The organism is Neobacillus canaveralius (assembly GCF_047237705.1).
Classification (GTDB): domain Bacteria; phylum Bacillota; class Bacilli; order Bacillales; family Cytobacillaceae; genus Neobacillus; species Neobacillus niacini_K.
On the sequence record NZ_JBDFLL010000002.1, the window covers coordinates 190,001 to 247,345 of the forward strand.

The 57,345-nt window shown below is 40.0% G+C and carries 70 protein-coding genes, 2 rRNA genes and 2 other annotated features (2 of these 74 only partly in view); of the genes, 2 read left to right on the forward strand and 70 right to left on the reverse strand.

Annotation, left to right across the window (positions count from 1 at the left end; translation table 11 throughout):
- The 3 genes from ABC255_RS29210 to ABC255_RS29220 form a co-directional block, all read right to left on the reverse strand.
- Positions 1-611 (reverse strand): 23S ribosomal RNA (locus ABC255_RS29210) (it extends 2,327 nt beyond the left edge of the window).
- A 191-nt stretch (positions 612-802) separates the two neighbouring features.
- Positions 803-2,352, reverse strand: a 16S ribosomal RNA gene (locus ABC255_RS29215).
- Together the 16S and 23S rRNA genes form the textbook arrangement of a ribosomal RNA operon.
- A 275-nt stretch (positions 2,353-2,627) precedes the next feature.
- Complete coding sequence (locus tag ABC255_RS29220; protein ID WP_335533070.1) at positions 2,628-2,858, reverse strand: hypothetical protein; 231 nt, start codon at positions 2,856-2,858, stop codon at positions 2,628-2,630.
- A gap of 138 nt (positions 2,859-2,996) precedes the next feature.
- Between ABC255_RS29220 and pdaB the strand changes: the two genes are divergently transcribed.
- Positions 2,997-3,749, forward strand: a complete 753-nt coding sequence (gene pdaB / locus ABC255_RS29225) for a polysaccharide deacetylase family sporulation protein PdaB (RefSeq protein ID WP_412998792.1) — start codon at positions 2,997-2,999, stop codon at positions 3,747-3,749.
- Between the two features lie 24 nt (positions 3,750-3,773).
- On the opposite strand, the gene ABC255_RS29230 is transcribed toward pdaB, so the two are convergent.
- The gene (locus tag ABC255_RS29230) at positions 3,774-4,454 is read right to left on the reverse strand and encodes a KinB-signaling pathway activation protein (RefSeq protein ID WP_412998793.1); all 681 of its coding nucleotides are present in this window, start codon (positions 4,452-4,454) and stop codon (positions 3,774-3,776) included.
- 152 nt (positions 4,455-4,606) lie between these two features.
- Here ABC255_RS29230 and gerD point away from each other — a divergent pair, with 152 nt between their 5' ends.
- Positions 4,607-5,173, forward strand: coding sequence for a spore germination lipoprotein GerD (gene gerD, locus ABC255_RS29235; RefSeq protein WP_412998794.1), 567 nt, complete (start codon positions 4,607-4,609; stop codon positions 5,171-5,173).
- 58 nt (positions 5,174-5,231) lie between these two features.
- On the opposite strand, the gene ABC255_RS29240 is transcribed toward gerD, so the two are convergent.
- From ABC255_RS29240 to ispF, 66 genes are all read right to left on the reverse strand, one after another.
- A complete protein-coding gene (locus ABC255_RS29240) occupies positions 5,232-6,287 on the reverse strand; it encodes an Mrp/NBP35 family ATP-binding protein (protein ID WP_412998795.1) in 1,056 nt (351 codons plus the stop codon).
- 123 nt (positions 6,288-6,410) lie between these two features.
- Positions 6,411-7,139 carry an N-acetylmuramoyl-L-alanine amidase CwlD gene (gene cwlD / locus ABC255_RS29245; RefSeq protein WP_412998796.1) on the reverse strand — a complete coding sequence of 243 codons (729 nt, stop codon included), beginning with the start codon at positions 7,137-7,139 and terminating at the stop codon, positions 6,411-6,413.
- A 124-nt stretch (positions 7,140-7,263) separates the two neighbouring features.
- Entirely contained in the window at positions 7,264-7,707 is a 444-nt protein-coding gene (locus ABC255_RS29250) for a YbaK family protein (RefSeq protein ID WP_335533057.1), read from the reverse strand.
- A gap of 81 nt (positions 7,708-7,788) precedes the next feature.
- A complete protein-coding gene (locus ABC255_RS29255; protein ID WP_412998797.1) occupies positions 7,789-9,225 on the reverse strand; it encodes a sensor histidine kinase in 1,437 nt (478 codons plus the stop codon).
- The gene (locus ABC255_RS29260; RefSeq protein WP_412998798.1) at positions 9,209-9,895 is read right to left on the reverse strand and encodes a response regulator transcription factor; all 687 of its coding nucleotides are present in this window, start codon (positions 9,893-9,895) and stop codon (positions 9,209-9,211) included. The genes ABC255_RS29255 and ABC255_RS29260 overlap by 17 nt, the downstream gene beginning before the upstream one ends.
- 78 nt (positions 9,896-9,973) lie before the next feature.
- Positions 9,974-10,288 (reverse strand): hypothetical protein, encoded by a 315-nt coding sequence (locus tag ABC255_RS29265; protein WP_412998799.1) that lies wholly within the window; start codon positions 10,286-10,288, stop codon positions 9,974-9,976.
- Positions 10,289-10,414: 126 nt separating this feature from the next.
- A complete protein-coding gene (gene nhaC, locus ABC255_RS29270) occupies positions 10,415-11,848 on the reverse strand; it encodes a Na+/H+ antiporter NhaC (protein WP_412998800.1) in 1,434 nt (477 codons plus the stop codon).
- A 423-nt stretch (positions 11,849-12,271) separates the two neighbouring features.
- Positions 12,272-12,988 carry a hypothetical protein gene (locus ABC255_RS29275; RefSeq protein WP_412998801.1) on the reverse strand — a complete coding sequence of 239 codons (717 nt, stop codon included), beginning with the start codon at positions 12,986-12,988 and terminating at the stop codon, positions 12,272-12,274.
- A gap of 1,170 nt (positions 12,989-14,158) precedes the next feature.
- A complete protein-coding gene (gene rpsI / locus ABC255_RS29280; protein ID WP_412998802.1) occupies positions 14,159-14,551 on the reverse strand; it encodes a 30S ribosomal protein S9 in 393 nt (130 codons plus the stop codon).
- A gap of 20 nt (positions 14,552-14,571) precedes the next feature.
- On the reverse strand, positions 14,572-15,009 hold the full coding sequence (rplM, locus tag ABC255_RS29285; protein WP_090767691.1) for a 50S ribosomal protein L13: 438 nt from the start codon (positions 15,007-15,009) through the stop codon (positions 14,572-14,574).
- A gap of 256 nt (positions 15,010-15,265) precedes the next feature.
- The gene (gene truA, locus ABC255_RS29290) at positions 15,266-16,003 is read right to left on the reverse strand and encodes a tRNA pseudouridine(38-40) synthase TruA (protein ID WP_412998803.1); all 738 of its coding nucleotides are present in this window, start codon (positions 16,001-16,003) and stop codon (positions 15,266-15,268) included.
- A gap of 11 nt (positions 16,004-16,014) precedes the next feature.
- A complete protein-coding gene (locus ABC255_RS29295; protein WP_412998804.1) occupies positions 16,015-16,812 on the reverse strand; it encodes an energy-coupling factor transporter transmembrane component T family protein in 798 nt (265 codons plus the stop codon).
- Positions 16,809-17,675, reverse strand: coding sequence for an energy-coupling factor ABC transporter ATP-binding protein (locus tag ABC255_RS29300; RefSeq protein ID WP_412998805.1), 867 nt, complete (start codon positions 17,673-17,675; stop codon positions 16,809-16,811). Before ABC255_RS29300 ends, ABC255_RS29295 begins: the two co-directional genes overlap by 4 nt.
- Positions 17,651-18,490: an energy-coupling factor ABC transporter ATP-binding protein gene (locus ABC255_RS29305; RefSeq protein ID WP_412998806.1), complete on the reverse strand. Its 840-nt coding sequence runs from the start codon at positions 18,488-18,490 to the stop codon at positions 17,651-17,653. The genes ABC255_RS29300 and ABC255_RS29305 overlap by 25 nt, the downstream gene beginning before the upstream one ends.
- A gap of 375 nt (positions 18,491-18,865) precedes the next feature.
- The gene (rplQ, locus tag ABC255_RS29310) at positions 18,866-19,228 is read right to left on the reverse strand and encodes a 50S ribosomal protein L17 (protein ID WP_335533040.1); all 363 of its coding nucleotides are present in this window, start codon (positions 19,226-19,228) and stop codon (positions 18,866-18,868) included.
- Positions 19,229-19,291: 63 nt separating this feature from the next.
- Positions 19,292-20,236 (reverse strand): DNA-directed RNA polymerase subunit alpha, encoded by a 945-nt coding sequence (locus tag ABC255_RS29315; RefSeq protein ID WP_335533038.1) that lies wholly within the window; start codon positions 20,234-20,236, stop codon positions 19,292-19,294.
- Positions 20,237-20,412: 176 nt separating this feature from the next.
- Positions 20,413-20,802 carry a 30S ribosomal protein S11 gene (rpsK, locus tag ABC255_RS29320; RefSeq protein WP_024027886.1) on the reverse strand — a complete coding sequence of 130 codons (390 nt, stop codon included), beginning with the start codon at positions 20,800-20,802 and terminating at the stop codon, positions 20,413-20,415.
- Positions 20,803-20,823: 21 nt separating this feature from the next.
- On the reverse strand, positions 20,824-21,189 hold the full coding sequence (rpsM, locus tag ABC255_RS29325; RefSeq protein ID WP_026565543.1) for a 30S ribosomal protein S13: 366 nt from the start codon (positions 21,187-21,189) through the stop codon (positions 20,824-20,826).
- Positions 21,190-21,212: 23 nt separating this feature from the next.
- Positions 21,213-21,326: a 50S ribosomal protein L36 gene (gene rpmJ, locus ABC255_RS29330; RefSeq protein ID WP_000868344.1), complete on the reverse strand. Its 114-nt coding sequence runs from the start codon at positions 21,324-21,326 to the stop codon at positions 21,213-21,215.
- A 36-nt stretch (positions 21,327-21,362) separates the two neighbouring features.
- On the reverse strand, positions 21,363-21,581 hold the full coding sequence (gene infA, locus ABC255_RS29335) for a translation initiation factor IF-1 (RefSeq protein ID WP_034676129.1): 219 nt from the start codon (positions 21,579-21,581) through the stop codon (positions 21,363-21,365).
- Positions 21,582-21,862: 281 nt separating this feature from the next.
- Entirely contained in the window at positions 21,863-22,513 is a 651-nt protein-coding gene (locus ABC255_RS29340) for an adenylate kinase (protein ID WP_412998807.1), read from the reverse strand.
- A gap of 56 nt (positions 22,514-22,569) precedes the next feature.
- A complete protein-coding gene (secY, locus tag ABC255_RS29345) occupies positions 22,570-23,868 on the reverse strand; it encodes a preprotein translocase subunit SecY (RefSeq protein ID WP_306077304.1) in 1,299 nt (432 codons plus the stop codon).
- The gene (gene rplO / locus ABC255_RS29350) at positions 23,868-24,308 is read right to left on the reverse strand and encodes a 50S ribosomal protein L15 (protein ID WP_045516516.1); all 441 of its coding nucleotides are present in this window, start codon (positions 24,306-24,308) and stop codon (positions 23,868-23,870) included. The genes secY and rplO overlap by 1 nt, the downstream gene beginning before the upstream one ends.
- 32 nt (positions 24,309-24,340) lie before the next feature.
- The gene (gene rpmD, locus ABC255_RS29355) at positions 24,341-24,523 is read right to left on the reverse strand and encodes a 50S ribosomal protein L30 (RefSeq protein WP_034676120.1); all 183 of its coding nucleotides are present in this window, start codon (positions 24,521-24,523) and stop codon (positions 24,341-24,343) included.
- 13 nt (positions 24,524-24,536) lie between these two features.
- Positions 24,537-25,037 (reverse strand): 30S ribosomal protein S5, encoded by a 501-nt coding sequence (rpsE, locus tag ABC255_RS29360; protein ID WP_082799596.1) that lies wholly within the window; start codon positions 25,035-25,037, stop codon positions 24,537-24,539.
- Positions 25,038-25,062: 25 nt separating this feature from the next.
- On the reverse strand, positions 25,063-25,425 hold the full coding sequence (rplR, locus tag ABC255_RS29365) for a 50S ribosomal protein L18 (RefSeq protein WP_335533034.1): 363 nt from the start codon (positions 25,423-25,425) through the stop codon (positions 25,063-25,065).
- A 32-nt stretch (positions 25,426-25,457) separates the two neighbouring features.
- Entirely contained in the window at positions 25,458-25,994 is a 537-nt protein-coding gene (gene rplF, locus ABC255_RS29370; RefSeq protein ID WP_335533032.1) for a 50S ribosomal protein L6, read from the reverse strand.
- 31 nt (positions 25,995-26,025) lie between these two features.
- On the reverse strand, positions 26,026-26,424 hold the full coding sequence (gene rpsH, locus ABC255_RS29375) for a 30S ribosomal protein S8 (protein ID WP_045516527.1): 399 nt from the start codon (positions 26,422-26,424) through the stop codon (positions 26,026-26,028).
- A gap of 29 nt (positions 26,425-26,453) precedes the next feature.
- Positions 26,454-26,639, reverse strand: coding sequence for a type Z 30S ribosomal protein S14 (locus tag ABC255_RS29380; protein ID WP_034676107.1), 186 nt, complete (start codon positions 26,637-26,639; stop codon positions 26,454-26,456).
- 24 nt (positions 26,640-26,663) lie between these two features.
- Positions 26,664-27,203: a 50S ribosomal protein L5 gene (rplE, locus tag ABC255_RS29385; RefSeq protein WP_289341747.1), complete on the reverse strand. Its 540-nt coding sequence runs from the start codon at positions 27,201-27,203 to the stop codon at positions 26,664-26,666.
- A 28-nt stretch (positions 27,204-27,231) separates the two neighbouring features.
- Entirely contained in the window at positions 27,232-27,540 is a 309-nt protein-coding gene (rplX, locus tag ABC255_RS29390; RefSeq protein WP_045516531.1) for a 50S ribosomal protein L24, read from the reverse strand.
- 35 nt (positions 27,541-27,575) lie between these two features.
- Positions 27,576-27,944, reverse strand: coding sequence for a 50S ribosomal protein L14 (rplN, locus tag ABC255_RS29395; protein WP_034676100.1), 369 nt, complete (start codon positions 27,942-27,944; stop codon positions 27,576-27,578).
- A 41-nt stretch (positions 27,945-27,985) separates the two neighbouring features.
- On the reverse strand, positions 27,986-28,249 hold the full coding sequence (gene rpsQ / locus ABC255_RS29400; RefSeq protein ID WP_335533027.1) for a 30S ribosomal protein S17: 264 nt from the start codon (positions 28,247-28,249) through the stop codon (positions 27,986-27,988).
- Positions 28,250-28,272: 23 nt separating this feature from the next.
- On the reverse strand, positions 28,273-28,473 hold the full coding sequence (gene rpmC, locus ABC255_RS29405) for a 50S ribosomal protein L29 (RefSeq protein ID WP_335533024.1): 201 nt from the start codon (positions 28,471-28,473) through the stop codon (positions 28,273-28,275).
- Complete coding sequence (rplP, locus tag ABC255_RS29410) at positions 28,463-28,897, reverse strand: 50S ribosomal protein L16 (RefSeq protein WP_412998808.1); 435 nt, start codon at positions 28,895-28,897, stop codon at positions 28,463-28,465. Before rplP ends, rpmC begins: the two co-directional genes overlap by 11 nt.
- 1 nt (position 28,898) lies before the next feature.
- Positions 28,899-29,555 carry a 30S ribosomal protein S3 gene (rpsC, locus tag ABC255_RS29415; RefSeq protein WP_335533022.1) on the reverse strand — a complete coding sequence of 219 codons (657 nt, stop codon included), beginning with the start codon at positions 29,553-29,555 and terminating at the stop codon, positions 28,899-28,901.
- Positions 29,556-29,558: 3 nt separating this feature from the next.
- Positions 29,559-29,900 (reverse strand): 50S ribosomal protein L22, encoded by a 342-nt coding sequence (gene rplV, locus ABC255_RS29420; RefSeq protein WP_412998809.1) that lies wholly within the window; start codon positions 29,898-29,900, stop codon positions 29,559-29,561.
- A 17-nt stretch (positions 29,901-29,917) separates the two neighbouring features.
- Positions 29,918-30,196, reverse strand: a complete 279-nt coding sequence (gene rpsS / locus ABC255_RS29425) for a 30S ribosomal protein S19 (RefSeq protein WP_026574091.1) — start codon at positions 30,194-30,196, stop codon at positions 29,918-29,920.
- Between the two features lie 60 nt (positions 30,197-30,256).
- A complete protein-coding gene (gene rplB / locus ABC255_RS29430; protein WP_335533019.1) occupies positions 30,257-31,087 on the reverse strand; it encodes a 50S ribosomal protein L2 in 831 nt (276 codons plus the stop codon).
- A gap of 30 nt (positions 31,088-31,117) precedes the next feature.
- Positions 31,118-31,402, reverse strand: coding sequence for a 50S ribosomal protein L23 (gene rplW / locus ABC255_RS29435; protein ID WP_034676080.1), 285 nt, complete (start codon positions 31,400-31,402; stop codon positions 31,118-31,120).
- Complete coding sequence (gene rplD, locus ABC255_RS29440; protein ID WP_095250622.1) at positions 31,402-32,025, reverse strand: 50S ribosomal protein L4; 624 nt, start codon at positions 32,023-32,025, stop codon at positions 31,402-31,404. Before rplD ends, rplW begins: the two co-directional genes overlap by 1 nt.
- Before the next feature lie 29 nt (positions 32,026-32,054).
- A complete protein-coding gene (gene rplC / locus ABC255_RS29445; RefSeq protein WP_335533017.1) occupies positions 32,055-32,681 on the reverse strand; it encodes a 50S ribosomal protein L3 in 627 nt (208 codons plus the stop codon).
- 40 nt (positions 32,682-32,721) lie between these two features.
- Entirely contained in the window at positions 32,722-33,030 is a 309-nt protein-coding gene (rpsJ, locus tag ABC255_RS29450; RefSeq protein WP_066094693.1) for a 30S ribosomal protein S10, read from the reverse strand.
- 393 nt (positions 33,031-33,423) lie between these two features.
- Positions 33,424-34,611: an elongation factor Tu gene (gene tuf, locus ABC255_RS29455; protein ID WP_412998810.1), complete on the reverse strand. Its 1,188-nt coding sequence runs from the start codon at positions 34,609-34,611 to the stop codon at positions 33,424-33,426.
- Between the two features lie 125 nt (positions 34,612-34,736).
- On the reverse strand, positions 34,737-36,818 hold the full coding sequence (gene fusA / locus ABC255_RS29460; RefSeq protein WP_335533013.1) for an elongation factor G: 2,082 nt from the start codon (positions 36,816-36,818) through the stop codon (positions 34,737-34,739).
- A gap of 47 nt (positions 36,819-36,865) precedes the next feature.
- Positions 36,866-37,336, reverse strand: a complete 471-nt coding sequence (gene rpsG / locus ABC255_RS29465; protein WP_179161264.1) for a 30S ribosomal protein S7 — start codon at positions 37,334-37,336, stop codon at positions 36,866-36,868.
- Positions 37,337-37,377: 41 nt separating this feature from the next.
- Positions 37,378-37,800: a 30S ribosomal protein S12 gene (gene rpsL, locus ABC255_RS29470; RefSeq protein WP_034676061.1), complete on the reverse strand. Its 423-nt coding sequence runs from the start codon at positions 37,798-37,800 to the stop codon at positions 37,378-37,380.
- Positions 37,801-37,903: 103 nt separating this feature from the next.
- Entirely contained in the window at positions 37,904-38,152 is a 249-nt protein-coding gene (locus ABC255_RS29475; RefSeq protein ID WP_412998811.1) for a 50S ribosomal protein L7ae-like protein, read from the reverse strand.
- Positions 38,153-38,306: 154 nt separating this feature from the next.
- The gene (gene rpoC / locus ABC255_RS29480; protein WP_412998812.1) at positions 38,307-41,906 is read right to left on the reverse strand and encodes a DNA-directed RNA polymerase subunit beta'; all 3,600 of its coding nucleotides are present in this window, start codon (positions 41,904-41,906) and stop codon (positions 38,307-38,309) included.
- 68 nt (positions 41,907-41,974) lie between these two features.
- Positions 41,975-45,535: a DNA-directed RNA polymerase subunit beta gene (rpoB, locus tag ABC255_RS29485; protein ID WP_412998813.1), complete on the reverse strand. Its 3,561-nt coding sequence runs from the start codon at positions 45,533-45,535 to the stop codon at positions 41,975-41,977.
- A gap of 263 nt (positions 45,536-45,798) precedes the next feature.
- Complete coding sequence (locus ABC255_RS29490) at positions 45,799-46,398, reverse strand: class I SAM-dependent methyltransferase (RefSeq protein WP_412998814.1); 600 nt, start codon at positions 46,396-46,398, stop codon at positions 45,799-45,801.
- 141 nt (positions 46,399-46,539) lie between these two features.
- Positions 46,540-46,899, reverse strand: coding sequence for a 50S ribosomal protein L7/L12 (rplL, locus tag ABC255_RS29495; RefSeq protein WP_335532999.1), 360 nt, complete (start codon positions 46,897-46,899; stop codon positions 46,540-46,542).
- A gap of 75 nt (positions 46,900-46,974) precedes the next feature.
- On the reverse strand, positions 46,975-47,475 hold the full coding sequence (rplJ, locus tag ABC255_RS29500) for a 50S ribosomal protein L10 (RefSeq protein ID WP_306077300.1): 501 nt from the start codon (positions 47,473-47,475) through the stop codon (positions 46,975-46,977).
- 33 nt (positions 47,476-47,508) lie between these two features.
- Positions 47,509-47,653 (reverse strand) — a sequence feature (ribosomal protein L10 leader region).
- 52 nt (positions 47,654-47,705) lie between these two features.
- On the reverse strand, positions 47,706-48,404 hold the full coding sequence (gene rplA / locus ABC255_RS29505) for a 50S ribosomal protein L1 (protein ID WP_335532995.1): 699 nt from the start codon (positions 48,402-48,404) through the stop codon (positions 47,706-47,708).
- 230 nt (positions 48,405-48,634) lie between these two features.
- Entirely contained in the window at positions 48,635-49,060 is a 426-nt protein-coding gene (gene rplK, locus ABC255_RS29510) for a 50S ribosomal protein L11 (RefSeq protein ID WP_026565509.1), read from the reverse strand.
- Positions 49,061-49,253: 193 nt separating this feature from the next.
- The gene (nusG, locus tag ABC255_RS29515; RefSeq protein ID WP_179603628.1) at positions 49,254-49,787 is read right to left on the reverse strand and encodes a transcription termination/antitermination protein NusG; all 534 of its coding nucleotides are present in this window, start codon (positions 49,785-49,787) and stop codon (positions 49,254-49,256) included.
- A 295-nt stretch (positions 49,788-50,082) separates the two neighbouring features.
- Positions 50,083-50,265, reverse strand: a complete 183-nt coding sequence (gene secE, locus ABC255_RS29520) for a preprotein translocase subunit SecE (protein WP_179603627.1) — start codon at positions 50,263-50,265, stop codon at positions 50,083-50,085.
- 49 nt (positions 50,266-50,314) lie between these two features.
- Positions 50,315-50,461: a 50S ribosomal protein L33 gene (gene rpmG, locus ABC255_RS29525; protein ID WP_179603667.1), complete on the reverse strand. Its 147-nt coding sequence runs from the start codon at positions 50,459-50,461 to the stop codon at positions 50,315-50,317.
- Between the two features lie 110 nt (positions 50,462-50,571).
- Entirely contained in the window at positions 50,572-51,177 is a 606-nt protein-coding gene (sigH, locus tag ABC255_RS29530; protein ID WP_052106397.1) for an RNA polymerase sporulation sigma factor SigH, read from the reverse strand.
- A gap of 116 nt (positions 51,178-51,293) precedes the next feature.
- On the reverse strand, positions 51,294-51,803 hold the full coding sequence (locus tag ABC255_RS29535; RefSeq protein ID WP_412998815.1) for an NYN domain-containing protein: 510 nt from the start codon (positions 51,801-51,803) through the stop codon (positions 51,294-51,296).
- Positions 51,804-51,805: 2 nt separating this feature from the next.
- Positions 51,806-52,555, reverse strand: a complete 750-nt coding sequence (gene rlmB, locus ABC255_RS29540; RefSeq protein WP_412998816.1) for a 23S rRNA (guanosine(2251)-2'-O)-methyltransferase RlmB — start codon at positions 52,553-52,555, stop codon at positions 51,806-51,808.
- Positions 52,552-52,977: a Mini-ribonuclease 3 gene (locus ABC255_RS29545; protein WP_335532986.1), complete on the reverse strand. Its 426-nt coding sequence runs from the start codon at positions 52,975-52,977 to the stop codon at positions 52,552-52,554. The genes rlmB and ABC255_RS29545 overlap by 4 nt, the downstream gene beginning before the upstream one ends.
- A gap of 3 nt (positions 52,978-52,980) precedes the next feature.
- On the reverse strand, positions 52,981-54,378 hold the full coding sequence (gene cysS, locus ABC255_RS29550; protein ID WP_412998817.1) for a cysteine--tRNA ligase: 1,398 nt from the start codon (positions 54,376-54,378) through the stop codon (positions 52,981-52,983).
- Entirely contained in the window at positions 54,359-55,027 is a 669-nt protein-coding gene (gene cysE, locus ABC255_RS29555) for a serine O-acetyltransferase (protein WP_412998818.1), read from the reverse strand. Before cysE ends, cysS begins: the two co-directional genes overlap by 20 nt.
- Before the next feature lie 89 nt (positions 55,028-55,116).
- Positions 55,117-55,354, reverse strand: a binding site (T-box leader).
- Positions 55,355-55,401: 47 nt separating this feature from the next.
- Positions 55,402-56,859 (reverse strand): glutamate--tRNA ligase, encoded by a 1,458-nt coding sequence (gltX, locus tag ABC255_RS29560; RefSeq protein WP_412998819.1) that lies wholly within the window; start codon positions 56,857-56,859, stop codon positions 55,402-55,404.
- A gap of 72 nt (positions 56,860-56,931) precedes the next feature.
- Positions 56,932-57,345 carry the 3' portion of a 2-C-methyl-D-erythritol 2,4-cyclodiphosphate synthase gene (ispF, locus tag ABC255_RS29565; RefSeq protein WP_412998820.1) on the reverse strand. It continues 69 nt past the right edge of the window, so only the last 414 of its 483 coding nucleotides appear in the window; the start codon falls outside the window, past its right edge; the stop codon is at positions 56,932-56,934.

A 57,345-nucleotide genomic window follows, 5' to 3' on the forward strand; every position in this document is an offset into this window, starting at 1 on the left:
AAGGCACGCTATCACCCATTAACGGGCTCTAACTACTTGTAGGCACACGGTTTCAGGATCTATTTCACTCCCCTTCCGGGGTGCTTTTCACCTTTCCCTCACGGTACTGGTTCACTATCGGTCACTAGGGAGTATTTAGCCTTGGGAGATGGTCCTCCCAGCTTCCGACCGGATTTCTCGTGTCCGGCCGTACTCAGGATCCACTCAGGAGGGAACGAAGTTTCAACTACAGGGTTTTTACCTTCTATGACGGACCTTTCCAGGTCGCTTCATCTACCCCGTTCCTTTGTAACTCCATGTTGAGTGTCCTACAACCCCAAGAGGCAAGCCTCTTGGTTTGGGCTATGTCCCGTTTCGCTCGCCGCTACTCAGGGAATCGCGTTTGCTTTCTCTTCCTCCGGGTACTTAGATGTTTCAGTTCCCCGGGTCTGCCTTCAATACCCTATGTATTCAGGTAAAGATACTGCTCCATTACGAGCAGTGGGTTCCCCCATTCGGAAATCTCCGGATCAAAGCTTACTTACAGCTCCCCGAAGCATATCGGTGTTAGTCCCGTCCTTCATCGGCTCCTAGTGCCAAGGCATCCACCGTGCGCCCTTTCTAACTTAACCTAAAAGGTTATTTTCTTCTTATTAATAAGAGAGAAAAACTAATGTGGCGATTCTCGGTTTTACTTTGACTTCTTCTTACGATTATCTAGTTTTCAAAGAACGAATTAAAATGAGAGATTGCACTCTCAAAACTAAACAAACAAGTAACGCATCAACAGTTTATCAGTCCACAAGGACTGCATTATCCTTAGAAAGGAGGTGATCCAGCCGCACCTTCCGATACGGCTACCTTGTTACGACTTCACCCCAATCATCTGTCCCACCTTAGGCGGCTGGCTCCTTACGGTTACCCCACCGACTTCGGGTGTTACAAACTCTCGTGGTGTGACGGGCGGTGTGTACAAGGCCCGGGAACGTATTCACCGCGGCATGCTGATCCGCGATTACTAGCGATTCCGGCTTCATGTAGGCGAGTTGCAGCCTACAATCCGAACTGAGAATGGTTTTATGGGATTGGCTTAACCTCGCGGTTTTGCAGCCCTTTGTACCATCCATTGTAGCACGTGTGTAGCCCAGGTCATAAGGGGCATGATGATTTGACGTCATCCCCACCTTCCTCCGGTTTGTCACCGGCAGTCACCTTAGAGTGCCCAACTGAATGCTGGCAACTAAGATCAAGGGTTGCGCTCGTTGCGGGACTTAACCCAACATCTCACGACACGAGCTGACGACAACCATGCACCACCTGTCACTCTGTCCCCCGAAGGGGAAAGTCCTATCTCTAGGAGTGTCAGAGGATGTCAAGACCTGGTAAGGTTCTTCGCGTTGCTTCGAATTAAACCACATGCTCCACCGCTTGTGCGGGCCCCCGTCAATTCCTTTGAGTTTCAGCCTTGCGGCCGTACTCCCCAGGCGGAGTGCTTAATGCGTTAGCTGCAGCACTAAAGGGCGGAAACCCTCTAACACTTAGCACTCATCGTTTACGGCGTGGACTACCAGGGTATCTAATCCTGTTTGCTCCCCACGCTTTCGCGCCTCAGCGTCAGTTACAGACCAGAAAGCCGCCTTCGCCACTGGTGTTCCTCCACATCTCTACGCATTTCACCGCTACACGTGGAATTCCGCTTTCCTCTTCTGTACTCAAGTCCCCCAGTTTCCAATGACCCTCCACGGTTGAGCCGTGGGCTTTCACATCAGACTTAAAGGACCGCCTGCGCGCGCTTTACGCCCAATAATTCCGGACAACGCTTGCCACCTACGTATTACCGCGGCTGCTGGCACGTAGTTAGCCGTGGCTTTCTGGTTAGGTACCGTCAAGGTACCGGCAGTTACTCCGATACTTGTTCTTCCCTAACAACAGAGCTTTACGACCCGAAGGCCTTCATCGCTCACGCGGCGTTGCTCCGTCAGACTTTCGTCCATTGCGGAAGATTCCCTACTGCTGCCTCCCGTAGGAGTCTGGGCCGTGTCTCAGTCCCAGTGTGGCCGATCACCCTCTCAGGTCGGCTACGCATCGTCGCCTTGGTGAGCCGTTACCTCACCAACTAGCTAATGCGCCGCGGGCCCATCTGTAAGTGTCAGCGTAAACCGACTTTCAGCTTTTCCACATGAGAGGAAAAGGATTATCCGGTATTAGCTCCGGTTTCCCGAAGTTATCCCAGTCTTACAGGCAGGTTGCCCACGTGTTACTCACCCGTCCGCCGCTAACCAAGAGGTGCAAGCACCTCAAGATTCGCTCGACTTGCATGTATTAGGCACGCCGCCAGCGTTCGTCCTGAGCCAGGATCAAACTCTCCAAGAAAGTTGATATAGCTCATTTTGTTACGTTGGCTTAGCTTTTATAAAAAGCTAAAAAATTGTTTGTTGACGTTCTTGTTTGTTTAGTTTTCAAAGAGCAAATTCATTGTGCCGCCCAAAAGCGACTTTATTAATTTATCACAGCTGTTTTTTTAAGTCAATAACTTTTTTTAAGTTATTTGATTTACGTCAGCAGCGACGTTTATTAATATACCAAGAGTTTATTTAAAAGTCAACAGAATATATTAAATTAGTTTCTTACTTTTTTAAAAGTGTTATTTATCCTTTCTTCCTGCTCTTATTATCCCTTCTCATGTACTTTAAACATTCATTTGGTGAGGCTACTCTTTTGAATAACGTAAATAAAATCTTATACCGCTCTTCCATAGCGCGCTTTACTATATGGTCAATACGATCATCTTTTAAATCAAATAATATTTCATCCATCTCACGCTTTATCAAGTATTCCATCTCTTTTACTTCTTTTTCATTAATGAGAAGCCCAAACATTAAATCACCCTTTATGAATTATGTAGTTATAGTAGTCTTTTCCAAATTAGTAAAATTTATAATTAATTTTCTTAATCATATTAATTTAAAAATTCGCATAGGTATGAGACAAGGATAGCAATGGACGAGGTGGTATATATGAATTTATTTTTTGTGTTAAATGGTAGATCTGTAAAACAAATTCTTTTAGTAGTAATTGCTGCTTTTTTTACTGCATTGTTTTTATTTATGGGAAATCTCTCTTTAACCCCTGTTTTTTCAACAAAGGATGGTCCTAAAGCTGTTTATCGAGGTGAGAAGGATATAGCTCTTACCTTTAATATTGGCTGGGGTGATGAAAAGGCAGAACCAATCTTGGACGTATTAAAGAGAGAAAATGTAAAAGCAGCAACCTTCTTTTTAGCTGGTTCATGGGCTGAGCGTCACCCCGATATTGTCAGCAGGATTGTCAAGGAAGGATATGAAATTGGAATTCTTGGATATGCCTATGAAGATTATCCAGAACTAGAAGATGTTAAAATCGGAAAAGATATCTCAAAAGCAAAAGAAGCCTTCAGAAAATTAAATATTAAAGATATCAAGCTTCTTCGTGCTCCTACTGGTCATTTTGATCAACGCTCCCTAAAAATAGCAGAAAGGTATGGGTACACCATGGTTCATTGGAGTGTAGATTCTAAGGATTGGACCAACCCTGGAGTAAAGCAGATTCAAGAAAATGTTAAGAAGGCTGATAAAGGTGACATCATTCTTCTCCATGCGTCAGATTCAGCTAAGCAGACTGCAAATGCTTTACCAGGCATTATTCAAGATTTGCAGGGTAAAGGCTTTAAACTGGTTACGGTCTCACAACTAATTGCTAATGGAGTCGTCGATTCAAAGGAAATAAAATAGGTACAAAAAACCGTCCATCTAACTTTAATGGACGGTTTTTTTGCTTAATTTTTTAGGAGACTTTGTTATCTTATTTTCAGAAGATTGCCTACTTTGTCTATGTTGCTGCGATTGCATATTTAGTTTATGAAGAATTAATATTTGATAAGCATTACAAGCTAGTAAGGAAAACAACATGAGATAAATCCAGCTTGACTCATTGACTCGTAACACAGGGAACCATTCTATAACCGTTACCACAATCATAAAAAAGAGTGCTGGAATAAATGCTTCACGATTTGTTTGTTTTGCTTTATACCATGCAATCACCAATGCAGGGATTAGCAACAATACTGCCAGCCCGACATATGGTAAGAGGCTGTCCCCTGATTTCGCAAAGGTCTCATAGCGTAAATACACGAGGTCAAATAACACAAATAGAGTTAAAACCGCTTGAACTCCATTCCAAAGTGATACGGATTTAAAGATACCTAATCCAAAACGGTGGACAGTAAGATAGGCAAAAAAGCCCATCTGACTAACAACACTATAAAGAAAACCCCATAAAATAAACCAAAAAAGGGCGGATAATATATTAATGATTCGAAATTCGGTAAAATAATGCACATAATCATTCCAATTGATAATAAATCCAACAATTGCTGATGTAATTCCGCCAATTAATAGCGTAGTCATAAACAGCCTAACCCAAATACGACTCGTCACACAATTATCCTCCAATAACAAAAAATAAATACCATTATGATTGTACCAATCCAATTATAAAAAATCCATCTTTTCAATATCTGTACGCATAATCTAAGGCGCTTTTCTTCATCCTAAAAATTAAGGACTATTATGTGAAAGGAGCTTTCTAAATGAAGGTTAAAAAGCTGATGCTCCCCTTGCTGATCACTATGCTTCTGTCTAGTTGTGCATCTCCTGAAGCTAGCGGTGGAGAACAAATAGATTATGAAGCAACAAAGAAAATGGTTGTTGATATACTTAAAACAGATGATGGCAAGAAAGCACTTCAAGAGGTTATGTCTGATGAAAAAATGAAAGAAACACTAGTAATGGACCAAAAAGTGGTGTCTGATACCATTCAACAAACCCTAACCTCCGAGGCTGCGACAGAAATTTGGAAAAAAACCTTTAGTGATGCCAAATTCGCCGAGGGCGTAGCAAAAAACATGAGAACCGAGAATGAACAACTATTGAAGGACTTAATGAAGGACCCTGAGTATAGAGCCATGATGATTGAAGTTTTTAAAGAACCTGAAATTCAAAAGGAAATGGCCGATGCGCTTAAAAGTAAGGAATATCGAGAACATCTTCAAACCGTCATTTCCGAAACACTTGAAAGCCCTCTTTATAAAGTAAAAATTCAGGAATTACTGTTAAAAGCAGCAGAAGAAACACAGAAAGCGGAAGAGAAAAAGTAGTGTTAGTGCTAAATGAAATAAATGCCTCCTCCGACTTATTGGAAGAGGCATTTATTTTTTACTTTTTCAAACGACTTGTCATTTTTTCAGCAATTTCTAAATAAATTTTTCCTAATTTATGGTCTTCTTGATAGATTGACGGTGCAAAATCATCGTCATTCCAATCAGGCTGATTGAGCGGCAGGCGACCAAGGACTTCAGTGTTCAGGTCCTCAGCTAGTTTATCACCGCCGCCTTTACCGAATACATATTCTTTTTCACCTGTTAGCTTACTTTCAAAGTACGCCATATTTTCAATAACACCTAGAATTTCATGATCGGTTCGTAATGCCATAGCACCTGCACGTGCTGCTACAAACGCTGCAGTGGGATGTGGTGTTGTTACGATTACTTCTTTACAAGCAGGAAGCATCGTATGAACATCTAATGCGACATCCCCTGTTCCAGGAGGTAAGTCTAATAATAGATACTCTATTTCTCCCCATTCGACTTCATTAAAGAAACTATTAAGCATTTTTCCTAACATCGGCCCGCGCCAAATGATTGGAGAATTATCCTCTACAAAGAAGCCCATTGAAATTACTTTCACGCCAAAGCGCTCAACAGGCAGTATTTTTTCGCCTCTAACGACCGGTCTTTTCGTAATTCCCATCATGTCCGGAACACTAAATCCATAAATATCGGCATCAATCAAACCGACTTTTTTACCTAGTCGTGCGAGTGCCACTGCAAGGTTTACAGATACAGTAGATTTTCCTACTCCGCCTTTACCACTTGCAATTGCGATAAATGTGGTTTTATTAGAAGAAAGTAATCCCTGGTCTTCAGATTCGCTTGCAGCAGAGCGGTGTTCCGCTAATACTGCCTCTGGCAGCTCACTAAAACGGATTCCCACCGTTTGGGCACCAGCTTCTTTTAGCAAATTAACCACTTGTGTTTGAAGCTGTAATTGTTCAGCTGTACCAGTTTTTGCAATCTGCAACTTTACACTGACATGGCTTTTCTCTTCTTTGATTTTTATTTCTTCAATAGCATTTAATTCAGCTAAAGTTTTATGTAAAAATGGTTCTTTTAAGCTGCCTAGTACTTCACGGACTTTTACTTCTGTTAACATGTAAACAAACACCTCACCCTATGAATTCGTTTCCAGTTTTCAGTATACCATATTCTTTTCTATAAACAGTTAAATGAATCACTTCCATAATAATTCCAAAAAAAAGAAGGTGATTAAACACCTTTATTCATCTTCTATTTTTAATTCCTTTTCATTGGTAAAATACCGAAGAACACCTTGATATATGGAAGCTGCTATCTTCTCCTGATAGGCATCCTTTTTTAATTGCTCTCTTTCATTTGGATTTGAGAGGAAGCCTACTTCTACTAGTACCCCAGGCTTTTTAGCATTCTTTAAAATGTAAACAGAATTAATTGGCTTTGCTTTTCTTGTCGTATTTTCTAAGTTAACGATCAGCTCATCCTGAATAAATTTTGCGACTTTGGCATTTTCCTTAAAATGAGGTGCATAAAAGGTTTGCGCTCCACTCCATCTTGATGAAGGAATCGCATTTAAATGAATGCTGACAAAAAGATCATTATCGGAGTTGTTTATCATTTTTAAACGCTTTTTTAAATCTTCCACTTTTCTTCTACTATATCCTTTTGTGCCTTCATCAGCCAAATCTTTATCTATTTCACGGGTCATGACCACTAAGGCTCCCTGTTCCTGCAAATAGTCTCTGACTTTTAATGAAATATCCAAGGCAATGTCTTTTTCTAACGCTTTGGAACTTCCAGCTCCCCCATCTGGACCGCCATGTCCTGGGTCAAGTAATATGATTTTTCCAGATAGAGGAAGATTCCAAGAATCACCCCATGTATTCTCTTTAACAAAATCATATTGTAATATCAGAAATAAAAGAAGTAAGCCAACAGAAAAACCAATGACCTTTAATTTTTTCTTTGACACCGAAATCATTCCTTCCCGCTCGTCCCTATTCACTTAACTATATGGGACAAGGGACATGTTTAGAACAGGAAGAAATATGAAGAACCAGGATTATCTAATCCTGGTTCTTCATCAAGTTATTCCATTAATGTAATCGCAGCTTGCGGCGTCTCTGAGCTTTTTCATACCCTTCTTTCCACCATGTATCGATATAACCCTCGCAGGAATAATAAAGCGTTTCGCTCATGGTTCCCTCTTCCCCATTACCCCAATAAAGGAGAAAATTGTAGAGTGTATCAATTAAATGCTTCTCTTCTCTATAACAACGTTTTCGTACATCATCTATATTTTCACCATAATACCCAAATTTGCTAAATTTAGCCCCTAATAAGTAGGCTTCTAATGCTACATCATAACAAGCCTCTTCAATTCCTGTATTCATGATAAAACTCGACGCAATTTTGGATGATCCAAAATATTGCTGCACCCGCTCCTTTAACGTTTTAACAGACAAGTCCTTTAGAACGGACCGCTCGTATTTTATTTGTTTATCGCGACGCTTTTCTTTAAAGGTAGTAATTACAGTCACTCGCTTTTCACCTCTTAGGACTATTCTTCATCCCTTGGGCATAAGTAATTCAAATTCAAAAGCGATTTCGATTGCCAATTTTTATCGCATCAGGTCTCCTTTATTCCAAATTATTGAAAACGTGCTTCCCCTGCTGCTGCTTTCGGTTAAAATTAAATCCCCGTCAAGGGCTTTCGCGAGCATTTTACTGAAAGGTAAACCCAATCCAAGGCCTCTTACCTTTAATTTCTTCTTTTCTCCACGGAAAAACCTTTCAAAAACATAAGGCTGTTCTGCTTCAGGAATCCCCAATCCCGTATCTTTTACGTCAATACCGCTCTCTGAGAGCCTTACGATTATTGAACCCTTGCCATCAAGCGACTGATATGAGTTGTTTAACAGATTAATCATAATTTGCTGTAACCGCAATGGATCGATGTTCCGATACAGGGTTACATCAGGTACATTCACTTGATAATTAATAGGTTGAGGCTGTATGACACCCCATTCACGAACGATGTTCTGAACAAGCTCATTCATATTGCAAGTTTCGATTCTGATTGAAAAAGCCCCAGCAGCTAATGAATTAAAATCTAATAAATCTTCAATCATGTTTTGGAGCCTTGTGACTTCCTTTAGCGTTATATCAAGAAACTCTTGCCGTTCCTCACCGGTAACCACCCCATCACGCACGGCCTGAACAAGCCCACTAATGGAGGTTACAGGTGTTTTGAGGTCATGCGTAACACCAGCTAGCAATTCAGCCCGAAGTTTTTCAAGTTGCATTAGGCGATTCGTCATCTCTGCAAAGGAACTGACGAGTTCATATATTTCCTGTTCACTTGATTCCGTATTCAGATTGAGATCATAATTTCCCTCTTTAATTTGAGCAGCTGCTTGAGCAACATCTTGAATCGGCTTAAGTATTCTCCTCGAGAGCAGGTAAATCACTAGCCACCCTAATACCCCTAAGCCGCCTAATAAAATAAATAAAAGCCGGTATTCTTGATTCACATCTGACAATTCATCTGCACTTTGCATTAATACAACCCAGCCAATTTGGTTGTCATTTTCCATAATAGGGGATCTGACAGCGTACATCACACCAATTTCTTCTACATCCACCTTTTGTATGGTTTCTTTATTCAGAAAAACTTCGCTAGGAATATCAATGCTATTTTGACTCTGCGGTCCCATTCGTCCAGGGCTCATATGGCGCGGTCTTGAAAAAATGGCTTCCCCACTTAAGTCTGTAATAAAAAGCTCTGGCTCCTTTTCTAATTGGAGAACTCTAGCTCTTTCTTCCAGCATACGATTAAAAAATGGGTCTACTTCCATTATTCCATTCTCCTGAGTCACTCGATTTGCGGTTTCAACCGCTAAATATTCCATTAAATTCAGACGATTTTCCAAGGTGGTTGTTTGAATCCACCATAAAGATCCAGCACCTAACAGGATTAATCCAATTATAAGAGTAACAAGGTATCTCGTTGTCCAGTACTTAAGTAATGTCGTTCTTTTTTTATTTTTCGTAAACACAGAATTGGTACCCCAATCCGCGATGAGTCCGGATTTCACCTTGCGAGACAGGCCACTCACTTAATGCTTGTCGAATCCGCTTTATCGCTAAATCCACTGCACGATCACTTCCTTCATAATCCATTCCCCAGACACTGTCGATAAGGTCATCTCTTGTAAATGTTCTATTTGGTCTCTCCGCCAAATAGATAAGCAAACTGAGATCTTTTGGGGTTAAGATTACCTCTTCACCATTAATGGTTACGATATGAGCATCAAGATTTATTTTTAAGCTGCCAAACTGCTTACTATTATCGGTATCAAAAACATTGGCTGAACGCCTTAGTACAGCATGGACACGAGCAATAACTTCTTCACCGACAAATGGCTTCGTTATATAATCGTCTGCTCCCTGATTTAACCCTTTTAATCGGTAATCAATATCCCCTAGAGCCGTTAGCATAATCACCGGACATGCACTTACTTTTCTAATATCCCCTAGGATACTCCAGCCATCTCTCCCAGGCAGCATCACATCAAGCAATACAAGATTTGGGGAATTCTCATGAAATAAACGAAATGCTTCATCTCCATCATAAGCTTGTACGACATAATAGCCTGCATGCTGTAAGTACACAGCTAATACTCTCGAGATTGTCTTTTCATCTTCCACAACCAAAATGGTTTTCATTATCTGAACAACCTCCAATTTCTTTAACTATACTAGAAAATCCTCGGGTGGAATACCTGAGGATTTGACTAGTATATTTTAAACTCCCGTGCTGCTAGCAGCCGTGCCGCTCACTCCCTGTTGTGCTTCTCCGCCTTTATGCATACCGTCGCCATGTCCACCACCTCTATGTCCAGAGCCACCCAATCCTTTGCCAAACATTCCGAATGACTCATTACCTAGTAGTTCTTCTAACTTCGCAGCGTCCTTTTCTTTAATTTCACTCATTATTTCTTGTATTGATTTATCTGTAGTAGAGATTCCAAGGTCTTTTGCTAACTTAAATATTTTTTGTTCTCTCACTTCATCGGCAATTTGTGGAATGGTTTTACCGTCGAAAGTGTTTAAAAACACGATTAGGCTCTTGATCTTGTACTATTACTTTAACGCCCAAATAAGTCAGGATAATGTCAAAAAGAACTATTTTTCTTAAAATACAAAAAGACCCCCAACCTAAAATGGTCGGGAGTTCTTTAATAATTAACGCTTTAGGAACTGTGGGAAACGAATAGAAACTTTAGGACTGTATTTTTTTCCGTGTTTCGGAAGAGTAAAACCTGTAAAACCATAAATTAATGTTAGCAATGGTGAAAATAAGCAAAATAATGCAAACGGAAAGTACTCAGCTACAGGCACCCCGAGGACTGAAGCCAGAAACACACCACAGACACTCCATGGGACGAGAGGATTGACGACCGTTCCGGCATCCTCGAGCACCCTTGAAAGATGCTTCGGTTCTAAGCCAGCTTTTTTGAAATGTTCTTTAAAAGCATTTCCAGGTAACAGGATTGATAAATATTGCTCCCCAATAATAAAATTAACAGCTACCGCAAGTCCGGCAGTTGTACTAATTAAAAGGGAAACACGGGTTAATACAACTTGTAAAAGCGAGATAAGTGTCGGAATAATGCCCAGTCTGAAGAGAAGTCCTCCCATGCTTAGTGCCAGCAAAATTACTGATATGCTGAACATCATACTCTCCATTCCGCCCCTTGTCAGCATGGAATCGACTTCTTGGACTCCACTTGCAGATTTGTAACCGGAATAGAGTAAATCAAATAATCCTTTGCTGTCTATTCCTCCATTCATCCAAACAGAAATTAAAAGAGCGGAAAGGATGCCCGCGGAAAGCGTCGCGATCGCAGGTACTTTTTTTGCAGCCAGTATAGTTAGGATAATAAAGGGCAGAAGTGAGTACCAGTGTACAAGGTTTAGAGTGATTAATTCCCCTTTAAGGATTCCCATTTGTTTAATGTTTTGTTCCGCTTCCGTTGGAGAAATCACTACATAAACAATTAGCGAAAAAATAAAGGCTGGGATTGTGGTCCATAACATATTTTTTATATGGTCAAATAAATCTACACCTGCGATGCTCGCAGCAAGGTTTGTCGTATCAGATAAAGGCGACATTTTATCCCCAAAGAACGCTCCGGAGACAACTGCCCCCGCAGTAATTACTGGGGAAATGCCAAGTGCGGTACTGGCCCCAACAAAGGCTACTCCTAATGTTGCAGCTGTTGTTAAGGAACTTCCGATACTTACTCCGATAATAGAAGTTACTACAAAAACAATAGCATAGTAAAATTTCCCCGAGACTAGATCGACAGCTAAATAAATAAACGTCGGAATTGTACCGCTGGCCATCCAGCTGCTGATTAGCATCCCAATAAAAAAGAAAATCATGACCGAGGCTATTCCAGATTTTGCTCCATCTGCCATAGCTGCTTCAAGTTCAAGAAAGTTTACTTTCTTTACAGCACCATATATAAGCAACAGGGCGATCCCTGCGATTATTGCAATTTGTGGAACTACTTTAATGCCGATAATTAGATAACCGACAATCCCCATTAAAAGTACAGCAATAAATGCCGCTTCGACTGGTCGAATGGTTAGAACCTTTTGTTGTTGCTCCATAAAAATCTCCCCCTAAGAAGTTAAAAATAAACGCAAAAAAGCCCCTTCGACTATAGGGACGAAGGAACTTCGCGGTACCACCCTAGTTGGCAGGAATTGCTTCCCGCCCTCTTTAAAAAATTTGCCCGTTCAAGGCAGCTGTATTTCAAATTTATCATTGCCCGAATTTACACCTTCCATCCGGTCTCTTATTGCTGCTAATGACAATTCTACTAAAACTGCAGGCACTTATTTACTTTTGCACTAAAACGCTTTTAAGTACTAAAGTGTTATATTTAAATAATAATATACATTGCTCTATTCTATCTGTCTACAAAATTTTTTCATGTTACAGATATCTTCTAAGTAAAAGCTGCATATTTACATAAAAAAGAACCCCAATCAAATTGATTGGGAGTCTTTAAAATTAGAGTACCTCTAGCCTCAAGAACCTTTCTTACTGAAAATGGAGAAAATCCACTCCCACTTATCTTTAGGTTTTTGAATCGCTTTCTCTAAACGTTTATTAAAGTCATTTTGAGAAAGCCACTCTTTTTTCATTTCTTCCCGAAGATTTTGTAATTCTTTTTGTAAGTATTCGCTCTTTTGTTTTTCCTGTTCCAGCAATGCTTCGTAATGGATCTTTTCTTGTTCAGATAATTTATCTATCCTAATTTGAGTTTTTTGTGCTGAATTTGAAATGTTAGAACTTAAATCATGATGATCCTGCTTTAGCCTCGAAACGGTAGTTTTAAGATCTGTCATATCGTTTATCACTTGGACATTCATTTCACGTGTGGCAGCAAGTTCATTGGCTAAATAGGATAATATTTCTTTTAAGTGATTGGGGTCTTGAGGTAAATTCTCATATGTATCGGCTACCGCAATCTCTGTTTCACTAAATCCTTCTAATCTTTCTTTTTGTTGCCGGGCAATTTCTTTAGCCGTATCGTCTAGGGGCTTGTCTGTATCGCGTAACGCTATAAGCGCTTCAATATCGGATTGAACAAAAATACGACGATCTCCTTCTTTAAAAAACACATAGCCATTCCGCTCTAGGATTTGGCCATACTTCCGAACAGTAGGTGTTGCAACCCCAGCTTCACCTGCCACTTCCTTGGAAGAGAAAGAGCGTTCATACGGTTGAATATCATTTCGCATTTCAAATCACCTTTTTTATGCTAAATAATGAAGGTATATAGAGAAATTTGCAAGAGCCATATCACCTAGCGATACATAAAAAAGAGAAGGTAATCCTATTATTTTAATTTAGAATCACATTATCATTGTATTAGGGTCTCTATCAAATCGATACAGTACAGTCATTATCAATCTCATTTTGAGGTTTGACCGTATAGCGCGGCGATATAATGGTTTTGTTATATTTTATGAACGCATATCGCCTAGCGATACATAAAAAAAGAGACAGTAATCCTACTTAACTTAATTTAGAATCACATTATCATTGTATTAGGGTCTCTATCAAATCGATACAGTACAGTCATTATCAATCTCATTTTGAGGTTTAACCATATCGCATGGCGATATAATGGTTTTGTTATATTTTATGAACGTATATCGCCTAACCATACGATTGTATATGAAGAATAGTACCCCAATATATCCCTGAAAATACAAACTTCGACTAAGCTAAGTCAAAAATCGTGTCGGTTTAAATAGGTATTGGATTATCTATTTCGGTAAACTTACTATCTGTGTATTGAGCAGAATAGCCTTATGCTTCCAGTTTCATAATTTTTCCAGACCTCGCTACAAATGTGACAGCGCCTAGCAATAATTTTTGCAAAATTGCTTGGCTTCATAATTTGATAAATTTGCTGGAGTGAGTATTCCCGGATCTCAGGGATTAGTAACCTTGAGGTATTACTACATCAACCCCCTGAAATTTTCCATGTTAACCTACCTGGGGTAAGTTACAAGCTGTGGAATTATAATAAAATGGCTATTTTGAACAGCTTGGTTAGCAATGCTATTGCAGGTTCCCTTCGTTTATGGAGAACACCTTTTCACAGTAATGTTGAATTCTATATTCTAACGCCCAAGACGGGGCAATCTAGACGGTTAATCAATTTGGTTAAGTAAACCCCCCCTCTCACTCTTAAAAAAATGGCATATACGGCAAAAGGAAGAGGATTAGATTTAATGAATATTAATAAAAATAAATTAGTATTTACCAGAGAGTGTGGCCCTCCACTGAGACTTGCTTATCCGAATGACAAGCTAAGGTCAATAATTTCGTGACCGAAAGCATTTATTTACAATAAAAAAGACCCCCAACCAATTGGTTGGAAGCCTTTGAAGTATTGAAGATTAACGTTTTGAGAACTGAGGTGCACGACGAGCGCCTTTAAGTCCGTATTTCTTACGTTCTTTCATACGTGGGTCACGAGTTAATAGACCTGCACGCTTTAAAGTTGGACGGTATTCAGGGTCAGCTTGAAGTAATGCGCGAGCAATACCGTGGCGGATTGCGCCAGCTTGACCAGTGTATCCACCGCCGCTTACGTTTACAAGAACATCGTAGCTGCCTGTTGTTTCAGTAGCAACTAATGGTTGGTTTACAACCATACGTAAAGCTGCAAATGGGATATATTCTTCGATGTCACGTCCGTTAATTGTAATTTTACCTGTACCTGGAACTAAGCGCACGCGTGCGACAGAGCTCTTACGACGACCAGTACCAATATATTGAACTTGTGCCAAGTTAATTCCCTCCCTCTTTATTAACCGCGAAGTTCGTAAACTTCAGGTTGTTGTGCTTGGTGCGGATGTTCTGCGCCAGCATATACGTGTAATTTTTTGAATGTTTGACGGCCAAGAGAATTCTTTGGAAGCATACCTTTAACAGCAAGCTCGATCATTTTCTCAGCATAGTTTGTACGCATTTCAAGAGCAGTTCTAGTTTTTAAACCACCTGGGTGCATTGTGTGACGGTAGTAGATCTTGTCAGTTAATTTCTTACCAGTTAATTCAACTTTAGAAGCGTTAAGAATGATAACATGATCACCAGTGTCAACATGTGGTGTAAAAGTTGGTTTATTTTTACCACGTAAGATTGCTGCTACTTCAGAAGCAAGACGTCCAAGAGTTTTGCCTTCAGCATCAATCACGTACCATTTACGCTCGATATTGTTGGCGTTAGCCATAAACGTTGTACGCATGAATTTCCCTCCTAATTTAAATCCATAAAGATTATTTTTCGCACCATCATAAGCTGTTATCGTTTATTCTGTTCCGGGAATAAATGATAACGCCATTGTGCGTCAATTTTTTTAAGTTCATATATTTTCAATCACGATGAAGACTTTCCGGGGCTTAATCGTGGGATTAAAAACACAACCATATAATATAATAAGTTCTTTAGAGCTAAAAGTCAAGAAAATGTTACACTAGGATGAGTTGTTTACTTATTTTATTTTAATAAAATACTTTCCAAAGATACAAACCTTGTCCTGGCGCGGTTTTCCCAGCGTAACAGCGATCCCGTTTTTCTAAAATCTCTACTATTTCCTCTGGCTTCCGCTTACCGGAACCAACCTCGATTAAGGTTCCTACTAAAATTCGAACCATATTGTATAAAAATCCGTTTCCTATGAAACGAAAGCTAATGTGTTCCCCGTCTTGTAATATTTCAATGGTCTCAATCGTTCTAACCTTATCCTCTACTTCCGTTCTTGCAGAACAAAAACTAGAAAAATCATGTGTACCTAGTAAATGGTTGCAAGCTGCTCTCATAGCTCCTAGATTCAAAGGATATGGGTAATGAAAAGCAAAATTCCGTTGAAATGGATCTCTTCTCGGTGATTGATTCAGAAAATAACGGTATTCCTTTCCGCTGGCATCGAAACGAGCATGAAAGGATTGGTCCACAGCTTCAACTGAGAGAACCGAAATATCCTCAGGCAGCATAGAATTTAAGGCTATCTCCCACTTTTCCTGAGGGAGGGACAACAGTGAATCAAAATGAATCACCTGACCTTTTGCATGGACCCCAGCATCTGTTCTTCCAGAGGCTGAGATTTTCACAGGGCTACCCTTATGCATTTTAGTTAAAACAGCTTCTATTACACTTTGAACAGTCCGTTTCTTTGGCTGAACCTGATATCCGGAGAATCCAGAACCATCGTAGGAAATAATGCATTTATAGCGATTCATTTTAAGCTCCATTATGAACGTAGTAGGAATAATAATATCGTAAGAATAGCAAGAATCAAAAGTTGCAGCGTATCAGCAAGTTTCCAGCTCAGGAGACGGTACTTTGTCCTTCCTTCGCCTCCACGGTACCCTCTTGCTTCCATGGCAATAGCAAGCTCCTCAGCACGCTTAAAAGAGCTAACAAACAGAGGAATTAGTAAAGGAATGACAGCTTTAATTCTTTCTTTCACGGGACCACTTGAAAACTCCACTCCTCGAGCAATTTGTGCCTTCATAATCTTGTCAGTTTCTTGCATTAAGGTTGGAATAAACCGTAGTGAAATAGACATCATTAGGGCCATTTCATGTACGGGAAAGCGGACTTTTTTCAATGGGTTCAGCAGAGTTTCCAGCCCATCCGTTATTTCTATTGGCGTTGTCGTTAATGTCAGCAAACTGGTCATCAAGATTAAGAAAAAGAATCTCATCGAAATAAAAATCCCCTGTCTGACTCCTTCTTCATAAATCTTTATTGGACCAAGCTCATACAATAAACTTCCTTCTTTTGTAAAGAACACTTGTAAGAGTAAAGTAAACAACACTAACCAGAGAACTGGTTTTAAACCCGCATATAAAAAACGAAAGGGAATTCGAGACAGGCCGAGCATTAAAAAAGTATAAATACCAATTAGTGCATAGGTAAAAAAGTTATTTGCAAGAAAGATAACACATACGAATAAGAAAATAATAATAAGCTTTGAACGAGGGTCCATTCGATGAACTAGACTTTCTGCAGGAACATATCTCCCAATGATCATTTTTTCCATCATACTGGTGCACCTCTTAACAATACTGTAACTGCAGATGAAAGCTCCTCAATTGAAAGATAGGTGGCTCCTAGTTTAATCCCAAGCTTTTCTTCTAGACTTCGTTGGAAACGGACAACTTCTGGTACATCTAGACCCATTTCAACCAACTCAGAAACGGACGAAAAGATTTCAAGAGGTGTTCCTTGTTTTACGACATGTCCTTGCTGCATAATAACAATTTGATCAGCGTATCTAGCCGCATCCTCCATACTATGGGTTACCAGTATAGTAGACAGGTTTCTCTCTTTATGGAGTGAATAAAACATATCCATAATCTCTTTACGGCCTCGAGGATCTAAACCAGCAGTCGGCTCATCTAGAACGAGACAATCAGGCTCCATGGCAAGAACACCTGCAATAGCAACGCGGCGCATCTGACCACCAGACAAATCAAATGGGGACTTTTCTAATATCTCCTCGGACAACCCAACTTGTTGTAAAGCAAGCCGAGCCCTTTCTTTTGCTTCTGCCTCTGAAACACCAAAATTCATAGGACCAAAGATAATATCCTTTTCAACGGTTTCCTCAAATAGTTGATGCTCTGGAAATTGAAAAACAATCCCGACCTTTTGTCTAATCTTTCTTAAATTCTTATTTTTCTGTTTAGCTTTGACTTCATGGTTCCCAATCACCACGGTTCCTTCTGTCGGCAGCAGCAATGCATTTAGATGTTGTAAAACAGTAGACTTTCCAGAACCAGTATGACCTATTAACGCCATATATGTTCCTGTTGGGATTTCAATAGACACATCTTTAATGGCCAAACGTTCAAAAGGAGTGTTTGCCTGATAACGGTACTCTATACTTTGGAGCGAAATGTCCATAGCTCATTCACCAACTCTTCTTCCGATAAATAGTGCTTCGATAGGTCAATCCCTTTTTCACGAAATGCATTACTCATTTTGATAGAAAAAGGTATATCAAGCCCAAGATGAATCAATTCATCATCCATTGAGAATATATCCTCTGGACTGCCCTCACGGTATACTTGCCCCTGATTCATCACAATAATTCTATCAGCTTTAGCCGCTTCTTCTAAATCATGTGTAATAGAGATGACAGTTAGGGATTTCTCTTCCTTTAAAGCTCGTACAGTTTCTAAGACTTCGCCTCTGCCTTTCGGATCGAGCATCGATGTCGCCTCGTCGAGAATAATGATTGAAGGTCTCAAGGCAAGGACGCCAGCAATCGCAACCCGTTGCTTTTGCCCGCCGGATAGATGGTGCGGCTCTTGATTAAGAAAATGGTCCATTTTGACTTTCTTTAAAGAATCTTCAACCCTTAAGATCATATCATCCCTTGGGATTCCATGGTTTTCTAAACCAAAAGCCACATCATCCTGCACAGTTGTACCAACAAACTGATTATCAGGGTTCTGAAAGACCATTCCTAATTTTTTTCTTATCTCCCAAATGGACTCTTCTGTTAATTTAATTCCACAAACAATAATTTCGCCCTTCTGCGGAAATTGTAAGCCATTTAAGAGCTTTGCCATAGTTGATTTACCTGATCCATTATGACCGACAATTGCTAACCATTCACCTTCACGGATGTCATAGCTTACATCCTGAAGAGCATAGCTGGATTGGTTCTCATATTGAAAAGACACATTCTTTAAAGAAACAATTGACTCCCTCATAACACTTCTCCTCTCAACTCAACTATTCATACATTTCTATGCCAAGTTCAAAGAATACACAAAAAAAGCCTGCACCTCGCCCCTCAGGCAGAATTACGAATAAATTCTGCCGCATAAACGGGATTTCTAAAAAGAAATGGGAGGAGGTGCATGAGCTAGACGAGTCGCGAAAAAGATAAGTAAAAGGCTTACATTCATCTTTCCCAGGAGAAATTAAAAATCTCCTGCAAGTGCCCTTCTTAATAAGGGTCACGCTCATCATAACACTCTTTTTGGCTTGGTTCGTTTGTTATATAAAGTTTATCTTACAGAAAAAGGGCTCAAGAACAAGTTTGTAACTAAACTGTCCAGCGCCCTTGTTGTCTGTTAAAGGTATTAAACTAACTCGATAATTACCATTGGTGCACCATCGCCGCGGCGTGGTCCCATTTTCATAATACGAGTATATCCACCTTGGCGCTCTGAATAACGAGGAGCGATATCAGTGAAAAGTTTTTGAAGTGCATCCTGACCTTTTTCAGCATCAGCAACTTCATTACGTACGTAAGAAGCAGCTTGACGGCGAGCATGTAAGTCACCACGTTTGCCTAAAGTAATCATTTTTTCAACAGTACCACGAAGTTCCTTCGCGCGAGTTTCTGTTGTTTCAATGCGCTCATTGATAATTAAGTCTGTAGTTAAATCACGAAGCATAGCTTTACGCTGTGCGCTTGTGCGTCCTAACTTTCTGTATGCCATGAAGGGTTCCCTCCTTTGTTGAAGTCATTAAACGGATTAGTTTTAAAGTAGGAGTTGACCTAATCAGTCATCCTTACGTAAGCCTAATCCAAGCTCTTCTAGTTTCGCCTTCACTTCTTCGAGTGATTTGCGGCCTAAGTTACGTACTTTCATCATATCTTCTTCAGTCTTATTAGCTAGTTCCTGAACAGTGTTGATTCCTGCACGCTTTAAGCAGTTATATGAACGAACTGATAAATCAAGTTCTTCGATCGTCATTTCAAGGACTTTTTCTTTTTGATCCTCTTCTTTTTCGATCATAATCTCAGCATTTTGAGCTTCATCAGTTAAACCAACGAAAATATTTAAATGCTCTGTTAAAATCTTTGAACCAAGAGCAATAGCTTCTTTTGGCCCTGTGCTTCCATCTGTCCAAACATCAAGCGTTAGCTTATCATAGTTTGTCATTTGACCCACACGAGTATTTTCTATCTGATATTGAACACGTGAAACAGGAGTGAAAATAGAATCAATTGGAATTACACCAATTGGCTGATCTTCACGCTTATTTTGCTCAGCTGGTGTATAACCACGACCACGCTTAGCCGTTAAACGCATACGAAGATGTCCGCTTGAAGCCAATGTAGCGATATGAAGATCTGGGTTTAAAATTTCAACATCACTATCATGAGTAATGTTTCCAGCTTTAACAGGTCCTTCACCCTGAACATCAATCTCAAGAGTTTTTTCTTCATCAGAATAGATTTTTAAAGCTAATTTTTTAATGTTTAAAATGATGGATGTTACATCCTCTACGACGCCTTCAATTGTTGAGAACTCATGAAGTACCCCATCGACCTGAATCGATGTAACAGCGGCACCTGGGAGTGAAGATAAAAGGATACGACGTAAGGAGTTACCCAAAGTGGTACCATATCCACGCTCTAGTGGCTCTACGACGAACTTCCCGTACTTGGCATCATCGTTGATCTCAACCGTTTCGATTTTTGGTTTTTCTATTTCGATCATCAAATAACCCTCCTTCAAAACGTCGAAACCTCGACTAGTAACTTAGCTAATCGAAATTCCCCCATGTATACGTTCCCGTTTTGTGCACAACAACTGGAATAATTCTTCTGTATGAACGGAAAAAATTAGTATCATATCCCATTATAGACGCAGGATACAAAATCTATACAGAAAAATTAAACACGACGGCGTTTTGGTGGACGGCATCCGTTATGAGGAACAGGAGTAACGTCTTTAATAGCTGTTACTTCAAGACCTGCAGCTTGTAGCGCACGAATTGCAGCCTCACGACCTGCACCAGGTCCTTTAACTGTAACTTCTAAAGTCTTCATACCATGTTCAATAGATGTCTTAGCCGCAGTTTCAGCAGCCATTTGTGCCGCGAATGGAGTAGATTTACGTGAACCTCTAAATCCAAGCGCACCTGCACTAGACCAAGAAATTGCATTACCATGTACATCAGTAATTGTTACGATTGTATTGTTAAATGTTGAACGGATATGTGCAATACCTGATTCAATATTCTTTTTAACACGACGTTTACGTGTATTAGTTTTACGTGCCATTTAAATAACCTCCTTTGCCGATTACTTCTTCTTGTTCGCAACAGTCTTACGAGGACCTTTGCGTGTACGAGCGTTGTTTTTCGTGTTTTGTCCACGAACCGGTAAACCACGACGATGACGTAATCCGCGGTAGCAGCCAATCTCCATTAAACGCTTAATGTTAAGAGAAATTTCACGGCGAAGGTCACCTTCAACTTTTAATTTGTCGATGATATCACGGATTTTGTTTAATTCGTCTTCTGTTAGATCACGCACACGAGTATCTTCAGAAACACCAGCCTCTGCTAATACTTTTTGTGCAGTATTTTTACCAATACCATAAATGTAAGTTAAAGAGATAACTACACGTTTTTCACGTGGAATATCTACACCAGCAATACGTGCCATTAGTTAGCGCACCTCCTTCAAGATTAACCTTGTTTTTGTTTATGTTTAGGGTTTTCACAGATAACCATGACTTTACCGCGTCTACGGATAACTTTGCACTTTTCGCAGATCGGCTTAACAGATGGTCTTACTTTCATTATCCTAACCTCCTTAGTAATACGGAGTGCAAGCAACTATTTAAAGCGGTAAGTAATTCTTCCGCGTGTTAAGTCATATGGAGAAAGCTCAACAGTAACTTTGTCACCCGGAAGGATGCGAATGAAGTGCATTCGGATTTTACCAGAAACATGAGCTAGCACGGTATGACCATTTTCTAATTCTACCTTAAACATTGCATTTGGCAAAGTTTCTAATACTTTACCTTCAATTTCAATTACATCATCTTTGGCCATTAATTCGTCTCCCTTCTCATTTCAATTTTTACATTCAAAAATGTATCGCAAATACTTTTCTTAGGTACAAAACAATAGCAACCTTTTAATATTAACATAATGTTCGACTTCTGTCCGCAAGTAAATTCTACATTAAATGGAATTTCAAATTCCACATGTAAGTCTTGCCCAACTCTCGGTCCTACATACTCGGTACAATAGAAAAGCCATTTACATCCACATACTTTTGTAGCTTATTGAAGAGATGTTCGAGAGTCGATTCACGAATAAACTAATGGCCATTAACGTAAGTCTCCGACCAATTGCTGGATATCAGCAAATACTTTATTAATATCCTGCTGACCATCAATTGTGCGCAGGTAACCTTTAGTCTCATAAAAAGTAAGCAACGGTTCTTGTTGTTTGATGTTAACGTCTAATCGGTTTTGAACGGTTTCAGCATTATCATCTGCTCTTTGATAGAGCTCACCGCCACATTTGTCGCAGAGACCCTCTTTTGCAGGAGGATTAAATACTAAATGATATGTTGAGCCGCATTCTTTACAAATACGACGACCTGTCAAACGATCCATTAAAATACTTTTATCTACATTTATATTAATTACATAGTCAATCTTTTTATCTAGATCAAATAAAAGACTTTCCAAAGCTTCTGCTTGAGGTACCGTTCTCGGAAAACCATCAAGTAAAAAGCCATTACTACAGTCATTTTTACTTACCCGTTCACGAACAATGCCGATTGTTACTTCATCAGGAACAAGTTCGCCTTTGTCCATGAAAGACTTAGCTTCTAACCCTAATTCTGTTCCTTCTTTCATCGCTGCACGGAACATATCTCCAGTAGAGATATGAGGGATGCCGTATTGTTCGACGATTTGTTCGGCTTGAGTACCTTTTCCAGCACCCGGAAGCCCCATTAATACTAAATTCACACGTGTTCCCCCTCGTGCTATTTATTGGTTTAGGGAACATATGTCCCCGAAACCATTTATTTAATAAAGCCTTTATAATGACGTTTAACTAGCTGCGCTTCAAGCTGTTTCATCGTATCGAGTGCAACACCAACCACGATTAGCAAGCTTGTTCCCCCAATTTGAGCTGATTGCGGTAAATTCGCCACATTAATAAAAATGATTGGCAGAATCGCAATTACTGTTAAGAAAAGCGCACCTACAAAGGTTAAACGATATAATACGCGAGTTAAGTATTCCTGTGTACTCCTGCCCGGTCTAATACCTGGGATATAGCCGCTTTGCTTTTGTAAGTTTTCAGCTGCTTGTTCAGGATTAACCTGAATAAATGCGTAGAAATACGTGAAAGCAATAATCAGAGCAGCATATAAAGTCATTCCAATCGGATGGGAATAATCAAATACCCTTGTAATCCAAAGGGTTACATCATTAGTAGGAAAAAATGAAGCAACGGTTCTCGGAGTTACAATAAAGGAAACTGCAAAGATTACAGGGATAACACCAGCAGCATTTACTTTTAACGGCATATGAGTGGATTGTTGTGCCCCTGCATTTCGTCCGTTAATAGCTCTTTGTTTCGCATACTGGATTGGAATCTTTCTTGTTGCTTGTTGAATGAAAATAGTACCTACAACAATCGCAATAACTGCTAAGAGAATTAAAAGAACCGTAACAATACGGAGGAATAATTGCTCACCAGCATTTTCAAACTGCTGTACATAAATCTGATTCACTGTATTAGGTATACTTGCAACAATACCAGCAAAGATGATGATGGAAATACCATTTCCTACACCCTTTTCTGTAATTTGCTCACCTAACCACATCAAAAATGATGTACCAGCTGTTAGAACAACCGCTATTAATAAATAAGTACCAATTCCAGGATTATTAATCAATTGACCGCTCGCCATATTATTGAAGCCATAAGACATACCTAGAGCCTGAATAAAGCCGAGCACAATTGTGAAATATCGTGTAAACTGAGCTAACTTTCGACGTCCAGCGTCTCCTTGCTTTGACCATTCCGTAAATTTCGGAACTACATCCATTTGTAAAAGTTGAATAATGATGGAAGCAGTGATGTAAGGCATAATACCCATAGCAAGGATGGAGAAGTTTTGCAACGCTCCACCACCAAAGGTATTTAAGATCCCAAAAACACTTAATTTATCTTGTGCTGCCAAAATTTCAGCATTTACATTTGGAACAGGAATAAAACTGCCTAGTCGAAATACGATTAACATTAAAAGAGTAAATATTATTTTTCTTCTAATTTCAGCCACGCGCATAAAATTGGAGATTGTCTGGAACATTAGATCACCTCAGTAGTTCCACCTACAGCTTCAATTGCTTCTTTGGCAGTAGAGGAGAATTTATGAGCTTTAACTGTAAGTTTTTTCTCTACGTTCCCTTTTGCAAGAATCTTAATTCCTGCTTTTTCATTCTTAACAACACCAGTTTCAATTAGAAGTTCTGGAGTAACTTCTGTACCCTCTTCAAACTGATTAAGAACATCAAGGTTAACAATCGCAAATTCTTTACGGCTGATGTTTGTAAAACCACGTTTTGGTAAACGACGGAATAAAGGTGTTTGACCACCCTCGAATCCAAGACGGACACCACCGCCGGAACGAGCATTTTGACCTTTATGACCTTTACCGGCAGTCTTACCTTGACCAGAACCGATACCGCGTCCTAAACGTTTACGTTCTTTACGAGAACCTTCAGCAGGCTTTAGTTCATGAAGTTTCATATTGGCACCTCCTTATGAAAGAAAACAATCAATTATTGTTCTTTTACTGTTACAAGGTGAGCAACTTTTGTAATCATACCGCGGATTGCAGCATTATCTTGGTGCTCAACTGTTTGATTTAATTTACGTAAACCTAGAGCAGTAACTGTCGCGCGTTGGTCTTCAGGGCGACCAATTACGCTGCGGTTGAGGGTAATTAATAGTTTGTTTGCCATTTGATTTCCCTCCTTACCCTAGTAGTTCTTCTACTGATTTACCACGTAACTTGGCTACGTCTTCAGCACGTTTTAATTGTTTTAAACCATCGATCGTTGCACGTACCATATTAATTGGAGTGTTAGTTCCTAAAGATTTAGAAAGGATATCTCCTACCCCGCCTAATTCTAGAACAGCACGGACTGGACCGCCAGCGATAACTCCTGTACCTTCAGAAGCAGGCTTTAGAAGAATTTCACCAGCACCAAAACGTCCAATAACTTGGTGAGGAACAGTAGTTCCAACCATTGGCACTTCGATTAAGTTCTTCTTCGCATCTTCGATTGCTTTACGAATCGCATCTGGTACTTCTTGAGCTTTACCAGTACCGAAACCAACATGACCGTTTTTATCCCCAACTACTACTAGAGCAGTGAAGCGAAAACGACGACCACCCTTAACAACTTTCGCTACACGGTTAACCGTTACAACGCGTTCTTCTAGTTCAAGTTTGTTTGGATCAATACGACGTATCATTTATGTGTCCCTCCTTTGTCTATTAAAATTGTAAGCCGTTTTCACGGGCTGCATCAGCTAGTGCTTGGATACGTCCATGATAAAGGTATCCTCCACGGTCAAAGACAACTGCAGAGATACCTTTTTCTACCGCACGTTTAGCGACTAATTCTCCGACCAACTTAGCTGCTTCAACATTGCTTGTAGATTCAAGGTTAAGATCTTTTTCCATAGTAGAAGCACTTGCTAATGTCGTTCCACTCATGTCATCGATTAATTGAGCATAAAGATGCTTGTTAGAACGAAACACATTTAGACGTGGACGAGCAGCAGTACCGCTAAGTTTCGCACGAACACGAGCATGTCTCTTCTTGCGACTAGCATTTTTGTCAAGCTTCGTAATCATTTACGTCACTCCTTTCGTTTACCTATGCGGCATTACTTACCAGTTTTACCTTCTTTACGACGAACAAATTCGCCTTCGTAACGAATTCCTTTGCCTTTATAAGGCTCTGGAGGACGAACTTGACGAATATTGGCAGCTAATGCACCAACACGTTCTTTGTCAGTACCAGTAATAGTAATCTTTGTATTAGCAGGTACATCGATTTGAAGGCCAGTTTCTGGTTCAATTTCAACTGGATGAGAATATCCAACGTTTAATACAAGTTTGTTACCTTGCTTTTGAGCACGGTATCCAACCCCGATTAATTCTAATTTTCTTTCGAAGCCTTTGGAAACACCTTCGACCATGTTCGCGATTACCGCACGAGTAGTTCCGTGCAATGCGCGGTGTTCTTTCACGTCAGATGGACGTGTGATCGTAATAAGGTTTTCCTCAACTTTAATTTCGATATCTGGATTAAAAGAGCGAGTAAGTTCGCCTTTTGGTCCTTTAACAGTAACGGTACTATTATTTAAAGTAACCGTAACACCTGTAGGGATTTCAATAGGTTTTTTTCCTACGCGAGACATTTAGTGCACCTCCATTCATTCAGAAACAATATTACCAAACGTAAGCTAATACTTCTCCGCCGATTTGTTTAGCACGAGCTTCTTTATCAGTTATAACACCATTTGAAGTTGATACTAATGCGATACCAAGTCCGTTAAGGACACGTGGCACCTCAGTAGATTTTGCATAGACTCTAAGTCCAGGCTTGCTTATACGCTTAAGACCTGTAATAACACGTTCGTTATTAGAACCGTACTTTAAGAAGATACGGATGATACCTTGTTTATTGTCTTCGATAAATTCGACATCACGAACGAAACCTTCGCGCTTTAAGATCTCAGCGATTTCTTTTTTAATATTAGAAGCAGGTACTTCTAACTTTTCGTGACGCACCATATTCGCATTACGAATGCGAGTAAGCAAATCAGCAATCGGATCTGTCATGACCATTATTTTTACCTCCTTCCCAGAATTGGGTTTTACCAGCTAGCTTTTTTAACACCAGGAATTTGTCCTTTGTACGCTAATTCGCGGAAACAAATACGACAAAGCTTAAATTTACGGTATACAGAGTGTGGACGGCCACAACGTTCGCAGCGTGTATACTCTTGTACTGCATATTTAGGCGTGCGCTTTTGTTTCGCAATCATTGACTTTTTAGCCACGTTTTCGCCTCCATTATTTAACGATTACTTTTGGAATGGCATTCCAAATTGAGTTAACAGTTCACGTGCTTCTTCATCAGTGTTAGCAGTAGTTACGATAACAATATCCATACCACGAACCTTGCTTACTTTATCGTAATCAATTTCAGGGAAGATTAATTGTTCTTTAACACCTAATGTATAGTTACCGCGACCATCGAATGATTTCTTAGAAACACCACGGAAGTCACGAACACGAGGTAAAGAAACAGAAACTAATTTATCCAAGAATTCGTACATACGCTCACCGCGAAGTGTAACTTTTGCACCAATTGGCATGCCTTCACGAAGACGGAAGCCAGCGATTGATTTCTTAGCACGAGTTACTACAGGCTTTTGTCCTGTAATAGTAGCTAGTTCTTCAACAGCATTATCTAATGCTTTAGCATTTGCTACTGCGTCACCAACACCCATGTTAATAACAATTTTATCAAGTTGAGGAACTTGCATTACTGATTTATAGTTGAACTTGCTCATTAGAGCAGGAGTAACTTCTTTAACAAATTTTTCTTTTAGGCGGTTCACTTATTGTACCTCCCTTCTAAAATTTAGACTATTTATCTAATACTTCACCGGATTTTGCTACGCGTACTTTTTTACCATCAACCGTTGTGTAACCAACACGAGTTGGGTTACCTGATTTAGGGTCGATAGGCATAACGTTTGATACATGAATTGGTGCCTCAAAGCTCATAATTCCGCCTTGTGGATTCACTTGAGAAGGTTTAGCGTGTTTTTTCACGATATTTACACCTTCTACTAGTACACGGCTATCTTTAGGATAGGCTGCTAGGATTACTCCTGTTTTGCCTTTATCCTTACCGGAGATAACTCTTACTTTGTCACCCTTTTTAACATGCATTCGTAAGCACCTCCTTAAAGGCAATTGAATTTATATTATAGTACTTCTGGAGCCAAGGATACGATTTTCATAAAGTTGTTATCGCGAAGTTCACGAGCAACTGGTCCGAAGATACGAGTTCCACGTGGGCTCTTGTCATCCTTGATAATTACACATGCGTTTTCATCGAAACGAATGTATGATCCATCAGGTCGACGAGCACCGCTTTTCGTACGAACGATAACAGCCTTAACAACGTCACCTTTTTTAACAACGCCACCAGGTGTTGCTTGTTTTACTGTACATACGATAACATCACCGATACCCGCAGTTTTACGGCCTGAACCACCTAGAACCTTAATGGTAAGAACCTCACGAGCACCAGAGTTATCAGCAACTTTTAAACGTGATTCTTGTTGAATCATGTGTGTAACCTCCCTTCGGAATAGAGCATTAATCCGAACAATTAAATAATAACTGCTTTTTCTGTAATTTCAACTAAACGGAAGCGTTTAGTAGCTGAAAGCGGACGAGTTTCCATGATACGTACGATATCGCCGATTTTTGCTTCATTTTGCTCATCATGAGCCTTGTACTTTTTAGAGTATTTAACGCGTTTACCGTAAAGAGGATGCTTTTTTTGTGTTTCGACCAAAACAGTAATAGTTTTATCCATTTTGTCAGAAACGACGCGCCCAGTGTAAACTTTGCGTTGATTACGTTCACTCATTGTGTGAACCTCCTCTCGGGTTTTTACTTGTTAATGCTGATTTCTCTCTCACGAATCACAGTTTTCATGCGAGCAATCGCTTTGCGTACTTCACGAATGCGAGCTGTATTTTCAAGTTGACCAGTCGCTAATTGGAAGCGAAGGTTGAAAAGCTCTTCTTTTAAAGATTTAACTTTTTGTTCAATTTCGGCAGTGGTAAGGTCTTTAATTTCATTAGCTCTCATTTGATTCACCACCAATTTCTTCACGTTTTACAAACTTACATTTAATAGGAAGTTTGTGCATAGCAAGTCGAAGTGCTTCACGTGCTACTTCTTCAGAAACACCAGCAATTTCAAACATTACTTTTCCTGGTTTAACAACTGCTACCCATCCTTCAGGTGCACCTTTACCAGTACCCATCCGCACCTCAAGAGGTTTTGCAGTATAAGGCTTATGTGGGAATATTTTAATCCAAACTTTACCGCCACGTTTCATGTAACGTGTCATTGCAATACGTGCAGCTTCGATTTGGCGATTAGTGATCCATGAAGCTTCAGTTGCTTGTAAGCCGAATTCACCGAAAGTTACTTCAGTGCCACCTTTAGCGTTACCACGCATTTTTCCACGGTGTTGACGGCGATATTTAACGCGTTTTGGCAATAACATATTATTTGCCTCCTTCCGCAGATTTCTTCTTAGTAGGAAGGACTTCTCCCTTATAGATCCATACTTTTACGCCAAGCTTACCATAAGTAGTATCTGCTTCAGCATGAGCATAGTCGATATCAGCGCGAAGAGTATGAAGTGGAACAGTTCCTTCGCTGTAATGTTCTGAACGGGCAATATCTGCTCCGCCAAGACGACCTGATACCATTGTTTTAATACCTTTTGCTCCTGCACGCATAGCACGTTGAATTACTTGCTTTTGTGCGCGGCGGAAAGATACACGATTTTCTAATTGACGAGCAATATTTTCAGCAACTAGTTTCGCATCAAGATCAGCTCTTTTAATTTCAAGAATGTTGATGTGAACTCGCTTGCCAGTTAATTGATTTAAAGCTTTACGAAGTGCTTCAACTTCAGTACCGCCTTTACCGATAACCATACCAGGCTTAGCAGTATGAACTGTTACATTCACACGGTTTGCTGCACGTTCGATTTCAACTTTAGATACAGAAGCATCCTTCAAACGCTTCGTGATGTACTCACGAATTTTAAGGTCTTCGTGTAAAAGATCAGCGAAGTCTTTACCAGCGTACCATTTAGATTCCCAATCTTTGATGATTCCGATACGCAAACCGACTGGATTTACTTTTTGACCCACAGGTTATCCCTCCTTCTTTTCTGATAGAACGATTGTGATGTGGCTAGTGCGTTTGTTGATTTGGCTTGCACGGCCCATTGCGCGTGGACGGAAACGTTTCAACGTTGGTCCTTCATCTACAAAAGCTTGAGTTACTACCAAGCTATTAACGTCCATTTCATAATTGTGCTCGGCATTTGCCATAGCTGATTTTAATACTTTTTCAACGATTGGAGAAGCAAACTTTGGAGTGTGATTTAAAATCGCCACCGCTTCACCAACTTGCTTTCCTCGAATTAGATCTACGACTAGACGTACTTTACGAGGAGCAATACGAACTGTTCTTGCAACAGCTTTAGCTTGCATTTGGATGCCCTCCTCTCTTAACGTCTTGTTTTCTTATCATCATTACCATGGCCTTTGTAAGCACGAGTTGGAGCGAATTCTCCAAGCTTGTGTCCTACCATGTCTTCAGTAACATATACAGGCACGTGTTTGCGACCATCATAAACAGCGATAGTGTGGCCAATAAATTGTGGGAAGATCGTAGAACGACGTGACCAAGTTTTAACAACTTGCTTACCTTCAGTTTCATTTAACTTTTCGATCTTAACCATTAAATGATCATCAACAAATGGTCCTTTTTTAAGGCTGCGACCCATGGATGAACCTCCCTTCGTGATTGTTCTACGGCTCTATCTTTGAACCGTAGTTCAACCCCGTTATTTTTTACGACGACGTACGATAAACTTATCGGATTTGTTCTTTTTCTTACGAGTTTTGAATCCAAGAGTTGGTTTACCCCATGGAGACATAGGTGATTTACGTCCGATTGGTGAACGTCCTTCACCACCACCGTGTGGGTGATCGTTAGGGTTCATTACAGATCCACGAACTGTTGGGCGTTTGCCTAACCAGCGTGAGCGTCCTGCTTTACCAATGTTGATAAGTTCGTGCTGTTCATTTCCTACTTGACCGATTGTTGCGCGGCACTCAGCAAGAATCATACGAACCTCACCAGAATTTAAACGTACAAGTACGTATTTTCCTTCTTTACCTAAAACCTGTGCAGATGTACCAGCAGAACGAACTAATTGGCCACCCTTACCTGGTTTTAATTCGATGTTGTGTACTACTGTACCAACAGGGATGTTTGCTAATGGTAATGCGTTACCTACTTTAATGTCTGCCTCTGAGCCAGACATAACTTCCATACCTACAACTAGGTTTTTAGGAGCTAGGATATAACGCTTTTCACCATCTACATAATTGATTAATGCAATATTTGCGGAACGGTTTGGATCGTACTCGATAGTGGCAACGCGTCCTGGAATGCCATCTTTGTTACGCTTGAAATCAATGATACGGTATGAACGCTTATGACCGCCACCTTGATGACGAACAGTTAACTTACCTTGGTTATTACGGCCGCCTTTTCTCTTTAAAGGTGCTAATAGAGATTTTTCTGGTGTGCTAGTTGTGATTTCTGCGAAATCAGAAACTGTCATACCGCGACGACCATTAGAGGTAGGTTTGTACTTTTTAATCGCCATTTTATTCCCTCCTCTTCTTGTTAGTTTTTATTATGCTTCAAAGAATTCGATTTCTTTGCTATCAGCAGTTAATTTTACAATTGCTTTACGACGTTTGTTTGTGTAACCACCGAATTTACCCATGCGCTTGAATTTACCTTTATAGTTCATGATGTTAACTTTTTCAACTTCCACGCCAAAGATTTCAACTATCGCATCTTTAACTTGAGTTTTGTTAGCTCTCACATCAACTTCAAACGTATATTTCTTTTCAGCCATTAGGTCAGTAGAACGTTCAGTGATAACGGGGCGCTTAATGATATCGCGTGCATCCATTATGCAAGCACCTCCTCTACTTTTTCAACTGCAGCTTTCGTCATGATTAATTTATCATGATTTACTACATCAAGAACATTGATTCCGTCAGCTGTTACAACTGTTACACCAGGAATATTACGAGCAGAAAGTGCTACATTTTCATCAAGGTCAGCAGTAACGATAAGTGCTTTCTTCTCAACAGAAAGACCACCTAATACTGTTTTGAAATCTTTTGTTTTTGGAGCATCGAAAGCAAGGCTTTCTAATACTAATACATTCTCTTCTAATACTTTAGAAGAAAGTGCAGATTTAATCGCTAAGCGACGTACCTTTTTAGGTAATTTGTAGCTGTAGCTGCGTGGTGTTGGACCGAATACAGTACCACCTCCGCGCCATTGTGGAGAACGGATAGAACCTTGACGAGCACGACCAGTTCCTTTTTGACGCCATGGTTTACGTCCACCGCCTCGTACTTCAGAACGAACTTTTACTTTATGAGTTCCTTGACGTAAAGAAGCTCTTTGCATAACAATCGCTTCAAATAACACGTGTTGGTTAGGTTCGATACCAAATACTGAATCATTAAGTTCGATTTCACCAACTTGAGATCCGCTTTGGTTAAATAATGAAACTTTAGGCATTCTTTTGCTCCTCCTTTCTTATGAAGATATTACGCTTTTACCGCACTTTTAATCTTTAATAATGCTTTTTTAGGTCCAGGAACGTTACCTTTAATTAATAGTAAGTTACGCTCAACATCAACCTTAACGATTTCAAGATTTTGAACAGTAATTTGCTCTCCACCCATGCGACCAGGTAATAATTTACCTTTAAATACACGGTTTGGAGCTACAGGTCCCATTGAACCAGGACGACGGTGATAACGTGAACCGTGAGCCATTGGGCCGCGTGATTGTCCGTGACGTTTGATTACGCCTTGGAAACCTTTACCCTTTGAGATTCCTGTTACATCTACTACATCGCCAGCAGCGAAAATATCAACTTTGACTTCTTGACCAACTTCATATCCTGTTACGTCAACTCCGCTGAATTCGCGAATGAAGCGCTTAGGAGCAGTGTTTGCTTTAGCAACATGTCCTTTTTCTGGTTTGTTAGCTAACTTTTCACGTTTGTCTTCAAAACCAACTTGTAAAGCTTCATAACCGTCGCTTTCAACTGATTTCTTTTGAAGAACTACGTTTTGAGCAGCTTCAACTACAGTAACTGGGATTAAATTGCCGTTTTCTGCAAATACTTGAGTCATACCAATCTTTCTTCCTAAGATTCCTTTGGTCATTTAAGTCACACCTCCTAGATAATTTGGTTATTTATTTTTACTAAAGTTTAATTTCAATATCAACACCGGATGGTAAATCTAAACGCATCAACGCATCAACTGTTTGTGGAGTTGGGTTAACGATATCGATTAGACGCTTATGAGTCCGTTGTTCGAATTGCTCTCGAGAATCTTTGTACTTATGAACCGCACGAAGAATGGTGTAAATAGTTTTTTCGGTCGGAAGTGGAATTGGACCAGAAACGGCTGCACCAGAGCGCTTTGCTGTTTCAACGATTTTTTCTGCAGACTGATCAAGAATTCTGTGATCATAAGCTTTTAAACGGATACGAATCTTTTGTTTTGCCATTATTTTCCCTCCTTTATTCGCCTATTTTTAAAATAGACATTCTCAGTGAAAATTTCCCACACACTCGCCATGGCAAAGCGGCCGGGTGTGTCAGCAACCTTTCACATCATCGCAGTCAAAGACCAACATTGTCTATTATACATAAAAGGTTAGGCAAACGCAACATTTTTTTAATAAATTTATTTTTCGTTACGCTTAGCACACTTTTACTATTATAGCGACCTGCAAACACAATTTCAATAGTAAATGTCATTCTCCAAAAATAACCTATAAAAACGTTTTATTAATTGAAATTTCTATTTTCATTTATATATAGAAGAAACACGTTTTTCTCAATAAAAAAAAGCAGCTGGATCGTCATCCAACTGCTTCTTGATATAACTGAATTTAATATTATTCAGTGATAGTTGTGATTGAACCTGAACCTACAGTACGTCCGCCTTCACGGATTGAGAACTTAGTACCTTCTTCGATTGCAACTGGAGCGATTAGCTCAACAGTCATTTCGATGTGGTCACCAGGCATAACCATTTCTACGCCTTCTGGAAGATTACAAATACCAGTAATATCAGAAGTACGGAAATAGAATTGTGGACGATAGTTAGTGAAGAATGGAGTGTGACGTCCACCTTCTTCTTTTGATAGTACGTAAACTTGTGCTTTGAACTTTGTGTGTGGAGTGATTGATTTCGGCTTAGCCAAAACTTGGCCACGCTCGATTTCTTCACGTGCTACACCACGAAGTAATGCACCAATATTGTCTCCAGCTTCAGCGAAATCAAGAAGCTTACGGAACATTTCTACACCAGTTACAGTAGTAGATTTTGGCTCTTCAGTGAAACCAACGATTTCAACTACGTCACCAACTTTAACTACACCACGCTCAACACGTCCTGTAGCAACTGTTCCACGACCAGTGATTGAGAATACGTCCTCAACTGGCATCATGAAAGGCTTGTCAGTGTCACGAGTTGGTTGTGGAATCCACTCATCAACAGCAGTCATAAGTTCATAGATTTTTTCTTCCCATGCAGCGTCACCTTCTAGAGCTTTAAGAGCAGAACCTTTGATAACTGGAGTGTCATCGCCAGGGAAATCGTATTCAGATAATAGATCACGAATTTCCATTTCTACTAATTCAAGAAGTTCTTCGTCATCAACCATATCACACTTGTTCATGAATACAACAAGGTAAGGTACGCCAACCTGACGAGAAAGAAGGATGTGTTCACGAGTTTGTGGCATTGGACCATCAGTTGCAGATACAACTAGGATACCACCGTCCATTTGAGCAGCACCAGTGATCATGTTTTTAACATAGTCAGCGTGTCCTGGACAGTCTACGTGTGCATAGTGACGAGCATCAGTTTCGTACTCAACGTGTGCAGTAGAGATTGTGATTCCACGTTCTCTTTCTTCTGGAGCACCATCAATTTGATCATATGCACGAGCTTCTGCTTTACCAGTTTTAGCAAGAACAGAAGTGATTGCAGCAGTTAAAGTTGTTTTACCGTGGTCAACGTGACCAATTGTACCAATGTTAACGTGTGGCTTAGAGCGGTCGAATTTAGCTTTACCCATTAGGAAAATCCTCCTTTAATTTAAAAAAGTTAAGTATATAGATGGAAACTGTAAATAGGTTGTCCTAATTTCACAGTTTCCATTGTTACATAAGTAGTTATACTTTATTAAAAGGTGAAAATCAATTATTCACCTTTATTTTTTTTGATAATTTCTTCAGAAACAGATTTTGGAACTTCTTCATAGTGATCGAAGTGCATAGAGAATACTCCACGTCCTTGAGTACTAGAACGAAGTGCTGTTGCATAACCAAACATTTCTGAAAGTGGAACCTGAGAACGAACTACTTGTGCATTACCACGTGCTTCCATACCTTCAACGCGTCCGCGACGTGCAGTGATTTGACCCATAATATCTCCAAGATACTCTTCAGGGATTACAACTTCAACCCTCATCATAGGTTCTAGGATTACAGGTTTACACTTAGAAGCCGCATTTTTAAGAGCCATTGACGCAGCAATCTTAAATGCCATCTCGGATGAATCGACATCATGGTAAGAACCATCAAACAATCTAGCTTTAATATCAACTAAAGGATATCCAGCAAGAACTCCACGATTCAAGGAATCTTCAAGACCAGCTTGAACTGCTGGGATGTATTCACGAGGAACAACACCACCAACGATACCGTTAATGAATTCGAATCCTTTACCTTCATCATTAGGTGAGAATTCAATCCATACATGGCCATATTGTCCACGACCACCGGATTGACGTGCAAACTTACCTTCAACTTGTGCAGAAGCACGGAATGTTTCACGGTAAGCAACTTGTGGAGCACCTACGTTAGCTTCTACTTTGAATTCACGACGCATACGATCTACTAAGATATCAAGGTGAAGCTCTCCCATACCGGCAATGATAACCTGTCCAGTTTCCTGGTCAGTATGTGCACGGAAGGTTGGATCTTCTTCTTGTAGCTTTTGTAATGCAGTTGTCATTTTATCTTGGTCAGCTTTTGATTTTGGCTCTACTGAAAGTTGAATTACTGGTTCTGGGAAGTTCATTGACTCAAGAATAACAAGATTCTTATCATCACATAGTGTATCCCCAGTAGTAGTATCTTTCAAACCTACAGCTGCAGCAATGTCGCCAGCAAAAACCTTTGAGATTTCTTGGCGGCTGTTTGCATGCATTTGCAGGATACGTCCAACACGTTCGCGTTTTCCTTTAGTAGAGTTCTGAACATAAGATCCAGATTCTAAAGTACCAGAGTAAACACGGAAGAACGTTAATTTACCAACATAAGGGTCAGTCATAACTTTAAATGCAAGAGCTGAAAATGGCTCTTCGTCACTCGAGTGACGTTCAAGGACTTCGTCTTCATCATCCGGTGCATGACCCTTAATTGCAGGAACATCTAATGGAGATGGAAGGTAATCAATAACTGCATCTAACATTAACTGAACACCTTTGTTTTTAAAAGCAGATCCACATATAACAGGGTAGAATTCAACATTAACAGTACCTTTACGAATAGCCGCTTTTAGCTCTTCTTTAGTGATTTCTTCACCACTAAGGTATTTTTCAGTTAACTCTTCATCTAGTTCTGCCACTGCTTCAACTAGCTTTTCGCGCCACTCTTCAGCTAAAGAAAGATACTCTTCAGGAATGTCACGCACTTCAATATCGGTACCTAAGTCATTACTGTAGAATACTGCATTCATTTCTACAAGGTCAATGATTGCAGAGAATTCATCTTCAGCACCGATTGGAAGTTGAATCGGATGGGCATTCGCTTGCAAACGGTCATGTATTGTTTTTACTGAATACAAGAAGTCTGCACCGATTTTGTCCATTTTGTTTACAAAAACTACACGTGGTACACCGTAAGTTGTTGCTTGACGCCAAACTGTTTCAGTTTGTGGTTCAACACCAGACTGTGCATCAAGGACCGCTACCGCACCATCAAGTACACGAAGTGAACGTTCAACTTCAACAGTGAAGTCTACGTGTCCTGGTGTATCGATGATATTTACGCGATGACCTTTCCATGCAGCAGTTGTTGCTGCAGATGTAATTGTGATTCCGCGTTCTTGTTCTTGCTCCATCCAGTCCATCTGAGAAGCACCTTCATGTGTTTCACCGATTTTATGAATCTTACCAGTGTAATAAAGTACGCGCTCAGTGGTCGTCGTTTTACCGGCATCGATGTGTGCCATGATGCCGATATTACGAGTGTTTTCTAAGGAGAACTCTCTTGCCATGGGTCTTTCTCCTTCCTAGTATGAAAGTTTTTATATTAAAGGTAATCCTACCAACGATAGTGAGCAAACGCTTTGTTTGCTTCTGCCATTTTGTGAGTATCTTCGCGCTTCTTAACAGATGCACCAGCGTTGTTAGCTGCATCCATAATTTCATTCGCTAAACGCTCTTCCATTGTTTTTTCACCGCGAAGACGCGCATAGTTTACTAACCAACGAAGACCAAGAGTTGTACGACGATCAGGACGTACCTCAACTGGTACTTGATAGTTTGCTCCACCTACACGGCGAGCTCTTACCTCTAGTACTGGCATAATATTCTTCATCGCTGCTTCGAAAATTTCCATTGGCTCTTTGCCAGAGCGTTCACGGATTGTTTCAAATGCAGAGTAAAGAATTTCTTGTGATTTACCTCTTTTACCGTCAACCATCATTTTGTTGATTAGACGAGTAACTAATTTTGAATTGTAAAGTGGATCTGGTAACACGTCTCTTTTTGCTACAGGACCTTTACGTGGCATTTAATTTCCTCCTTTCAAACAAGCTTTCTATTTAAACTGTTTTATTTCTTAGCTGCTTTTGGTCTCTTAGTACCATATTTAGAACGACCTTGCATACGGTTGTTAACCCCAGCCGTATCAAGAGCACCACGTACGATGTGATAACGTACCCCCGGTAAATCCTTTACACGTCCTCCACGAATAAGAACAACACTGTGTTCTTGAAGGTTGTGGCCGATACCAGGAATGTATGCGGTCACCTCAATACCGTTTGTCAAACGTACACGAGCATATTTACGTAACGCTGAGTTCGGTTTCTTTGGAGTCATTGTACCAACACGAGTACATACTCCGCGTTTTTGTGGTGAAGTTACATTTGTTTGTGATTTTTTGAAGCTGTTGTAACCTTTGTTAAGCGCAGGTGATTTTGACTTTTCCTCTTTAGATTGACGAGGCTTGCGCACTAATTGGTTAATAGTTGGCATGTTACTTTTCCTCCCTTCATTATTTGTAAGCCCACACATCCAGGTGGTTCATTTTTGTGCAAAAACAAAGTTCTTGCAGATCTTCTATCTACAAAAACAGTTTTTAACGGATAATTACTACAGTTGAAGCACCAACTTCTATTCCACATGCTTTCCCGAGTTTTTTCATCGAGTCAACATAGATAATCGGAATGTTCAATTCTTGAGCAAGTTTCACTACCGCCGCTGTAACATTTGTTTCAGCATCACTTGCAATGATCAGCTCACAAGAATACCCATCCTTTAGTACTTTAACTGCTTGTTTAGTTCCTATAACAATCTTAGTTGCCTGGTATACTTTTTCATAAGACATTTTTCATATCCTCCAAAGTATCAGGTGAATAGGAGCACCTTTGATATAGTAACATCTTCTAAAATAGAAGTCAACAAAACTTAAAATTATTTTTTCTGAAGAATTTTCCATAAAATGCGGTACCTGCAAAAAAAGCAAGTACCGCCTGGATTATTTAATCGATAGCAACTGTTTCTTCAGAAGTTGTATCTCTTAAAACTGGTTCAGCCTTACGGTATCTTTGCATACCTGTTCCAGCTGGAACTAGTTTACCAATAATAACATTTTCTTTTAAGCCAAGTAATTCATCGCGCTTGCCTTTGATTGCAGCATCTGTAAGAACTCTTGTAGTTTCTTGGAAAGATGCAGCAGACAGGAATGAATCTGTTTCAAGTGATGCTTTCGTAATACCAAGCAATACTGGACGTCCAGTAGCTGGTAATTTACCGGCTAACAATGCTTTTTCGTTTGCATCTGTGAATTGATGAATATCTAAAAGTGTACCAGGAAGTACATCCGTTTCACCTGCATCACTTACACGAACCTTACGCATCATTTGTCGAACCATTACCTCAACGTGCTTATCACCGATTTCAACACCCTGCATACGGTAAACCTTTTGAACTTCGCGTAGCAGATACTCTTGAACAGCATTAACGTCTTTTACCTTGATTAACTCTTTAGGGTCAATAGAACCTTCAGTTAATTCCTGACCACGTGCAACCTGGTCATTAACGGCAACTTTCAAGCGTGCTGTATACGGAGCATTATAAGTACGTGATTCAATATCACCTTGAACAATAATTTCATGCTGGCGATCACGACCTTCATTAATACCGACAACCACACCATCAATCTCAGAAATTACTGCAACCCCTTTAGGATTACGCGCTTCGAAAATTTCTTGAATACGCGGTAAACCTTGAGTGATATCGTCTCCTGCAACCCCACCTGTATGGAATGTACGCATTGTTAACTGTGTACCAGGTTCACCAATTGATTGGGCTGCAATGATACCAACTGCTTCCCCAACTTCAACTTCTTGACCTGTAGCCAAGTTACGGCCATAACACTTCTTGCATACACCATGACGGGTATTACATGTAAATGCAGAGCGAATTTTAACCTCTTCAATTCCTACACCAACGATTGTTTCAGCAAGATCTTCAGTGATAAGTCCATTTTCAGGAACTAACACTTCTTTCGTTTCAGGATGTCTAATTGGGTTACGAGCATGACGGCCAATTAAGCGTTCATCCAATCCTTCGATAACCTCGGTACCGTCTTTCAATGAACGGATTAATAATCCACGGTCAGTTCCACAATCATCTTCACGGACAATAACATCTTGAGCTACGTCAACAAGACGACGTGTTAAATAACCAGAGTCAGCTGTTTTCAACGCTGTATCGGCAAGACCTTTACGCGCACCGTGTGTAGAAATAAAGTACTCTAATACGGTCAGACCTTCACGGAAACTTGATTTGATCGGTAATTCGATGATACGTCCAGCCGGGTTGGCCATCAATCCACGCATACCAGCAAGCTGTGTAAAGTTTGACGCGTTACCACGGGCTCCGGAGTCACTCATCATGAAAATTGGATTCGTTTTATTCAACGATTTCATCAGTTTTCCTTGAATGGTATCCTTCGCTGCACTCCAAATAGCAATGACACGATCATAACGTTCGTCTTCAGTAATTAATCCACGACGGAACTGCTTCATAACGTTATCAACCTTGCTTTGTGCCTCATGTAAGATTTCTTGCTTTTCCGGTAATACCACGATATCAGCAACACCGACAGTAATACCTGCTTTTGTAGAATATTTAAATCCTAGGTCCTTCATTCGGTCTAGCATTTTAGACGTTTCAGTAATTTTGAATCGCTTAAATACTTCGGCGATGATATTACCAAGGATTTTCTTCTTGAACGGATCCACTAACGGCATTTCTTTAATTCTAGCTCTAACATCTTCACCTTTTTCAACAAAATAATTTGCAGGTGTTTCAACTTCTAAATTCTGTCTTGTTGGTTCGTTAATATATGGGAAAGATTTCGGAAGAATTTCATTAAAAATAAGTTTTCCTACCGTAGTAATCAATAACTTATTATTTTGTTCTTCTGTCAACGTTTCATTTCCTAATGAACCAGCATGGACAGCAACACGAGTGTGCAGATGAACATAGCCATTTTGATAAGCAACTAATGCCTCGTTAGTATCTTTAAAAATCATACCCTCTCCGACAGCGCCTTCTCTCTCAAGAGTTAAGTAATAGTTACCTAGTACCATATCTTGGGATGGTGTAACAACAGGCTTTCCATCTTTAGGGTTCAAGATATTTTGAGCTGCAAGCATTAAAAGTCTAGCTTCTGCTTGCGCTTCAGACGAAAGCGGAACGTGAACAGCCATTTGGTCACCATCAAAGTCCGCATTGTATGCAGTACATACAAGAGGGTGAAGGCGAATCGCTCTTCCTTCAACAAGTGTAGGTTCAAATGCCTGAATTCCAAGTCTATGAAGTGTTGGGGCACGGTTTAATAAAACTGGGTGCTCACGAATAACATCTTCAAGTACATCCCATACCTCAGGAGATACTCTTTCAATCTTACGTTTTGCAGATTTAATGTTATGGGCTAACCCTTTTTCTACTAATTCCTTCATAACGAATGGCTTAAATAACTCAAGAGCCATTTCCTTTGGAAGACCACATTGGTACATTTTTAAGTTTGGACCAACTACAATAACAGAACGGCCAGAATAGTCAACACGTTTTCCTAGTAAGTTTTGACGGAAACGACCTTGCTTTCCTTTTAACATATGAGAAAGTGACTTTAACGGACGGTTACCTGGACCAGTTACTGGACGGCCGCGACGACCGTTATCAATTAACGCATCTACTGCTTCTTGAAGCATACGCTTTTCGTTTTGAACAATAATACTCGGTGCACCAAGATCCAACAAACGCTTTAGACGATTATTCCGGTTGATCACTCGTCGGTATAGATCGTTTAAATCAGATGTTGCAAATCTTCCCCCATCCAACTGTACCATTGGACGAAGTTCTGGAGGGATGACAGGAAGAACATCAAGAATCATCCATGATGGCTCATTTCCAGAGTTTCGGAATGCTTCCAACACTTCAAGGCGTTTAATCGCACGAGTACGACGCTGACCTTGAGCTGATTTTAACTCTTCTTTTAATGCATCAACCTCTTTATTTAAATCAATATCAGAAAGAAGCTTTTTAATCGCTTCAGCACCCATGGCAGCTTGGAATTTATTACCGTACTTTTCGCGGTATGCACGATATTCTTTTTCTGATAAAAGTTGCTTCTTATCAAGAGCTGTATCTCCTGATTCTGTTACAACATAGGAAGCAAAATAAATAATTTCCTCTAACGCCCTAGGAGACATGTCTAAAACTAGTCCCATACGGCTAGGAATGCCTTTAAAATACCAAATATGAGAGACAGGAGCTGCAAGCTCAATATGCCCCATACGTTCACGACGAACCTTTGCACGTGTTACTTCAACACCGCATCGGTCACACACTACACCTTTGTAACGGACACGTTTATATTTTCCACAGTGACATTCCCAGTCCTTTGTAGGACCAAAAATCCTTTCGCAGAATAAACCATCCTTTTCAGGCTTTAATGTACGATAGTTAATGGTTTCTGGTTTTTTCACTTCTCCAAAAGACCAAGAACGGATTTTATCTGGTGATGCCAAACCAATCTTCATATACTCAAAATTATTAACATCAAGCAAGGGGCCTACCTCCCTTTCTATCTAGACAATCATTAGCTGAAAGCGCAACGTGCGCTTTCAGCTAAGTCTTATTCCTTTGAACCAACCTTCTCAGATTCAAATGTTTGTGTTTCTGGAGCAATATTTAATGTATCGACTTGCTGTAAGTCATCTTCATCTTCCGTATCGCGCATTTCAATTTCTTTTTCATCACCTGAAAGGATTTTCACATCCATTCCAAGACTCTGAAGTTCTTTAATTAATACTTTGAATGATTCAGGAACACCTGGTTCCGGGACATTTTCGCCTTTTACAATCGCTTCATATGTTTTCACACGACCAACAACGTCATCTGATTTAACAGTCAGAATTTCTTGAAGTGTGTACGCAGCACCGTAAGCTTCAAGCGCCCAAACCTCCATCTCACCAAAACGCTGACCGCCAAATTGTGCTTTACCGCCAAGTGGCTGCTGGGTTACAAGTGAGTAAGGTCCAGTTGAACGTGCATGTAATTTATCATCAACCATGTGTGCAAGTTTAATCATATACATAACGCCAACAGACACACGATTATCAAACGGTTCACCAGTACGACCATCATATAATACAGTTTTTGCATCATTAGCCATACCTGCTTCTTCAATTGTTCCCCAAACATCTTCCTCACGCGCACCATCAAATACTGGTGAAGCAACATGGATTCCAAGTGCTCTAGCAGCCATACCTAAGTGAAGCTCAAGCACCTGTCCGATGTTCATACGTGAAGGAACCCCTAAAGGATTTAACATAATGTCAATTGGCGTACCGTCTGGTAAATATGGCATATCTTCTTCTGGCAATATTCGGGATATAACCCCTTTGTTACCATGACGACCAGCCATCTTATCCCCTTCATGAATCTTACGCTTCTGAACAATATAGACGCGAACTAGCTGATTCACTCCTGGTGGCAATTCATCGCCGTCTTCACGATTAAAGACCTTAACATCAAGTACAATACCGCCACCGCCATGCGGAACTCTTAGTGAAGTATCACGAACTTCTCGTGCTTTTTCACCAAAGATAGCGTGTAGTAATCTTTCTTCTGCAGTTAGTTCCGTAACTCCTTTAGGTGTTACTTTACCAACTAGCAAGTCACCATCTTTTACTTCTGCACCCGTACGGATAATTCCACGTTCATCCAAATTGCGAAGAGCATCTTCACCTACATTTGGAATATCACGTGTGATTTCTTCTGGTCCAAGCTTTGTATCACGAGACTCTGATTCATATTCTTCAATATGAATAGAAGTATAAACATCATCTTTTACAAGGCGTTCACTCATAATAATCGCATCTTCATAGTTGTATCCATCCCAGTTAACGAAACCAACTAAAACGTTACGACCTAGAGCTAGTTCTCCAAGTTCCATAGAAGGACCGTCCGCTAGAATCTCACCTTTTGTTACGTGGTTACCCACCGCAACAATTGGGCGTTGATTATAACAAGTACCTTGGTTAGAACGAATGAATTTCAACATTTTATATTTATCAAGGTCACCTTTAACTTCTTGACCATCGACAGTATTAATACGACGCACCCAAACTTCACGTGCCTCAACATGCTCAACGATTCCTTCATGTTTACAGATAACTGCTGCTCCGGAGTCTTTACCAGAAACATATTCCATTCCTGTTCCAACTCTTGGTGCTTCCGGCTGCAAAAGCGGCACGGCTTGACGCTGCATGTTCGCACCCATCAACGCACGGTTTGAGTCATCATTTTCTAAGAACGGAATACAAGCTGTCGCTGCAGAAACTACTTGTTTAGGAGATACATCCATATAGTCGATACGGTCACGTTTTACAACAGTGTTTTCACCACGGAAACGCGCAACAACATCTTCATCGATGAATGTACCGTCGTCACCAAGTCGAGAGTTCGCCTGTGCCACAACATAGTTGTCCTCTTCATCAGCTGTTAAATAATCAATTCGGCTTGTAACTTTCCCAGTATCAGGGTCAATTCGGCGATATGGAGTTTCAATAAAGCCAAAACGATTAACCTTCGCAAATGATGAAAGTGAGTTGATCAAACCAATGTTTGGTCCCTCAGGCGTTTCAATTGGACACATACGGCCATAGTGGGAATAGTGAACGTCACGTACTTCAAATCCTGCACGTTCACGTGTTAGTCCACCAGGTCCTAACGCAGATAAACGACGCTTATGAGTTAATTCCGCAAGCGGGTTTGTTTGGTCCATAAATTGCGATAACTGGGAGCTTCCGAAGAACTCTTTTATTGACGCAATAACTGGACGAATGTTAATTAACTGCTGTGGTGTGATTGTAGCAGTATCTTGAATCGACATTCTTTCACGAACCACACGTTCCATACGGGACAAACCAATACGGAATTGATTTTGCAGCAATTCACCAACAGAACGTAGACGTCTGTTTCCTAAATGGTCAATATCGTCTGTATCACCAACACCATGCAATAAGTTAAAGAAATAACTGATTGAAGAAATAATGTCAGCAGGTGTAATATTTTTAATTGGCTCTGCAACATAGGCATTGCCTAGAACATTGATTACTTTTTCACCATCGTCATTTGGTGCATAGATTTTAATTCCTTGAAGAATGATTTCTTCCTCAACTACACCGCCGACAGGATTAAAGCCCTTGAAGTTAACATCCTTTTCGAGAGCAGGGATAATTCTGTCAAGGTTTCTACGATCTAGAACCGTGCCTTTTTCTGCAATAATTTCACCTGTCTCAGGATCAACAAGAGATTCAGCCAAACGCTGGTTAAATAAACGATTTTTAATATGAAGCTTTTTGTTAATTTTATAACGACCTACATTTGCTAAATCATATCTTTTTGGATCAAAAAATCTTGATACCAATAAGCTCTTTGCATTATCTACAGTTGGAGGTTCACCTGGGCGAAGACGCTCATAAATTTCCAGAAGCGCTTTTTCTACTCCCTCAGTGTTGTCCTTTTCAAGAGTATTTCGAATGTACTCATTGTCTCCAATCAATTCAATGATTTCTTGATCAGATCCGAAGCCAAGTGCACGCAAAAGAACCGTAACGGGCAGTTTCCGAGTACGATCTATCCTGACATATACGACATCTTTGGCGTCAGTTTCATATTCCAGCCAAGCGCCGCGGTTCGGAATTACTGTAGCAGTAAATCCTTTTTTTCCGTTTTTATCAAGTTTTCCACTAAAGTATACGCTCGGTGAACGTACTAACTGAGAAACGATAACACGTTCTGCCCCGTTAATGACAAACGTACCCGTTTCCGTCATGAGTGGAAAATCACCCATAAAAACATCTTGATCTTTTACTTCGCCTGTTTCTTTGTTTACAAGACGTACTTTAACACGCAATGGTGCAGAATATGTAACATCCCGCTCTTTCGATTCCGCAACAGAATACTTTGGTTCGCCAAGGCTGTAATCAATAAATTCTAGTGATAGGTTACCAGTAAAGTCTTCAATCGGTGAAATATCCTGGAACATTTCACGCAAACCCTCATCAAGAAACCATTGATATGAAGAGGATTGGATTTCAATTAGATTTGGTAATTCTAAAACTTCACTGATTCGTGCGTAACTTCTTCGTTGGCGGTGTCGTCCATACTGAACTAGTTGACCTGTCAACTGATTCACCCCTCAAATCAAGCGTTTTTATTAAACATATATTTTGGTCTTATGAAAGAACCTCAAGAGGTCCTCCATTAGACAAAAAAAGAAAAAGGGTTTTTATTTCTTAAAAACCACATTTTCACATTTTGACTATTATTTTGTCATCTTTTCCGTCTTAAACTGATTTTATACTTATAAATTAAGTATTTTCAGGAATAAATCGGAAAATATTATGATGGCATTTTATAATGCTAACACACTTGACAAATTCAAGTCAACTATTTTACAGCCTTAATAATAAAATAACCTTTAGACTTGTCAATAGTTTCAACTGTGGTAAATAAATTTTTTAATTTTTCAATCGCAGATGGTGCCCCTTGCTTCTTTTGAATTACAATCCAAAGCTCACCTAGAGGAACTAAATGCTCATAACTTTGCTCAAAAATATCGTGTACTGTTTTTTTACCCGCTCTGATTGGAGGGTTAGTTAAGATAGCTGCAAATTTAAATTCCTTAACATTTACCAATGTATCACTTTCATAAATATCGACATTATGGACCGAATTTTGCACAGCATTCGCTCTTGCCAGATCAATCGCCCGTCCGTTAACATCAATCATATGTACATGTCGGTCCGGATAACTTTTGGCAAGCGAAAGTCCAATAGGACCATAACCACAGCCAACATCAAGAACAGGTCCTTCTACACTTGGTAATTCAAAAACTTCTATTAATAAGCGGGAGCCAAAATCTACTTCCTTCTTAGAAAATACTCCGTTATCTGTTTTAAAACGGAATAGCTGATCCCTTAAGGTAAAGTCCCAATATTTTGGATCACTTTCAACCTTTTGGGTGCGAGAATAGTAATGCTCAGACAATAAGCTCACCTCCTGAGGAGTGTTGATTAATGAGGTTACCAAGGGGAAAAAATCTAATATCTAGCGGATGCGCCAAGGCGCTCCCGCTATTAAGATAGCGAAAAAAAGCCCGCTTATACAGCGAGCTTTTTTATCAGTTTATTACTTAACTTCAACGTTAGCTCCAACTTCAGCAAGTTTAGCTTTAAGTTCTTCAGCTTCTTCTTTAGATACGCCTTCTTTAACAGCTTTTGGAGTGTTGTCAACAAGATCTTTTGCTTCTTTAAGACCAAGACCAGTGATTTCACGAACAACTTTGATAACTTTGATTTTTTGATCGCCAGCGCTAGCTAGGATTACGTCAAATTCAGTTTGCTCTTCAACAGCCGCTACAGCCGCTCCGCCCATTGCTACTGGTGCAGCAGCAGTTACGCCGAATTCTTCTTCGATTGCTTTTACTAGATCGTTAAGTTCTAAAACAGTCATAGATTTAACTGCTTCAATGATTTGTTCTTTAGTCATTTTAATGTTCCTCCTTAGTTTTCATTCCATAATGGTTAAGCGATAAGTTTGTCCAGCTTCTGCTTTTCAGTTAACTTACGCGCCTTGTTCTTCTTTTTGTTCTGCAACTGCTTTTGTAGCAAGAGCAAGGTTGCGGATTGGAGCTTGTAGTACGCTGAGTAGCATAGAAAGCAAGCCTTCGCGTGATGGTAGTTCTGCAAGAGCTTTAACCTCTTCAACAGTTGCTACATTGCCTTCGATTACACCAGCTTTAATTTCAAGTGCATCGTGCTTTTTAGCAAAGTCGTTAAGAATTTTTGCTGGAGCTACTACATCTTCCGTACTGAACGCAATAGCGTTCGGACCAGTTAATGCTGCGTTTAACTCTGAAAGTTCAGCTGCATCAGCTGCACGGCGAGTCATAGAGTTTTTGTAAACTTTGAAGTCGATACCAGCTTCACGAAGTTGCTTACGAAGTTCAGTTACTTCAGCAACAGTTAGCCCACGGTAGTCAACTACGATTGTTGAAACACTAGCTTTTAACTTAGCTGTAATTTCATCAACGATTTGAACCTTTTGTTCGATTGCGCTGCTCATCTTTACACCTCCTGTAGATTCTCTACATTTATACCAGGCAAAGTAAAACCTCCACATCAAAAGTCAGACATGGAGGTGCATACAATAGCCGAAGATTTCAGCCAATTCTATCGCATTACCTCGGCAGGGAATTAAGCGTAAACGCACCTGCTGTCTTCAGTACAAATGTTTTATTTAAACAACAAAATAGATTATATAAAATAGATCTATAATTGTCAATTGGTAATAAATTACTTAACTGTAACTGATGAAGGATCAACCTTCACGCCAGGACCCATTGTTGAAGTAACGGTTACGTTCTTCATATAAGTACCTTTCGCAGCTGCAGGCTTAACTTTCAACATTGTATCGAATATAGTTTTGAAGTTCTCAACAAGTTTTTCGTTTTCGAAAGATGACTTACCGATTGGAACGTGGATATTTCCAGCTTTATCAACACGGTATTCAACTTTACCTGCTTTAATTTCATTAATCGCTCTCGTTACATCAAATGTTACTGTACCAGTTTTAGGGTTTGGCATTAAACCTTTTGGTCCTAATGTACGACCAAGTTTACCAACTTCACCCATCATGTCAGGAGTAGCTACGATTACATCAAATTCAAACCAACCTTGTTGGATTTTAGTGATGTATTCTGCATCGCCAACATAATCTGCACCAGCAGCTTCTGCTTCTTTCACTTTTTCACCCTTAGCAAATACTAATACGCGTTGAGTCTTACCTGTTCCATTCGGAAGTACGACTGCACCACGAATTTGTTGGTCAGCTTTCTTAGGGTCTACTCCTAAACGGAATGCAACTTCAAGTGTCGCATCAAATTTAGCAAAGTTTGTTTGCTTCGCAAGTTCAATTGCTTCAGCAACCGGGTAAGCTTTTGTATTATCAACAAGCTTAGCAGCTTCTAAATACTTTTTACCTTTTTTAGCCATTTTTATTTCCTCCTAGATTGTGGTTTTAACGTTTAATAACTCCCACTTATTAAAGCGGAGGCGCCTTGTCCAGCCCCGACAGGCATAAGACGAGCCGGCTGGAAGGTTGTTCTTTAACCTTCTGGACGGATTGGCTTATGACCCCGAGGGGCTAGGCGCCGCAGCTAGTCACGAATAAAGGTTGCGCTAGTAACGCAACCCCCTTCATTACAAAAAACAGTTTGCATGGATTAGTCTTCGATAACGATTCCCATGCTGCGAGCAGTACCTTCAACCATGCGCATTGCTGCTTCAACGCTTGCAGCGTTTAGGTCAGGCATTTTCTGTTCCGCAATCTCGCGTACTGTATTACGCTTAACTGTTGCTACCTTATTACGGTTTGGTTCACCAGAACCAGACTGGATTCCAGCTGCTACTTTCAAAAGAACTGCAGCAGGAGGAGTTTTCGTAATAAATGTAAATGAACGGTCTTCAAAAACCGTAATTTCAACAGGAATGATTAATCCAGCTTGATCTGCTGTACGAGCGTTAAATTCTTTACAGAATCCCATGATATTAACACCGGCTTGACCTAATGCAGGTCCAACTGGTGGTGCAGGATTCGCTTTCCCAGCAGGGATTTGTAATTTAACAACTTTAATTACTTTTTTAGCCACGAGACACACCTCCTTAAAGTCCGTGATGTGGTAATAGGGTTTTTGCCCTCCCACTCAGGTATCTGTCTTTATATAAAGATAAAGATCTTATCAAAAGTCTAGTCTCAAAAGAGACATACTGACCTATGAAATATTACCACTTTTTAAAAGTGATTTCAAGTTTTTTTCAATTTCCAATTAATATTTCTTTATTTTATAGCTTTTCAATCTGTGTGAATTCTAGTTCTACCGGGGTGTCACGGCCAAACATATTAACAAGAACTTTTAGTTTTGCCTTGTCTTTATCCATTTCTTCCACTGTCCCTGTAAAGTTTGTAAATGGACCTTCCTTCACACGTACAGTTTCTCCAATTTCATAATTAACATCGATGCGTTTTTCATCGACACCCATGCGTTTTAGAATTCCAACAACTTCTTCGGGAAGAAGTGGAGTAGGTTTTGATCCTGCACCAGCGGAACCAACAAACCCTGTTACACCAGGAGTATTTCGTACTACGTACCATGAATCATCTGTCATTACGATTTCAACAAGTACATAGCCAGGGAATACTTTTCGCTTAACTACCTTCGTTTTCCCGTTTTTTATTTCAGTTTCTTCTTCTTCAGGAACAACAACTCTAAATATCTTATCTGTCATACCCATTGATTCAACACGTTTTTCTAGATTTGCTTTTACTTTATTCTCATAACCTGAGTAAGTATGTAATACATACCAATTCTTTTCCATTCAAGAGGACTAAACGTCCATCCCTCCCCGTACTTTATAGTAATGCTGTTGATTTGCGCTCCGGGCACTTCGCTTTCCGCAGGCGTTGCGGTGAGCCTCCTCGGCGCGAGCGCCTGTGGGGTCTCACCTGCTCCGTACTCCTGCAGGAGTCTTCGTGCCCTCCGCGCAAATCAACAGCGTGCCAATATCAACATTTGCTTTAAAATAACTTTCTAGACAAATGAAAAAACCCGTAAAACGGGCTTTACATAAAATTTCCTGTATTAGTTACCATTATACCATGAAATATCTTTTATTATTCAAGAATAAGTCGAATCAATTTTGAAATGCCTAAATCTAGGACACCAAAAAACAATGCGAAGAAAGCAACTGTTGAGAAAACCGTAATAGTATAGCGTGTTAGTTCTTTACGTTTTGGCCAACTAACTTTTCTCATTTCACGGAAAATATCACTGAAGAATTTCTTTAAGCGTTGCATATCTATAACCCTCCAACTATCGGAATAACATTGCTAGTATAGACTAAACTTATTTTGTTTCTTTGTGGATTGTATGGGAGGCGCATGTTTTGCAATACTTTTTTAATTCCAATCGTTCTGATTGCAACTGGTTTGCATGGGTGGAGTAATTACGTGAACCACATTCAGCACATGCCAGAATAATCTTTTTACTCATCAAAAACACCTTCATCATCCATCTAATATATCTTTAAAAATGTAACATGCGTCCTAATTATTGTCAACAGCATGTGTTAGCGGATTCATATATTTGTCATTGTCTCAAAATTAAAGGCTAAATTCTCTAATTTCTAAATATCGTTCTAATTTCCTTTTCACGCGCTGTAGGGCATTATCAATCGATTTTACATGACGGTTCAGTTCTTCTGATATTTCTTGGTACGATTGTCCATCGAGATACAGTGCCAATACCTTCCGTTCTAGGTCGCTTAATAATTCAGTCATTTTTACTTCAATGTGATCAAATTCTTCCTGGTTTATAATCAATTCTTCCGGGTCAAGAACCTTTGCGCCGGATAGGACGTCCATAAGGGTGCGGTCCGATTCTTCATCATAGATAGGCTTGTCCAATGATACATAGGAATTCAGCGGTATATGCTTTTGCCTTGTTGCAGTTTTGATAGCAGTAATGATTTGTCTGGTAATGCACAACTCTGCAAACGCTTTAAAAGATGTGAGTTTGTCCTCACGGAAATCACGGATAGCCTTATATAGCCCTATCATTCCTTCTTGAACTATATCTTCCTTATCTGCTCCGATTAGGAAGTAGGATCTGGCCTTTGCACGTACAAAATTACGATATTTGTGAATTAAATAATCAAGTGCCTCACTATTACCTTGGTGCACTAGATCAACAATTTCCTCGTCTTCCATTGAAAAAAATAGCTCGTTGCCTTTTTCCCCGAAGTCTGTACCCAATTAAGATCCCCCTCCACCGAACAAGCATAGATAGTATTATTATACTGTCCGTAACTTTTGAACGTCAACGCTTACTTTTGACCTCTGCGCCATTTTTCAAAAATTTCTGCCACTTCGCTACTAATCGGTATTTTCGAGACTGGTCTTTTTTCTTGAATTTTTTTTACCTTTTTTTCGATTCCTTTTTCTATCGAAGACATCTCTATAAGCAATTCTCTTGCAGACTTTCTTAGAGCGCCTTGTCCAAAAATCGCCCATTGCTCTGTAAAATCGGAAGTAGCCACATGTATTTGCGTTCTACGGTTGTTTAAAGAAATCGCCAACTTTTCAATTCGCTCATCAGCTGTCTCATTTTCTTTTGTAAAAATAACCTCTACTTTATGATTCTTATATTTCTTTTCAGTTCCTTGTACATAGTAGGCGTCAAATACAACAATGACGCGATAGCCTGAAAAAGCTTGGTATTCTGCCATCCTTTCTACTAAGCGGTCCCTAGCCGCAGGCAAATCATGGTCCTTTAATGCCCTTAGCTCAGGCCACGCCCCGATTATGTTATATCCATCGACAAGCAAGATATCCATTTTTATCCCTCTAGAGGATGCCGCCTGCGGTATACCTCATACATTAATAACGCGGCTGCAACAGACGCATTTAATGATGTTACCTTTCCAGCCATCGGCAGGTTAATAAGGAAGTCACATTTATCTCTAACCAGACGGCCCATCCCTTTTCCTTCGCTCCCAATGACAAGACCAAGTGGCAGCGTGCCATCAAATTGGCGATAATCTTGCTTCGCACTCGCGTCCGTACCAGCTATCCAGATACCGCGTTCCTTTAATTCATCTATCGTACGCGCCATATTGGTAACGCGGACAACTGGGATATGCTCAATGGCACCAGTTGAAGCCTTTGCCACTGTTGCCGTTAAGCCAACCGCTCTTCTTTTTGGAATAATAATTCCATGTGCTCCGACTGCGTCTGCAGTTCTCATGATGGAACCAAGATTATGAGGATCCTCAATTTCATCTAATAACAAAAAGAATGGAGATTCGTTTTTCTTCTCTGCAGCTGCAAATAAATCGTCCATTTCTGCGTACTGATACGCTGCTACATAAGCAAGAACCCCTTGATGATTTTCATCAGATATCTGGTCAATTTTTTTCTTTGGGACAAATTGAACGATAACATTGGCTTCTTTTGCTAATTGAATTAACGACTGCATCTGACCGCGCTGTGAAGATTCTGCAATCAAAATCTTATTGATATCCCTTTCGGATCTAAGTGCCTCCATAACAGGATTTTTTCCAATGATATAATCCTTATTTTCGTTCATTCGCTTGTTCCTCCTTTCTTTTCTTCCACAAACTCAAAGGACTTTACGATAAGTTCTTCTAAACGTTCTATTTTCTCGGTTAAATATAAAAAACCCATTAATGCTTCAAATGCAGTGCTATAATGATAGGTTTGGACATCAGTGTTTTTAGGTACAGTGCCCGATTTGGCGTTCCGCCCCCGCTTGACTACCGCAAGCTCCTCCTCTGACAGGAGGTTTTCATCCATCATCCGAAATAGTACCTGGCATTGTGCTTTTGCGGAAACATAGGTTGTCCCCGTGCGGTGTAGATGGTTGGGCTTTACCTTCCCGCTTTGCAGGAGGTGACGTCTGACATATGTCTCATAGACAGCGTCACCCAAATAAGCTAAGGCAAGACTATTCAATTGATTGGCATTTACTTTTTCTTGATAATCAAGCATGAATTAGCCTCTTTTCCATCTCGTACCTTGCGGTGTATCTTCTAAAATAATATTCATTTCCTTTAATTGATCTCTTATTTGATCAGATAGCTGGAAATTACGATCTTTTCGTGCCTGGATTCTTCTTTCAATTAATGCATCTATTTCTTCATCTAGCAATTCTGTTGTTTCAAGCGTCAGACCTAAGACATTGAATAACTCGTTAAATTGTTGGGTGAATTTATCAATTACTTCTACCGCTGTATTTTTTTCTAATAGGTAGTAATTAGCCAGCTTCGATAGATCAAACAAAACGGAAATCGCTTTTGCTGTGTTGAAATCATCGTCCATCGCTTTAATAAACTCATCCTGTAATGCCTCTATCTTCTCTAACCATTCTTGATTATTGTTTGTTAAATTTGTACTTGATTCCTTGCGATGCTGTAGATTCTGATAAGAGGTTGTTAATCGTTCAAAAGCTGCCTTTGTGCTTTCTAACAACTCTTCACTGTAATTAATTGGATTCCGATAATGAACGGATAGCATAAAAAATCGCAAAACTTGCGGATTATGCATTTTGATAATGTCATGTACTAAAACATAGTTTCCAAGCGATTTAGACATTTTTTCATTATCAATATTAATATACCCATTGTGCATCCAGTAACGGGCAAAGGTTTTTCCCGTAAGTGCCTCTGATTGGGCTATTTCATTTTCATGGTGCGGGAACGTTAAATCTTGTCCGCCAGCATGAATATCGATTGTTTCCCCTAAGTATTTTTTTGCCATTGCCGAGCACTCAATATGCCAGCCAGGTCGTCCAATACCCCAAGGACTTTCCCAAAAGATTTCTCCTTCTTTTGCGGCTTTCCATAAGGCAAAGTCCATATCATCTTGTTTCTTCTCACCAACTTCAATTCTGGCCCCAACCTGCAGGTCATCAATTGATTGATGTGAGAGTTTGCCATAATCTTCAAACTTCCTTGTCCGGAAATAAACATCTCCTTCAGATTCATAGGCGTAACCCTTTTTGACCAGTTGATCAATAAAGTCAATAATAATATCCATATTTTCCATGACACGTGGATGGATATCCGCCTTTTTGCAGCCTAATGCCGTTACATCTTCAAAGTAAGCTTCGATGAAACGATCTGCTATGTCTGGAACATCCTCTCCAAGCTGATTAGCAGCACGGATTAATTTATCGTCTACGTCTGTAAAATTTGACACATATTGTATGTCATAACCCCGGTATTCAAAATAACGGCGAACGGTATCAAAAACAATCGCTGGACGAGCATTACCGATATGAATGTAATTATAGACAGTCGGGCCGCAAACATACATTTTTACTTTTCCTTCTTCGAGCGGGACAAATTTTTCTTTCTTACGGCTTAGAGTATTATACAGTTGTATGGTCATTCACTTTATTCCTTTCTTTCTTTAATTTAATTAACTCTGTTCTTAATTCCGTTAGTTCAGCTTGTAAATCCTTAATCCGATCTGCAATAGGGTCAGGTAGATTACAATGGTCTAAATCCTTGCCGATTCGCTTGCCGTCTTGAATTACTATCCGTCCCGGAACGCCAACAACGGTTGAATTCGGCGGCACTTCTTTTAAGACCACTGATCCAGCACCAATCTTAGAATTTTCGCCAATCGTGATAGAACCGAGCACCTTTGCACCTGTTGCAATTAACGCATTATCCTTAATGGTGGGATGACGTTTTCCTTTCTCTTTCCCAGTTCCCCCAAGTGTCACGCCCTGAAACACCGTTACATTATCACCAATTTCACAAGTTTCCCCTATGACAACTCCCATACCGTGGTCAATAAATAATCTCCTGCCTATTTTTGCACCAGGATGGATTTCAATACCTGTGAAAAAGCGACTTATTTGAGAAATGACCCGTGCAAGAAAATAAAACTTTTTCTTAAAGAATGCATGTGCAATTCGGTGGGCCCAGATTGCATGTAAACCTGAATAGGTTAGGATAACTTCTAGGTAACTTCTTGCTGCAGGATCTTGTTCAAAAACAACCGCAATATCCTCCCTCATCCTTTTGAACATTTCATTTCCCCCTTAAATGTAATGAAGCTTCTTGTGTAAAATAATTCCCATATCTTTCTGAAAAAAACAAAAAACGCCTCTGTCATTACGACAGAGACGCGTTCGGCGTGGTTCCACTCTGATTAGATCGATAGGCTTCTAGGAGCTTTCATGATCTCACTCTACCTGTTAACGGAAAGGTTCCGCCCATATCTACACAGATTTTCATCTTTTCAAAATGGGACTCAGAGGTGCATTTTCAAACATGAGAGGCTTAGACCACTTTCAGCCGGTGATGGTCTTCTCTTTAAAGCGTCATACTTTACTTTTCCTCATCTACACTTTTTCATATAGAAAGTTTATTTCTTTTACTATATTACATTTTGGCGCCGATGTTAACCAATAATTCCTTGAATTCTATTTAAAACTTTCTCTTTTCCTAAAAGCTCAATCGTTTGAGGTAAATCTGGTCCATGGGTTTGACCTGAAACAGCGGCACGAATTGGCATAAACAGATTCTTCCCCTTTTGGCCAGTGGATTTTTGAACTGCCTTCATCGCCGCCTTAATTTCGTCCGCTTTAAAGTTTTCCATCTTGTCAAGCTCCTCAGAAAATGCTTTAAGTACTTGAGGAACGGTCTCCCCTGATAAAACTTCCTTAGCGTCTTCTTCGTATTCAGCTTCATCTTTAAAGAACATTTCGGAAAGTTCAACAATCTCTGCACCATAGCTCATTTTTTCCTGTAAAAGCGAAACTAAATTTTTCACCCATTGTTGCTCCTCTTCAGTCAAGTTCTCACCTAAACGTCCAGCTTTGACTAAATGTGGCATAGATACTTCTATAACTCGGTCAACCTCAACCTTTTTCATATATTGGTTGTTCATCCATGTAAGTTTATTGGTATCAAATAAAGCCGGTGACTTCGATAAGCGATTTGCATCGAAAATATCAATAATTTCCTCTTTAGAGTAAAGTTCCTCTTCTCCTGCTGGAGACCAGCCTAGTAACGTAATAAAGTTAAACAAAGCCTCTGGCAGATAGCCTAATTCCTCATATTGTTCAATAAATTGAATAATTGATTCATCTCGTTTGCTTAACTTCTTTCTACTTTCGTTCACGATTAGTGTCATGTGACCAAAAATCGGCGGCTCCCAGCCTAATGCTTCATAAACCATTAGCTGCTTTGGAGTATTAGATATGTGATCATCGCCGCGGAGTACATGCGAAATTTTCATTAGATAATCATCAACAGTTACCGCAAAATTATAAGTTGGTGTTCCATCCTTTTTGATGATAACCCAATCGCCCATTCCTTCTGATTCAAAGGATACAGCTCCTTTTACCATGTCATCAAAGGTGTAGGTTTTTCCTGCCGGCACTACGATTCTAATGCTTGGCTCGCGTCCTTCGCTTGCTAATTTTGCACGTTCTTCAGCTGTTAAATGGCGGCACTTCCCTGAATAATGAGGAGTTTCTCCTCTCTCCGTCTGCTCTTCCCGCTCTGCTTCAATTTCTGCTTCGGTACAGTAGCATTTATAAGCATGACCATTTTCTAGTAATTGATTGTAATAGGTTTGATAAATATCATTTCTTTCCGACTGTCGGTAAGGTCCAAATTCACCGCCGACATCAACACTTTCGTCCCAATCCATACCCAGCCATTTTAAGTATTTTAATTGACTTTCTTCTCCGCCAGCAATATTTCGCTTCTTATCTGTATCCTCAATACGGATAATAAATTTACCTTGCTTGTTGCGGGCAAATAAATAATTAAATAATGCAGTACGGGCATTTCCAATATGTAAATGTCCAGTTGGACTTGGAGCATACCTTACACGAACTTCATTTGACATTACTATGCCTCCATATACCATTGATTTCTTATATCTGATTTATTTTACCATTGTAGATTTCAGCAATAAAGACTATATGTTAACCTTTTTTAACAAAACCACAGCTTGTGAAGCTATTCCTTCACCTCGCCCTGTAAAGCCTAACTTCTCTGTTGTTGTTGCCTTTACATTGATTTGTTCGGGAGAAGCATCTAATAATTCTGCGATTCTCTCTTTCATCGACTGTATATAAGGTGCCATTTTTGGTTTTTGGGCAATAATCGTACAATCTGCGTTAACAAGTTCATACCCTCTATCTTTTACGAGCTGCCAAACATGCTCCATAAGCTTAGCAGAATCGGCATCCTTAAAGTTTGGGTCTGTATCCGGAAAATGCTTTCCAATATCCCCTTCACCAATCGCCCCAAGACACGCGTCAGAGATAGTATGTAATAATACATCTGCATCCGAATGACCTAGCAGTCCTTTTTCATAGGGGATGGTAAT

Coding starts and splice junctions, on each gene's coding strand:
- ABC255_RS29220 (WP_335533070.1), bottom strand. CDS start 2,858: ATGTTTGGGCTTCTCATTAATGAAAAAGAAGTAAAAGAGATGGAATAC.
- pdaB (WP_412998792.1), top strand. CDS start 2,997: ATGAATTTATTTTTTGTGTTAAATGGTAGATCTGTAAAACAAATTCTT.
- gerD (WP_412998794.1), top strand. CDS start 4,607: ATGAAGGTTAAAAAGCTGATGCTCCCCTTGCTGATCACTATGCTTCTG.
- ABC255_RS29240 (WP_412998795.1), bottom strand. CDS start 6,287: ATGTTAACAGAAGTAAAAGTCCGTGAAGTACTAGGCAGCTTAAAAGAA.
- ABC255_RS29260 (WP_412998798.1), bottom strand. CDS start 9,895: ATGAAAACCATTTTGGTTGTGGAAGATGAAAAGACAATCTCGAGAGTA.
- nhaC (WP_412998800.1), bottom strand. CDS start 11,848: ATGGAGCAACAACAAAAGGTTCTAACCATTCGACCAGTCGAAGCGGCA.
- ABC255_RS29275 (WP_412998801.1), bottom strand. CDS start 12,988: ATGCGAAATGATATTCAACCGTATGAACGCTCTTTCTCTTCCAAGGAA.
- rplM (WP_090767691.1), bottom strand. CDS start 15,009: ATGCGTACAACGTTTATGGCTAACGCCAACAATATCGAGCGTAAATGG.
- truA (WP_412998803.1), bottom strand. CDS start 16,003: ATGAATCGCTATAAATGCATTATTTCCTACGATGGTTCTGGATTCTCC.
- ABC255_RS29295 (WP_412998804.1), bottom strand. CDS start 16,812: ATGATGGAAAAAATGATCATTGGGAGATATGTTCCTGCAGAAAGTCTA.
- ABC255_RS29300 (WP_412998805.1), bottom strand. CDS start 17,675: ATGGACATTTCGCTCCAAAGTATAGAGTACCGTTATCAGGCAAACACT.
- ABC255_RS29305 (WP_412998806.1), bottom strand. CDS start 18,490: ATGAGGGAGTCAATTGTTTCTTTAAAGAATGTGTCTTTTCAATATGAG.
- rplQ (WP_335533040.1), bottom strand. CDS start 19,228: ATGGCATACAGAAAGTTAGGACGCACAAGCGCACAGCGTAAAGCTATG.
- ABC255_RS29315 (WP_335533038.1), bottom strand. CDS start 20,236: ATGATCGAAATAGAAAAACCAAAAATCGAAACGGTTGAGATCAACGAT.
- rpsK (WP_024027886.1), bottom strand. CDS start 20,802: ATGGCACGTAAAACTAATACACGTAAACGTCGTGTTAAAAAGAATATT.
- rpsM (WP_026565543.1), bottom strand. CDS start 21,189: ATGGCACGTATTGCTGGTGTAGATATTCCACGTGAAAAACGTGTAGTT.
- rpmJ (WP_000868344.1), bottom strand. CDS start 21,326: ATGAAAGTAAGACCATCTGTTAAGCCGATCTGCGAAAAGTGCAAAGTT.
- infA (WP_034676129.1), bottom strand. CDS start 21,581: ATGGCCAAAGATGATGTAATTGAAATTGAAGGTAAAGTATTAGAAACT.
- secY (WP_306077304.1), bottom strand. CDS start 23,868: ATGTTCCAGACAATCTCCAATTTTATGCGCGTGGCTGAAATTAGAAGA.
- rplO (WP_045516516.1), bottom strand. CDS start 24,308: ATGAAACTTCATGAACTAAAGCCTGCTGAAGGTTCTCGTAAAGAACGT.
- rpmD (WP_034676120.1), bottom strand. CDS start 24,523: ATGGCAAACAAACTATTAATTACCCTCAACCGCAGCGTAATTGGTCGC.
- rplR (WP_335533034.1), bottom strand. CDS start 25,425: ATGATTACGAAGCTTGACAAAAATGCTAGTCGCAAGAAGAGACATGCT.
- rplF (WP_335533032.1), bottom strand. CDS start 25,994: ATGTCTCGCGTAGGAAAAAAACCTATTGAAATCCCTACAGGTGTTACG.
- rpsH (WP_045516527.1), bottom strand. CDS start 26,424: ATGGTCATGACAGATCCGATTGCTGATTTGCTTACTCGCATTCGTAAT.
- rplX (WP_045516531.1), bottom strand. CDS start 27,540: ATGCATGTTAAAAAGGGTGACAAAGTAAGAGTTATCTCCGGTAAGGAT.
- rplN (WP_034676100.1), bottom strand. CDS start 27,944: ATGATTCAACAAGAATCACGTTTAAAAGTTGCTGATAACTCTGGTGCT.
- rpsQ (WP_335533027.1), bottom strand. CDS start 28,249: ATGAGTGAACGTAATCAACGCAAAGTTTACACTGGGCGCGTCGTTTCT.
- rpmC (WP_335533024.1), bottom strand. CDS start 28,473: ATGAGAGCTAATGAAATTAAAGACCTTACCACTGCCGAAATTGAACAA.
- rplP (WP_412998808.1), bottom strand. CDS start 28,897: ATGTTATTGCCAAAACGCGTTAAATATCGCCGTCAACACCGTGGAAAA.
- rplV (WP_412998809.1), bottom strand. CDS start 29,900: ATGCAAGCTAAAGCTGTTGCAAGAACAGTTCGTATTGCTCCTCGTAAA.
- rpsS (WP_026574091.1), bottom strand. CDS start 30,196: ATGGGTCGCAGCCTTAAAAAAGGACCATTTGTTGATGATCATTTAATG.
- rplB (WP_335533019.1), bottom strand. CDS start 31,087: ATGGCGATTAAAAAGTACAAACCTACCTCTAATGGTCGTCGCGGTATG.
- rplW (WP_034676080.1), bottom strand. CDS start 31,402: ATGGATGCACGCGATATCATTAAGCGCCCCGTTATCACTGAACGTTCT.
- rplD (WP_095250622.1), bottom strand. CDS start 32,025: ATGCCTAAAGTTTCATTATTTAACCAAAGCGGATCTCAAGTTGGTGAA.
- rplC (WP_335533017.1), bottom strand. CDS start 32,681: ATGACCAAAGGAATCTTAGGAAGAAAGATTGGTATGACTCAAGTATTT.
- rpsJ (WP_066094693.1), bottom strand. CDS start 33,030: ATGGCAAAACAAAAGATTCGTATCCGTTTAAAAGCTTATGATCACAGA.
- tuf (WP_412998810.1), bottom strand. CDS start 34,611: ATGGGTAAAGCTAAATTCGACCGCTCTAAGCCACACGTTAACATTGGT.
- fusA (WP_335533013.1), bottom strand. CDS start 36,818: ATGGCAAGAGAGTTCTCCTTAGAAAACACTCGTAATATCGGCATCATG.
- rpsG (WP_179161264.1), bottom strand. CDS start 37,336: ATGCCACGTAAAGGTCCTGTAGCAAAAAGAGACGTGTTACCAGATCCA.
- rpsL (WP_034676061.1), bottom strand. CDS start 37,800: ATGCCAACTATTAACCAATTAGTGCGCAAGCCTCGTCAATCTAAAGAG.
- ABC255_RS29475 (WP_412998811.1), bottom strand. CDS start 38,152: ATGTCTTATGAAAAAGTATACCAGGCAACTAAGATTGTTATAGGAACT.
- rplL (WP_335532999.1), bottom strand. CDS start 46,899: ATGACTAAAGAACAAATCATTGAAGCAGTTAAATCTATGACTGTTTTA.
- rplJ (WP_306077300.1), bottom strand. CDS start 47,475: ATGAGCAGCGCAATCGAACAAAAGGTTCAAATCGTTGATGAAATTACA.
- rplA (WP_335532995.1), bottom strand. CDS start 48,404: ATGGCTAAAAAAGGTAAAAAGTATTTAGAAGCTGCTAAGCTTGTTGAT.
- nusG (WP_179603628.1), bottom strand. CDS start 49,787: ATGGAAAAGAATTGGTATGTATTACATACTTACTCAGGTTATGAGAAT.
- secE (WP_179603627.1), bottom strand. CDS start 50,265: ATGCAACGCTTAAAGAAATTCTTCAGTGATATTTTCCGTGAAATGAGA.
- rpmG (WP_179603667.1), bottom strand. CDS start 50,461: ATGAGTAAAAAGATTATTCTGGCATGTGCTGAATGTGGTTCACGTAAT.
- sigH (WP_052106397.1), bottom strand. CDS start 51,177: ATGGAAGACGAGGAAATTGTTGATCTAGTGCACCAAGGTAATAGTGAG.
- ABC255_RS29535 (WP_412998815.1), bottom strand. CDS start 51,803: ATGGATATCTTGCTTGTCGATGGATATAACATAATCGGGGCGTGGCCT.
- rlmB (WP_412998816.1), bottom strand. CDS start 52,555: ATGAACGAAAATAAGGATTATATCATTGGAAAAAATCCTGTTATGGAG.
- ABC255_RS29545 (WP_335532986.1), bottom strand. CDS start 52,977: ATGCTTGATTATCAAGAAAAAGTAAATGCCAATCAATTGAATAGTCTT.
- cysS (WP_412998817.1), bottom strand. CDS start 54,378: ATGACCATACAACTGTATAATACTCTAAGCCGTAAGAAAGAAAAATTT.
- cysE (WP_412998818.1), bottom strand. CDS start 55,027: ATGTTCAAAAGGATGAGGGAGGATATTGCGGTTGTTTTTGAACAAGAT.
- gltX (WP_412998819.1), bottom strand. CDS start 56,859: ATGTCAAATGAAGTTCGTGTAAGGTATGCTCCAAGTCCAACTGGACAT.